The sequence below is a fragment of the Candidatus Eisenbacteria bacterium genome, assembly GCA_013140805.1.
Taxonomy (GTDB): Bacteria; Eisenbacteria; RBG-16-71-46; order RBG-16-71-46; family RBG-16-71-46; genus JABFRW01.
Genome location: JABFRW010000019.1, coordinates 1 through 57,671 on the forward strand (window position 1 = coordinate 1; position 57,671 = coordinate 57,671).

At 67.0% G+C, this 57,671-nt stretch carries 46 protein-coding genes (1 of these 46 running past the window's edge); 18 read left to right on the plus strand and 28 right to left on the minus strand.

Annotation, left to right across the window (positions count from 1 at the left end; all coding sequences use genetic code 11):
- Positions 1-321 precede the first annotated feature (321 nt).
- Together HOP12_01555 and HOP12_01560 are read left to right on the plus strand one after the other, a co-directional pair.
- Positions 322-1,449: a hypothetical protein gene (locus tag HOP12_01555; protein ID NOT32834.1), complete on the plus strand. Its 1,128-nt coding sequence runs from the start codon at positions 322-324 to the stop codon at positions 1,447-1,449.
- A gap of 189 nt (positions 1,450-1,638) precedes the next feature.
- Positions 1,639-2,271, plus strand: a complete 633-nt coding sequence (locus tag HOP12_01560; protein ID NOT32835.1) for a hypothetical protein — start codon at positions 1,639-1,641, stop codon at positions 2,269-2,271.
- An 18-nt stretch (positions 2,272-2,289) separates the two neighbouring features.
- On the opposite strand, the gene HOP12_01565 is transcribed toward HOP12_01560, so the two are convergent.
- Complete coding sequence (locus tag HOP12_01565; GenBank protein ID NOT32836.1) at positions 2,290-3,729, minus strand: MATE family efflux transporter; 1,440 nt, start codon at positions 3,727-3,729, stop codon at positions 2,290-2,292.
- A 103-nt stretch (positions 3,730-3,832) separates the two neighbouring features.
- Entirely contained in the window at positions 3,833-4,381 is a 549-nt protein-coding gene (locus HOP12_01570; protein NOT32837.1) for an SRPBCC family protein, read from the minus strand.
- Positions 4,382-4,404: 23 nt separating this feature from the next.
- Here HOP12_01570 and HOP12_01575 point away from each other — a divergent pair, with 23 nt between their 5' ends.
- Complete coding sequence (locus tag HOP12_01575) at positions 4,405-4,662, plus strand: hypothetical protein (GenBank protein NOT32838.1); 258 nt, start codon at positions 4,405-4,407, stop codon at positions 4,660-4,662.
- A 359-nt stretch (positions 4,663-5,021) separates the two neighbouring features.
- Here HOP12_01575 and HOP12_01580 read toward each other — a convergent pair whose 3' ends face one another.
- The 3 genes from HOP12_01580 to HOP12_01590 all read right to left on the minus strand — a co-directional run bounded on the left by HOP12_01580 (position 5,022) and on the right by HOP12_01590 (position 8,228).
- On the minus strand, positions 5,022-5,978 hold the full coding sequence (locus tag HOP12_01580; protein ID NOT32839.1) for a hypothetical protein: 957 nt from the start codon (positions 5,976-5,978) through the stop codon (positions 5,022-5,024).
- Positions 5,979-6,069: 91 nt separating this feature from the next.
- On the minus strand, positions 6,070-7,593 hold the full coding sequence (locus tag HOP12_01585) for an ankyrin repeat domain-containing protein (GenBank protein NOT32840.1): 1,524 nt from the start codon (positions 7,591-7,593) through the stop codon (positions 6,070-6,072).
- A 194-nt stretch (positions 7,594-7,787) separates the two neighbouring features.
- Positions 7,788-8,228: a hypothetical protein gene (locus HOP12_01590; protein ID NOT32841.1), complete on the minus strand. Its 441-nt coding sequence runs from the start codon at positions 8,226-8,228 to the stop codon at positions 7,788-7,790.
- Between the two features lie 159 nt (positions 8,229-8,387).
- Between HOP12_01590 and HOP12_01595 the strand changes: the two genes are divergently transcribed.
- The 3 genes from HOP12_01595 (at position 8,388) to HOP12_01605 (ending at position 13,754) form a co-directional block, all read left to right on the plus strand.
- Positions 8,388-8,912, plus strand: a complete 525-nt coding sequence (locus HOP12_01595) for a hypothetical protein (protein ID NOT32842.1) — start codon at positions 8,388-8,390, stop codon at positions 8,910-8,912.
- A gap of 241 nt (positions 8,913-9,153) precedes the next feature.
- Positions 9,154-12,726: a T9SS type A sorting domain-containing protein gene (locus HOP12_01600; protein NOT32843.1), complete on the plus strand. Its 3,573-nt coding sequence runs from the start codon at positions 9,154-9,156 to the stop codon at positions 12,724-12,726.
- A gap of 92 nt (positions 12,727-12,818) precedes the next feature.
- The gene (locus HOP12_01605; GenBank protein ID NOT32844.1) at positions 12,819-13,754 is read left to right on the plus strand and encodes a cysteine synthase family protein; all 936 of its coding nucleotides are present in this window, start codon (positions 12,819-12,821) and stop codon (positions 13,752-13,754) included.
- Positions 13,755-13,805: 51 nt separating this feature from the next.
- On the opposite strand, the gene HOP12_01610 is transcribed toward HOP12_01605, so the two are convergent.
- The 3 genes from HOP12_01610 to HOP12_01620 form a co-directional block, all read right to left on the minus strand.
- Complete coding sequence (locus HOP12_01610; GenBank protein NOT32845.1) at positions 13,806-15,329, minus strand: beta-lactamase family protein; 1,524 nt, start codon at positions 15,327-15,329, stop codon at positions 13,806-13,808.
- Positions 15,330-15,427: 98 nt separating this feature from the next.
- A complete protein-coding gene (locus HOP12_01615; GenBank protein ID NOT32846.1) occupies positions 15,428-16,840 on the minus strand; it encodes a HAMP domain-containing protein in 1,413 nt (470 codons plus the stop codon).
- The gene (locus HOP12_01620; GenBank protein ID NOT32847.1) at positions 16,833-17,528 is read right to left on the minus strand and encodes a response regulator transcription factor; all 696 of its coding nucleotides are present in this window, start codon (positions 17,526-17,528) and stop codon (positions 16,833-16,835) included. The genes HOP12_01615 and HOP12_01620 overlap by 8 nt, the downstream gene beginning before the upstream one ends.
- Before the next feature lie 158 nt (positions 17,529-17,686).
- Here HOP12_01620 and HOP12_01625 point away from each other — a divergent pair, with 158 nt between their 5' ends.
- Together HOP12_01625 and HOP12_01630 are read left to right on the plus strand one after the other, a co-directional pair.
- Complete coding sequence (locus HOP12_01625) at positions 17,687-18,436, plus strand: DUF480 domain-containing protein (GenBank protein NOT32848.1); 750 nt, start codon at positions 17,687-17,689, stop codon at positions 18,434-18,436.
- 64 nt (positions 18,437-18,500) lie between these two features.
- Positions 18,501-19,928, plus strand: a complete 1,428-nt coding sequence (locus HOP12_01630) for an FAD-binding oxidoreductase (protein NOT32849.1) — start codon at positions 18,501-18,503, stop codon at positions 19,926-19,928.
- Here the strand turns inward: HOP12_01630 and HOP12_01635 are convergent.
- The 4 genes from HOP12_01635 to HOP12_01650 form a co-directional block, all read right to left on the minus strand.
- Entirely contained in the window at positions 19,819-21,252 is a 1,434-nt protein-coding gene (locus HOP12_01635) for a hypothetical protein (protein NOT32850.1), read from the minus strand. The two genes, HOP12_01630 and HOP12_01635, sit on opposite strands and share 110 nt — an antisense overlap.
- 11 nt (positions 21,253-21,263) lie before the next feature.
- Positions 21,264-21,881, minus strand: coding sequence for an alpha/beta hydrolase (locus HOP12_01640; protein ID NOT32851.1), 618 nt, complete (start codon positions 21,879-21,881; stop codon positions 21,264-21,266).
- A gap of 252 nt (positions 21,882-22,133) precedes the next feature.
- Positions 22,134-22,961 carry a DUF4097 family beta strand repeat protein gene (locus tag HOP12_01645; GenBank protein ID NOT32852.1) on the minus strand — a complete coding sequence of 276 codons (828 nt, stop codon included), beginning with the start codon at positions 22,959-22,961 and terminating at the stop codon, positions 22,134-22,136.
- A gap of 190 nt (positions 22,962-23,151) precedes the next feature.
- Positions 23,152-24,123 (minus strand): hypothetical protein, encoded by a 972-nt coding sequence (locus HOP12_01650; GenBank protein ID NOT32853.1) that lies wholly within the window; start codon positions 24,121-24,123, stop codon positions 23,152-23,154.
- 42 nt (positions 24,124-24,165) lie between these two features.
- Here HOP12_01650 and HOP12_01655 point away from each other — a divergent pair, with 42 nt between their 5' ends.
- The 4 genes from HOP12_01655 (at position 24,166) to HOP12_01670 (ending at position 32,067) form a co-directional block, all read left to right on the plus strand.
- Positions 24,166-25,530, plus strand: a complete 1,365-nt coding sequence (locus tag HOP12_01655) for an aspartate aminotransferase family protein (protein NOT32854.1) — start codon at positions 24,166-24,168, stop codon at positions 25,528-25,530.
- A gap of 521 nt (positions 25,531-26,051) precedes the next feature.
- Positions 26,052-27,227: a hypothetical protein gene (locus HOP12_01660; GenBank protein NOT32855.1), complete on the plus strand. Its 1,176-nt coding sequence runs from the start codon at positions 26,052-26,054 to the stop codon at positions 27,225-27,227.
- Between the two features lie 23 nt (positions 27,228-27,250).
- A complete protein-coding gene (locus tag HOP12_01665) occupies positions 27,251-29,941 on the plus strand; it encodes an ATP-binding cassette domain-containing protein (protein ID NOT32856.1) in 2,691 nt (896 codons plus the stop codon).
- Complete coding sequence (locus tag HOP12_01670; GenBank protein ID NOT32857.1) at positions 29,938-32,067, plus strand: ATP-binding cassette domain-containing protein; 2,130 nt, start codon at positions 29,938-29,940, stop codon at positions 32,065-32,067. The genes HOP12_01665 and HOP12_01670 overlap by 4 nt, the downstream gene beginning before the upstream one ends.
- Here the strand turns inward: HOP12_01670 and HOP12_01675 are convergent.
- The 9 genes from HOP12_01675 to HOP12_01715 form a co-directional block, all read right to left on the minus strand.
- The gene (locus HOP12_01675) at positions 32,064-33,380 is read right to left on the minus strand and encodes an AsmA family protein (protein NOT32858.1); all 1,317 of its coding nucleotides are present in this window, start codon (positions 33,378-33,380) and stop codon (positions 32,064-32,066) included. The two genes, HOP12_01670 and HOP12_01675, sit on opposite strands and share 4 nt — an antisense overlap.
- 48 nt (positions 33,381-33,428) lie before the next feature.
- Positions 33,429-34,118: a lipid-binding SYLF domain-containing protein gene (locus HOP12_01680; protein ID NOT32859.1), complete on the minus strand. Its 690-nt coding sequence runs from the start codon at positions 34,116-34,118 to the stop codon at positions 33,429-33,431.
- A gap of 53 nt (positions 34,119-34,171) precedes the next feature.
- Positions 34,172-34,795 (minus strand): hypothetical protein, encoded by a 624-nt coding sequence (locus HOP12_01685; GenBank protein NOT32860.1) that lies wholly within the window; start codon positions 34,793-34,795, stop codon positions 34,172-34,174.
- 113 nt (positions 34,796-34,908) lie between these two features.
- Complete coding sequence (locus tag HOP12_01690; GenBank protein NOT32861.1) at positions 34,909-35,310, minus strand: PA2779 family protein; 402 nt, start codon at positions 35,308-35,310, stop codon at positions 34,909-34,911.
- A gap of 281 nt (positions 35,311-35,591) precedes the next feature.
- The gene (locus HOP12_01695; GenBank protein NOT32862.1) at positions 35,592-36,071 is read right to left on the minus strand and encodes a tetratricopeptide repeat protein; all 480 of its coding nucleotides are present in this window, start codon (positions 36,069-36,071) and stop codon (positions 35,592-35,594) included.
- Positions 36,068-36,613, minus strand: a complete 546-nt coding sequence (locus HOP12_01700; protein ID NOT32863.1) for a hypothetical protein — start codon at positions 36,611-36,613, stop codon at positions 36,068-36,070. Before HOP12_01700 ends, HOP12_01695 begins: the two co-directional genes overlap by 4 nt.
- Positions 36,614-38,497: a response regulator gene (locus HOP12_01705; GenBank protein ID NOT32864.1), complete on the minus strand. Its 1,884-nt coding sequence runs from the start codon at positions 38,495-38,497 to the stop codon at positions 36,614-36,616. It lies immediately after the preceding gene.
- Between the two features lie 245 nt (positions 38,498-38,742).
- Positions 38,743-40,065 (minus strand): sigma-54-dependent Fis family transcriptional regulator, encoded by a 1,323-nt coding sequence (locus HOP12_01710; protein NOT32865.1) that lies wholly within the window; start codon positions 40,063-40,065, stop codon positions 38,743-38,745.
- Between the two features lie 380 nt (positions 40,066-40,445).
- Positions 40,446-40,823: an ankyrin repeat domain-containing protein gene (locus tag HOP12_01715; GenBank protein ID NOT32866.1), complete on the minus strand. Its 378-nt coding sequence runs from the start codon at positions 40,821-40,823 to the stop codon at positions 40,446-40,448.
- Positions 40,824-41,135: 312 nt separating this feature from the next.
- Between HOP12_01715 and HOP12_01720 the strand changes: the two genes are divergently transcribed.
- Together HOP12_01720 and HOP12_01725 are read left to right on the plus strand one after the other, a co-directional pair.
- Positions 41,136-41,369: a hypothetical protein gene (locus tag HOP12_01720; GenBank protein NOT32867.1), complete on the plus strand. Its 234-nt coding sequence runs from the start codon at positions 41,136-41,138 to the stop codon at positions 41,367-41,369.
- A 117-nt stretch (positions 41,370-41,486) separates the two neighbouring features.
- Positions 41,487-42,245 carry a hypothetical protein gene (locus HOP12_01725; GenBank protein NOT32868.1) on the plus strand — a complete coding sequence of 253 codons (759 nt, stop codon included), beginning with the start codon at positions 41,487-41,489 and terminating at the stop codon, positions 42,243-42,245.
- 42 nt (positions 42,246-42,287) lie between these two features.
- Here the strand turns inward: HOP12_01725 and HOP12_01730 are convergent, their stop codons facing one another.
- Positions 42,288-43,412, minus strand: coding sequence for a two pore domain potassium channel family protein (locus tag HOP12_01730; protein NOT32869.1), 1,125 nt, complete (start codon positions 43,410-43,412; stop codon positions 42,288-42,290).
- A gap of 221 nt (positions 43,413-43,633) precedes the next feature.
- Here HOP12_01730 and HOP12_01735 point away from each other — a divergent pair, with 221 nt between their 5' ends.
- Positions 43,634-44,497, plus strand: coding sequence for an HDOD domain-containing protein (locus HOP12_01735; protein ID NOT32870.1), 864 nt, complete (start codon positions 43,634-43,636; stop codon positions 44,495-44,497).
- A 221-nt stretch (positions 44,498-44,718) separates the two neighbouring features.
- Here the strand turns inward: HOP12_01735 and HOP12_01740 are convergent, their stop codons facing one another.
- Positions 44,719-47,202, minus strand: coding sequence for a SpoIIE family protein phosphatase (locus HOP12_01740; protein NOT32871.1), 2,484 nt, complete (start codon positions 47,200-47,202; stop codon positions 44,719-44,721).
- A gap of 179 nt (positions 47,203-47,381) precedes the next feature.
- On the opposite strand from HOP12_01740, the gene HOP12_01745 reads away from it, so the two are divergent.
- Both HOP12_01745 and HOP12_01750 read left to right on the plus strand, forming a co-directional pair.
- Positions 47,382-48,884: a DUF2723 domain-containing protein gene (locus tag HOP12_01745; GenBank protein ID NOT32872.1), complete on the plus strand. Its 1,503-nt coding sequence runs from the start codon at positions 47,382-47,384 to the stop codon at positions 48,882-48,884.
- A gap of 121 nt (positions 48,885-49,005) precedes the next feature.
- Positions 49,006-50,715, plus strand: a complete 1,710-nt coding sequence (locus HOP12_01750) for a T9SS type A sorting domain-containing protein (GenBank protein ID NOT32873.1) — start codon at positions 49,006-49,008, stop codon at positions 50,713-50,715.
- 84 nt (positions 50,716-50,799) lie between these two features.
- Here HOP12_01750 and HOP12_01755 read toward each other — a convergent pair whose 3' ends face one another.
- The 5 genes from HOP12_01755 to HOP12_01775 form a co-directional block, all read right to left on the minus strand.
- On the minus strand, positions 50,800-51,000 hold the full coding sequence (locus HOP12_01755) for a cold-shock protein (GenBank protein ID NOT32874.1): 201 nt from the start codon (positions 50,998-51,000) through the stop codon (positions 50,800-50,802).
- A gap of 322 nt (positions 51,001-51,322) precedes the next feature.
- The gene (locus tag HOP12_01760; GenBank protein NOT32875.1) at positions 51,323-52,345 is read right to left on the minus strand and encodes a DUF2891 domain-containing protein; all 1,023 of its coding nucleotides are present in this window, start codon (positions 52,343-52,345) and stop codon (positions 51,323-51,325) included.
- A complete protein-coding gene (locus HOP12_01765; protein NOT32876.1) occupies positions 52,342-52,704 on the minus strand; it encodes a hypothetical protein in 363 nt (120 codons plus the stop codon). The genes HOP12_01760 and HOP12_01765 overlap by 4 nt, the downstream gene beginning before the upstream one ends.
- 42 nt (positions 52,705-52,746) lie before the next feature.
- Entirely contained in the window at positions 52,747-53,937 is a 1,191-nt protein-coding gene (locus tag HOP12_01770; GenBank protein ID NOT32877.1) for a glucose dehydrogenase, read from the minus strand.
- Between the two features lie 66 nt (positions 53,938-54,003).
- A complete protein-coding gene (locus HOP12_01775; protein NOT32878.1) occupies positions 54,004-56,334 on the minus strand; it encodes a SpoIIE family protein phosphatase in 2,331 nt (776 codons plus the stop codon).
- A gap of 275 nt (positions 56,335-56,609) precedes the next feature.
- Between HOP12_01775 and HOP12_01780 the strand changes: the two genes are divergently transcribed.
- On the plus strand, positions 56,610-57,671 hold the 5' portion of the coding sequence (locus HOP12_01780) for a response regulator (GenBank protein NOT32879.1). Its footprint extends 9 nt past the window's final position; the window shows 1,062 of its 1,071 coding nt (coding positions 1-1,062); the start codon lies at positions 56,610-56,612; its stop codon lies off the right edge, out of view.

Here is a 57,671-nt window from a genome sequence, read left to right on the forward strand (position 1 = left end):
ATCGCCGCCGCTGCGCCTTCGCCACCACCTCGGTCTGCGCCGCCATCCGCGGGGCCGCCAGGCTCGTCGACATCTCTGTTTCCCGACTCGCCCTCTACACTAATCTTCCAGGGGTTCGGTGTCTCATCCACGTTGGCAGAGAGGGCCAAGCGCGAAGGGCTCGGTGATCATCAAGGCGGAGGCACAGAAGAAGCGCGCGCTCCGCGCGAGCAAGGCAGCGCGACCGGCCTCTGTAGGTCGGACGGCGAAGGCCCGTCGCTGACTCGCTGGGGCAGTGCCGCTGCCGGCCGCCGCCCTCATGGCTGCGCGCCTGGAGGCAGTGTGTCGCGAATCTCTGTGTTCCTTGTGATGGCCGGCGTCGCCTTCGGCGGGTCGCTCGTGGTGCCGGCGCTCGCCGCGTCCATCTTCCCGACCGAATCGATCGTCGCACCCGTGCTCGGCTTCGACCCCTCGACGCGGTCGATCGGTATGGGCGGCGCGTCCACTGCCGTCTTCTGGGCAAGTCCCAATTCATGGGCGAACCCCGCGCTGATCGCCACGACGCGGGGCGTCCGCTTCGAGCACGACGATGCCGACTTCGACCTCGCGCATCTCCACGCGAGCCGCTTTGTGCTCGGCGGCGGGGGCCTCGGCTTCGCCACCAGCGGACGGCCGCTCCGCGGTCTGGGACAGCTGAGCCTCGACGGACCGAGCCTCGATTTGGGCGGTGGCGAATCGATCTCCCTTTCCGAGGGCGTTCGGTCGTGGAGCCTCGCCGGGAGCCTCGCCGGGCTGTGGTCGGCATGGTCGCGTCGCGGCGGCCACGAAAGCCCGCGCCTCACGCGCGTCCTGGACGTCGCCGCGGGATACAGCGAGAACGCCGTGGAGGAGAGATTGTCGGACGACCTGATGGGCAGTGGGGTCGTGCACGACTGGGGAGTGCTGGGGCGCGCCGGCGGCACGGTGTGGAATGGCGGTGAGGCCCGGCTCCACCTCAAGGTCGCGACCGCCTACGCCGTGCGCAATGCCGGTCGTGATGCCATCGATGAGTTCGGTTCTCCCACTTCAACACCCCGTCAGGAGCGCGTCGGTTTGGCCGCGCGCGCCACGCTCGATCGGCCGTGGGACTCGCGACTGCCCGCGTGGCTCTCGGAAGGCTGGCATCCCATCGTGTCGCTCGGCGTCGTGTACGATCCGGTACGCGCATCCTCACCCTCGAGCCGTTTCGATGCGTGGGGCGCCGAGCTCGCGCTGGCAGGGCTGATGGTTGGCCGCCTCGGACACAGCGGGTCGGGAGACGTCGTGAAGCACTCGTGGGGACTCGGCGTGGCGCTACCGCTTGGCCACTTCGGTGGCGCCTCGTACGACTATGCGCGCACGGAGCAGACCGATGGTCTGATCGACCACGTCACGCGCAGCAGCTTCGGCGTGTGGCTCGATCCGCTCGCGATCTGGCGCGCGCGGCGCTGACCGTCGCTGGCCTCGCCTCCACCTCACTCGCCACGGTGCCTGCTGCGTCCTCCCGCGGCCTCCACAACGCCGAGGACTTCGAATCTCAAGTCCACCGTCCCGGGGTCCGATAACGCCCCAGCCGTGACGCCAGGGATCGGCGCGTGCTTTCCACGGACGGATTCGCGGCGCGAGGACGAGAGGAGCCCCATGGACTACGAGACCCAAGTCGTATTCATCATGACCGCGATGGGAGTCGCGTTCGTCGTGGGGATCGCGGTGATGCTCGTCATTCGCATCCCGGAGATACTCGAGGACAAGAGTCGGCTCAACGTGACGGACGATTGGACGCCCGGCCCCGAACACCAGCAGAAGACGCCCACCATGACGTGCCTGACGCCCTACGACCTTCGAATCATCACGTCGCACCTCGAAGCGGGTGAAACGATCGAGGGCTTCGGGCGGGCATTCTTCCTTCCGCATCGCGCGAAGGATTGGAGATTCGGTACCGCGCTCGAGAAGGTGCCCCTGATGGTCGCCGCCACCTCGCGACGGATTCTGCTGTTCGAAGTCACGCTCCTGACCGTGCACCGGTACCGCTTCATCCCCTATGACGAAGTCGAGTATCTGCAGCCGCCGAAGCCGGCCTTCATCGGAATGTCGGGCCGAATGAGGTTCGGCCTCAGGTCCGGGCGCGAGTATCAGTTCGGCTTTTACGGGCCCCTCTTCAATGACGAAGGCATGCGGCAGGAACAGAGCATGGCGGCGCACTTTCGCCGAATCGCACCGCAATTCGCGTCGTCGCCGGTACCCCGCACCTCCGCACCGCGGGCCGCGGCGTAAAGGACTTCGGCGGCGACCTCACACCTGCGCACTCTTCCACTTCCCACGCGTGAACAGCCAGAGCGTGAAGAGTCCGACCGATGTCTCGGAGACGAACACGCCCCAGAACACGCCCGAGTGGCCCCAGCCGAGCTTCAGCGCGAGCAGCCATGACAGCGGAAGCTGGATCAGCCAGAAGAACACGACATTGATCCAGGTCGGCGTGGTCGTGTCACCCGCTCCGTTGAACGCCTGAACCGACACCATCCACCAGCCGTAGACGAACAGCGAGTACGACAGGATCCTGAGCCACTCGGCGCCGATGGCGATCACCGCGGGATCGGTGGCGAAGATGCCCATCAGCTCGCACGGCCAGGTGAAGAACACAACCGCAACCGCGAGCAGGTACACCATGTTGTACGCGCCGATGCGCCACACCGAGGCCGCGGCGCGATCGGGCTGCCGGGCACCGAGGTTCTGGCCCACCAGCGTCGCCGCCGCGTTCGACATGCCCCATGCCGGCATCATCGTGAACATCATGACGCGGATCGCGATCGTGGCGCCGGCCACGGCCTCGCTGCCGATGCCTGCGAGGATCCGCATCAGCAGGATCCACGACGTCATCGCGACGATCATCTGGCCGATGCCTCCGAACGACGTTCGCACGATGTTCCAGAGGATCGCCCCGTGCCACACGATCTGCGATCGGAGCACGCGCAGATGCTGTCCGCCGCGGAACAGGATCCACAGCTGCAGCAGCACGCCGGCGCCTCGGCCGACCGTCGTCGCGATCGCGGCGCCCACGACTCCGAACGCGGGGATCGGACCGAATCCGAAGATCAGGATCGGATCGAGCACGATGTTGAGCGCGTTCGCGAACCACAGCACACGCATGGCCGAGGCCGCATCGCCGGCGCCGCGGAAGACCGCGTTGATCGTGAACAACAGCAGGATCACCGCGTTGCCGCCGAGCGCCACCTGCATGTAAGGGTAGCCGTGCTCGAGCGTCCAGGCGTCGGCCCCCATCAGCTGCAACAGGTCCCGAGCGAACACGATGCCGACGATGGCGAAAGGTATCGACACGAGCAGGGCGATCCAGATCACCTGGACCGCCGTGACCGCCGCCACCTCGCGCTTGCCTTCGCCGATGCGGCGCGCCACCACCGCCGTCACCGCCATCGCCAGGCCCATGCCGATCGAGTAGAGCAGAAACAGCATCGTCTCGGTCAGGCCGACCGTCGCGATGGCGGACGAGCCGAGCTTGGCGACGAAGAAGATGTCGACGACCGCGAAGGTCGACTCGAGCACGAGCTCAAGCACCATCGGCACCGCGAGCAGGAACACCGCCCGAGGAAGCGGGATTTTCGTGTAGTCGGCGCTGCTGCCGCGGATCGCCTCGCGCAGCTCCGCCCAGACGGAACGCCGGACGTCGCCGCTGGATTGGGGCACGCGTGAGGAGGGCGCGTCAGTCTGGTTCATCGGGGTCGCGTCCGAGACGAGGCACCGGTGGTGGATCGCATCGCGGCCGATCATGCCTCACCGCGGAAGGAGTTCCCAAGCAGGCCCCGAGGATCCCCTGCCCCTACGACTTGCCCTCGGCGACGGTTTTCAGCTGGGCGAGCCCCTTCTCGATGTCGGAGCCGAGCATCTTGTCCATGTCCATGAACATGCCGATGGCTTTGCCCAGAAAATTGTGGTTCCCATCCATCGACCACGTCACGAACGAACCGGTCGGCGTACTCGCGAGGGTGAGCGTACAGTTTGCCGTGGACTTCATTGGCTCCACAAACTCGAGCTTCATGCCCACCTTCTGGCCTGGGACGCTCTCTTCGATCGTCAGCTTTCCCTTGCCGACTTCCTTGTTGCCGCTCCACGCAAACGACTGACCGACGCCCGCCGCAGGACCTTCGAAGGTCTTCTGCAGGTTGGGATCGCTCTTCTCCAACGGCGACCCGAACAGGACCAGGGCACCCGCAAACTGATGGAGGTCGTTGAGAACACCGAACGCGACATGGGGTGGAGCAGCGACCTCGAGCTTGCGCTCGACGTGATAGACCGACGGCCGGGTGGCCACCACCACGAAGAAGAGGACCAGGACACCCGCAACTCCGATGAGAATTTTCACGAGCATTGAAGCCCTCCTCAATTGGCTCAGTGAGTGAGGCAGACGGGACGCAGCCAACCTACCACCGAGTTCCAACTCGCGACGCACGGTCCGTCACCGGCGGGACGCAGACCGGAGCGAACCAGATCGCGGCGACTGTTCCGATCGACGACGGGCTCTTCAACGCACTCGTCGACACGTGCGACGAGTTCGGCGCTCAGGCATTCAACGGCGAGGCGCGCTGGCTGCAGATCGAGGTGTGTACGGACGGTACGTGTGCCTCGACGACGGTGCTCGTGCTGCGGTAGGCGGCTGCCCCGGAACTGTCGTCGTCTTGCGTCGAGGCCCGATCGCTCTCGTCGCCGTACACACCAGGTTGGTCCCGAGTTTCGCGAGGAACATGTCGGTGGAGCCGAACGCGGCTTCCAGCGGGCCGCCGCCAAAGTCCGCCGTGCCTTTGAACTCTCCCGCGACCAGGACGTCACCCACCGCGTCCACAGCGACCGCGTGGCCGACATCGAAGCTCCCGCGCCCGAAGCGCCGACTCCACTCGTGCACGCCGCCCGCGGTGTACTTCGCGACGAAGATGCCCGTGTCGCCCGCGCCCGTGAGTGCCCCACCGCCGAGGTTCGTGGAGTCGATGAAGGACCCCGTCAGACCGATGCGCTCACCGCGTCACCGCAAGGCGGCGCACGATGTGCCGGCCCTCGGCCTCGAGCCGCGCGAAATAGACACCGGCCTTCACGGGCCGCCCCGCGTCGTTGCTCAGATCCCACCGCGCCTGGTGCTCCCCCGGTGGGCGCAAGGCGGACTCCAGCGTCCGAACTCGACGGCCCGCGACATCGAAGATCGTCAACTCGAGCCACGCCTCTCGCTGCAGCGCGAACCGAAGCAGGACCTCCGCGGACGCCGGATTCGGAGACGGACTCTCGAGGGCGATCGTCGTTCCGAAGGCGACGTCCTCAACGCCCACCTGAGCCTGGCAAGGACTCGCGGCGCCGTTGTGTTTGAAGTAGGTCCACTCGGTCGTGCTGGAGCCGGACGAACCCCCGTCGCCGAAATAGACATACGGGGTCGCGCCGAAGAGTGGATTCGAGATCGACGCACCGGTCAGAACGAGCTGCCCGTCCTGATACACCCGAATCGTTCCGAGCACCTCGACTTCGACTCGGTAGTCGTGCACCCGATCCGTGGTCGGGATCGCCACCAGGGGTCCTTCGACACCGAACCCGCCCCACAGCATGATCTGGCCCACTCCCAGCAGCAGCACATTGCCGACTCCCGCTGAGCGGGCAAAGCCGATCGTGGCACCCCAACGGGGCCCGGGATCGTGCGACTCGGCCACCACTCTCAAACCCGTTTCCATCACCCACAGGGCGGGCACACTCAGCAACGGCCCGCTCTGCTCGAAGTACAAGACCTCCGCCCGAATGTTCGTCGCCAGGGTCATCTTGCCGGCTGCGAGCACGGGATCACTGAGCGGAGCGGTGTCGAATCGCGTCCAACAGGCCGAGTCGGGCAGGGCTCCGAGCGCGGCGTCCCACACCGAGTTCGCGGCGGCTTCCGCGCTTGCAGCGACAAACACGGCGCTCAGGACCAGCGGGACGGCGATCTTGAACCGCATGGCCACCTCCAGACACGTGCTCGTGAGCGACGCCATCAGATCCGGCGAGGCGTGCCCCTCCCGTCACTGAGATCGTCGGAGGCTCATGGAATCACACGCGATCTCCGAATTCTCGACGACGCAACACCGAGAGCACCGCCTCGCTGGCCTCGAGCTTCGGTTCGAGCTTCGGCGCCCGAGCGCCCGCATCGAGCAGCAGCTCCAGCACGCCGGCGTAGTCGCCGCTCTGGGCGTGCCATCCGTGCAGCGAGCCGTAGATCGTCCAGCCCAGCGCGGTCATGCCGAAGTCCTTCTCCTTGGCCTCCAGTGCCGGGCGAAACTTCAGGATCTCGCGCGCCACTTCCGCGTTGCCGTGGAAGCCGGCCCAGTGAAGTGCCGTGGCTCCGTGTTGCGCGGTCGTATCCGGTGGCCAGCCCGCCGTCAGCATGCGCCGCACCGCTTGCACGTTGCCCTGCTGTGCCGCGATCGGCAGCATGCGCAACTCCTCCGCTCCGAGGGTCCGGGGCAGATCGGGCCGGGCTTCGAGCAGCGCCGCCAACGTCGCCTCGTCTCCGAGCTCGCATGCCACTGCAAGCTTCAGCGTGTCGGGAGTGTGTTGCATGAGCAGCTCGTAGACCGCGTCGTGACCGAACTCACGCGCGACGGCGTGTGCGGTCTTCGCCTGCCCGAGGGTCCAGATGTAAATGCACCCGCCGGAGTGCGGATTGCGCCTGGGGAAATATTGGTCGGACACGAGGGTCCGAATGGACGCCGGATCGGCTTCGAGAAAGCCGCGCACCCGCGCCAGATCGCCCAGCGCCGCCGACATCAGGATGTCGGTCTTCGCTCCGCGCGCGACCAGGAACTTCGCCACATCGGTGTGCGATCGCACCAGGTATTGAGCCGGCGTGGATTCGTGATCGACGTCGCGTGCGTCGATCTCGGCGCCGCGATCGAGCAGAAAGTCAGCCACCGCCACGGTCGGTGCCACGTGCAAGGGCGTCTGGCCGTCACCGCCTCTCTGGTGCACGGCCGAGGGATCGGCGGTCACGATCGTTCGCAGGTCCTCGAGTCGACCCAGTTGCGCCGCCGATTTGGCATCGAGTGTGGCCCCGCGCGCGATGAGGAAATCCGCCAGGCCGTGATCGTCTTCCAGCACGTGAAAGCCGCCCGCCCACCAGTGACTGCGTTGATTGATGTCGGCGCCGCCGGCGAGCAACAAATCCACCAGTTCGCGATCGGCGCGCTGAACGGCGGTGATCAGCGCCGTGGCACCGAACGAACCGCCCGCCATCGGCCCATCGAGGCGCGACTTGAGCGAGGGGAACCGCGCCAGTACCTCGCGGACGGCGGTGAGCTCACCGGACTTCATCGCGGCCGCCAGTGACTCGACCGGGTCGGTCGTCGCAAGTGATTCGACGTGCGCCTTCAGCTTGGGCCAACTCGCGAATCCGTACTCGCGCGCCAATGCGTGCTGGCAATCAGCGAGCTTCGGTGGGTCGGACGCGACCTCGGGTCCACCGGCACGCAGCCGATCGAGTGCGATGGCGTCGCCGGCCTTCGCGTCCCTCAGGAAGTCCTTCGCCTGCTTGGTGAGAAACTCGAGACTGGCCCGTTCGGGCAATGCGCTGGACATCATGCCTCCTTCGTGTCGCCCGCGATCCGCCGTCGATGGGCTGGAAGAGAGGTGATGTCGGCTGTGCTTCGGTGCTACCCAGGTGGGATCGTCCCTGCCCGCGGATCGGGTGCGCCCTGTCGCGCACGCGCGAACCGCAAGCAGCGCTCATCGTGCTGTCAATCGACGCGAGACGCGCACGCCAGTCGTCGACGTTAGCGGAGAACACCCCGCGCGGCCATGAACCCTGAGTACCAGCTGAAGAAAATCAGCAGCGCCGCAATGATGCCGCTCGTGATCGCCATCTGCGGACCCATGACGGCGCCGCCGTTCGTGAACACATAGGTGTAGAGGAGGCTCACGAGAAATGCCACCAGCGAGACAACAAAGGTGGGCATCGCCAGCTTTCTGCGCAGCAACAAGAGGATCGAAGCCAAGAACGCCCCAAAGACGCCGACCGCCCACACGACCGTCATCCAACTCGGCATCTCTTGATAGTGAGCGATCTGATCCGGCGTCATGCCTGCGCCCGCCATGTAGCTCGCGCCCTGCGCCATGCTCATCACGAAGTCGAATACGCCAATGGAGTTGAACAGAACGGCGACGACGCCGACCAGCCAAACATGCCAGGGTGTTTTCGTGAGCGCGTTGGTCATGGATCCTCCCGGAAAGCCCGAACTTCCCTGGGGCAAGCTATCGCATGACTCTGTGCTGCTGCAATGCTTATGGCTTTGTCCAGTGTCGCGCTGCAAGCTGCGGGTGAGGATCGAGCCACGACCCGCCGATGACTCGGGGCGTATGCGGAGCCGCACTTCATGAGTCGCGCGAAGCAGGTTGCCCTGGTGTTCGCGGGCTACCTGCTGGCGTTCGTCGCCAGCGGGCTCTCGGCTTTCTTCTACGACCGGAGCTTCTCCCCCGCCGACAGTCAGGCGATGAGCGGCATGATCGCCGGCGGCACCATGTTTCTCGCCGGCGGCGTGTTCTGTCTGATCTCGATCGTTCCGACCGGGCTGGCGCTGTGGTTCCTGCGCGAGAGCCGCAGGTTCTGGGCGGCGTTCTCGTTCGCCGGGCTCCTGTTCGCGATCGTCGGTCTGGCCCTGTCCATCGCGGCGGTGACGACGCGAGGAGGGATGTCCCGGGAGCCGCTGTTTGCGCTCGTCAGCTTCCTGGGCATCGTGCAGATGTTCGGTTCGCCACTCTGGATCGGGGGCTTCCTGCTGTTCGCGCTGCTCGCGCCCGCGCGCGACCTGCGCCGCCGCATGCTGGTCGCCGCGGCGATCGAGGTCGGCATCGCGGCCTGCGGACTGCTGCACTTCTTCGCCCCGGTCGCGCCGATCTGATCCGGTTCCTCACCGGATACTTCCCTGCGCTATTCCTCTTGTTCCGAGTGTGGGCCCTCGGCATAATCCCGCCCACTTCGTGAGGCCGTGCTTCACCCCCCTTGAGCCGGCTTCGTCTTCTGTACGCGTCTCGACCGCCTGGCCGCGGCGAGATCTGGCAGCCGATCCGATTCGGCTGCCGCATTCGATCCCAAGCCTTCGCGCGCCGACCGCCAGGGCCGTGCGAATGGGAGACGCTGCCATGCCGCGCTCACGACTGCTTCGCCTGTTTCTCATTTCGCTTTGTACGTTCGCGGTCGTCGCCACTCCGAAACGCGGCGCCGCCAACGATGTCGACGGCGCGGGCGACTGCGTGCGAAGTGGTCTCGATTTTGGAGACGCGCCCGAAGGCTTCGACGCCTACCCCGGTACGCTCGGTCGATTCCCGACCTGCCTGTCCTCGGTGATCACACCCGGCGGCCAGGAGCTGCTGGGTTGCGGCCCGTTCTCGACAGTGCCCGGCGCAAGCAGCGGCTACGTTCGCCACGCACTCAGCCCGTCCGGAATCTGGCTCGGGTGCACGTCTGGAATCGATCGCGGCATCGACATCGAGATCGACGCGAAGACGAGCCTCGGCTCTCCGAACTCGTTCTGCGCTCCGCTGTCCGTGGATTGCCAGCAGCTCGCGTTCGGCTCCGCTTTCGGCCAGGACGAGTGCTACGGCGACAACGACGCCGGACTCGTCGGACCGGTGAGCTTCGTGGCGTGCGGCACGTCGCAGGTCACCTACCGCCTCAACAATTGCGGCGGTCCTCGGCCAATGTTTCTGAACGTACTCATCGACTTCAATCACGACGGCGATTGGAACGACGCGGAACTCTGCCAGCCGAGCGGCACCTGCGCGCCCGAATGGGCCCTGAAGAACCGTCCATTCGTCGCAGGGCCCGGCTGCGCTCAGCGCGTCTCGCCGACGTTCATCGTCGGCACCTCAGTGGGTGCCGCGTGGATGCGGATCACGATCAGCGACCAGGCGGTCCCCGACGATTACCCGTGGGCGGGCACTGCCAACATGGCGGGCGGGGAACTCGCCGCGGGTGAGACCGAGGACTATCCGGTCCACATCGTGACGTCGAGCAACTGTCCGCCCTACATCGACTATGGCGATGCGCCCGAGGGCCAGCCCGCGTACTCAAATGGCATCGTCGGCCACTTCCCGACCTGTCTGTTCCCGACCGGAGCCGGAACCCTCGACGTCAGCGCCGGGTGCCCCGCCAACTCGACCGTTCCGGGTACAACCGGGTTCGTACGTCACGTGTCGACGGCGAACAACCCCGATCAGTTCTGGCTCGGATGCCCGGTTCCCGGTGGCAATCCGGCGGACGGCGTGGATGCCGAGAACAACGGCAAGGTGAACAATCTCGGCGGAGGAACTCCGAGCGACTGCGATCCGGCCGTAATCACCGACTGCACGGCGACCCTGCCAACGATCAACTTCGGACAGGACGAGTGTTACGGCGACGATGATGCGGGTGTCGCCCAGGCCTTCACGTTCGATGCGTGCCAGCTGGGTGCGGTCAACTTCGAGGCGTACAGCTGCGCACAGCACGACCAGATCGTTTACGTCAACGTGCTCGTGGATTGGAATCAGGACGGCGATTGGAACGACAACCTGCAATGCTCGACCGGACCGTGCGCCGCCGAGTGGGCGATCAAGAATGCCCAGCAGCTGCTCGCGCCCGGTTGCAATAACGTCGGGATGACGCCGATTCGAGTCGGACCGCTGGCTGGTGAAGGGTGGTTGCGCATCACGCTCACGCGTCAGCCGGTTCCCGACGACTTTCCGTGGAACGGCTCGGTGGGGGTTCCGGGACAAACGTTCGACGGCGGCGAGACCGAGGATTATCCGTTCGTCGTCGACACTCAGATCGGCGATCCAGGTCCCTACAACGATCGCGGGGACGCTCCGGAAGGCTTCCTGCGATATCCGACCGGGATCGGTTCGGAGGGGAACTATCCGACCTGCACGCTTGCCGCACCGCCCAGCACTCAGACCATGGCGGGCGGTTGCCTTCCATTGAGCACCCCGCCGGGTCCGGCGGGTTATGTGAATCACTTCCACCCGGGACCTCCCGCGATCGCGGCGTGGCTCGGATGTGGAAATCCCGGAGTCGACTCGGAACCCGACGGCAAGACGAATGTCTCGAGTCTGTCAGGACAAATCAGCTCCTGCGACCAGACGACTCTCGTCGACTGCATCGACAACACGATCCCCGTCGGCTACGGAGCGGACGAGTGTCCCGGCGACGGCGACGCGGGCATCTCGAGTCCGTTCACATTCCCGCGCTGCAAGCCGACCTCGTTCACGTATCAGGCCAGCAACGCTTCGGCCGGCGCCATCGAAATGTACCTGAACGTTCTCGTCGATTGGACCGACGACGGCGACTGGAATGATGTCGACAATTGCGCATATCAGGGCGGCTGCGCACCGGAGTGGGCGGTGAAGAACCACCCGATCACACTCGCTCCGGGCTGCAATACGCTGGCGACGCCGTCGTTCCGGGCCGGACGCGGACTTCCGACTCCCGGCAGTGGCGGGCGGCCGACTTGGATGCGAGTGACGATCACGTTCCAGCCCGTCACCGACGACTTCCCGTGGGCCGGCTCGGAGCTGCTCCCGGGCAATTCGTTCCAGGGCGGCGAGACGGAGGACTACGTCTTCTACCAGGATGCCGAGGAGACGCCGTGCCTCGACTACTACCAGGACTTTGGAGACGCGCCCGAGAACCTGACCGCGTATCCGAACGGCGTCATCGGGAAGTTCCCGACCTGCGACATCTCGGGACTTGCCTCCACGCAGACGTTCCCCGCCGGTTGCCCGCCCTCAAGCACTTCACCCTTCGCGTCCGGCTACGTGATTCACCTCAATCAACTCAGTTTCCCGCCGTTCTGGCTGGGTTGCTCGGCGCCGCCGGCGTTCGCCGTGGACACCGAGCTGCGTGCGAAGGTGAATCTCACCGGTGCTTCGCTTCCGAGCGCTTGTCCCTCCGCAACCGGTACGAGCACGGACTGCCAGGCTCTGCTTCCTCCGCTTACCTTCGGACAGGATGAGTGTTACGGCGACCTCGATGCCGGACTCTCGATCACTCATGTCTTCCCGGGTTGCGGCACGAGCACGTTCAATTACAAAGCGGAGCTGTGTGCGGATCAACAGTTCAACGCCTATCTCAACGTGCTGGTGGATTGGAACCACGACGGCGACTGGAACGACGTGGAACGCTGCAGCCCGAGCCAGCCCTGTGCGCCCGAGTGGGCCGTGAAGAATCACATCGTCGTGCTCTCGCCGGGTTGCGGGCTGTATACGACGCCATCGATTCAGTCGGGAGGTCCCGATGGCCCGGCGTGGATGCGCGTGACCCTGAGCCCCACACCGGCGAGCGACGACTTCCCGTGGGCAGGAACTCAGTTCTCGGCGCTGGGCTTCTTCGATGGCGGCGAGACCGAGGACTACCTCGTGACCACTCAGGGATCACCGGTGGACGTTCAGACCATCGCGATCCACGAGCTGCAATTCAGTCCGGCACTTCCCAACCCGGCCGCCGGACTCACCACGACTCGCTTCGCACTCCCACGGGCGGGCGCGGTCAGGCTCTCGGTGTTCGATGCGGCGGGACGTCTCGTACGCACGCTCGTGAACGAGACACGATCGGCCGGCGAGCATGTCGTGACGTGGGATTACCGCGACGGCGGTGGCGCCCGGCTGGCCGCCGGCGTTTATCTGATGCACCTGCAATTCGAAGGCAGCGTCATGACGCAACGCGTCGTTCACCTGCCCTGAGCGAATTCGAAGTGCGAGGGCCCCGGGAGAGTTTCCTCGGGGCCCCCCGCACGACTTCGCCGCAACCGTCCTCGATTCATGGAAGCAGGACGATGCCCAAGCCTCGTCGCATCCTGGATGGCATCGGCAACACCCCGATGGTCGAGCTTCGGCGCATCGTGACTCCCGGTTGTGCTCGGGTCGTGGCGAAGCTCGAGTCCACCAACCCGACCGGCAGCATGAAGGATCGGCTGGCGCGCGCGATCGTCGAGCGCGCGGCCGCGGACGGGCGCCTCGCGCCGGGCGGGACGGTCGTCGACTACACCGCGGGCACGACCGGGATCTCGATCTCCTTCGTCTGTTCGGCGCTCGGCTATCGATCACACTTCGTGTTCTCGGATGCCTTCAGCGACGAAAAGCGCCTCACCATGCGCGCCTACGGGGCCAGCATCACGGACGTCCCCAGTGACAACGGCAGGATCGACGGGCCCTTGATCAAGCGGATGATCGCAACGGCGGGCGAAATCAGTCAGCAACCGGGTCACTGGTGGTCGGATCAGCTCAACAATGGCGATGGCGAGTCGGGCTACCACGCGCTCGGCGACGAGATCTGGACGCAGACGGGCGGCCGCGTGGATGCCTTCGTGCAAGCCGTCAGCACATCCCATGCGATTCACGGTACGGCGCGATCGCTCCGCCGCCATCGCCCGGAAGTCCGCGTGGTCGCGGTCGAACCCTCCGAATCCGCCGTATTGTCCGGCCGACCCGCGGGCGCTCACAGGATCGAAGGCATCGGGATCGGGTTCGTTCCACCGCTCTGGAAGCCGGACGAAGTGGACGAGATCCTGACCGTCTCCACGGAAGAAGCTAAAGCAATGGCCCGGAGACTCGCGCACGACGAAGCGATCTTCGCGGGATCCTCGACCGGAGCCAATGTCGTCGCTGCGTTGCGCGTCGCAGCACGCCTCGGCCCCGAGGCGACGGTGGTCACCCTCATCGTCGACTCGGGGCTTCGGTACCTGAGCACGGACGTGTTCCGCGAGGGCTGAGCGGTGCCCTGAAGGCCGGCAAGCCGCGCCGTGAGCCCGCCCCCGATTCGACTAGCGCTTTGGCCCTCCGATGCGGCCCTGGCGTCTGCCGTCGGTGTCGTCGCGCGCGTCGCCGCGCACGGCACGCGCGATCATGTGCCCCACCGTTTCCGCGAATGCCTCGGCGACCGGCGGATCCTGATTGGCGAGAATCACGAGCGTGTACGGGCCTTTCAGCTCGAGCAACGCGTTCTTTCCGGGTGCGCCGCCCGCGACTCCGAGACCGATCCCGGGTCCCATCAGGTCGTCCGATGCTTCGCGTCCCAGCAGGGTGCCGGCGCGCAGCGCGCGCGCGTAGCGAATCAGATCACCGGCCGTCGAGTGGTTGCCACCGGCGGCGCTCGCGCGACCGAAGCCCTCGGTGATGAAGCGAGGCGTGTGATCGTCCCCGGCGCCCGCGCGCCCCGGACCGTGCGCTTCGGAGTCGCGGGTGTAGCCCAGCGCCACATCGGCAGGCAGCTGATCCGCGAGATGGCTGTCGGTGCGAGTCATTCCGGCCGGCGCATAGACGTGGCGACGGAGGTACGCGTAGTAGTCCTCGCCCGAAACGCGTTCGATCACCATGCCGAGCACGACAAAGCCGCCGTTCGAGTAGCGCTGGCGGGTTCCCGGCTTGAATCCGAGCGGCCGGTCACGCACCAAGGCGTACCAGTCTTCCGCGGTCCGCGCTCGTTCGGGGTGCTCCCAGAGCTCCTTCGAATCGAAGACATCGGGGACACCGGCCCGATGCTCGAGAAGCATCGCGATCGTGATGCTGTCGGCGTTCGCAACCCGATAGTCCTTCAGATGCCGGGTCACGGGATCGCTCAGCGACAGCTTTCCGGCGGCGGCGAGCTGACGAATTGCGACTGCGGTGAACTGTTTTCCGATCGATGCGATGTTGAAGCGCGTCTCCATCGTGATCGGGCGCTTCGCCTCGCGCGAGGCGAGTCCGTAGGCCTTCGCAAACAAGGTCTGCCCGTCCTTGTCGAGCATCGCGACGCCGGAGAAACGGTCGAGTCGAAACAACGAGTCGAGCGCCGAGGAGAGTCGGGCGACGATCGCGGCGTCGCTCGGTGGTGGCCCCGTATCGTCTGTCGGAGGCGTTCGTGATCTTCCTCCATCCTCCGTGGCCTCGATCTGCACCCCGACCAGCGTGTGAGGCGGAACGTCACGGCACTCGAAGATCATCAGGATCGTGCCCGACTTCTCGGACTCAACGTTCACGCTCAGACGCGTCGGCTCGGACGCCGACACCGACCGCGGCGTGAGCGCTCCGAATCGGTCACGCATTTCGCTCCAGCGTGCAAGCCGTGCCTCGATCGGCCGCTCGGCGAGATCCTCTTTCGAAACGTGAGCCGTGAAGAACGACCGCATCTCGGCCTCACCCGCGCCGAAGGAGTCGAAGTACGCGCGTGCCACCCGACCGGAAGGCGTGTCGGGGAACCCGGGTGGTTCTGCGGCGTCGGCGCCGCGCGTGAGCGACCCGAGCGCAATCAGCGCCACCAGCAGGTGTCTCGCAATCGAATGAAACCGGCGGTACAGCATCGAGTCCATGAGTGGATCCTCCGTGGCGGCCGGACCGTCCGTCCGCACACGCCAGGGAATCTGACGCACCGACATGAAGAACTGGTGAAGCTTGTGCAGGATCGCGATCAGGCCTGCGTACGCGGTGCAGCCGGCAGTTCGATCGTGAAGCGGGCCCCGCGTTGCGGTTCGCTGGCCACGCTCACGACGCCGCCCTGCGCCTCGATCAGATGCTTCACGATCGCGAGCCCAAGCCCGGTGCCACCGCTCGCCCTCGCCCTCGCCGAGTCGGTGCGATAGAAACGCTCGAATACGTGCGACACGTGTTCGGCTGAGATGCCATCGCCACTGTCGGCGACCTGAATCGCCACCCGATCGGCCTCCCGAAGCGCGGTCAGCCGGATCTGCCCTCCGGGCGGCGTATGCGCGAGTGCATTGGCGATCAGGTTGCGCAGGACCTGGCCGAGTCGAAGGGGATCCGCTCGAACGACACACTCGTCCGCCCCGTCTGCTTCCAATGTGACTCCGGCCGTCGCCGCCGCGGCCGCGAACGAGGCGGCGGCGGACTCGAGCGCTTCGCGTACCGGCACATCCGAAAGCTCGAGTCGCAGCGAGCCGTCCTCCGCGCCGGCCAGTCGATCGAGGTCTTCGATGAGTTGCGACATCCGCGCCACCTCCTCACGCAACGATCGCAGCGTCGCCGGGTTGGGCGGTAGCAATCCGTCCTCGACTGCTTCCAGTTGACCGCGCAGCGCGGTGAGAGGCGTGCGGAGTTCGTGCGCCACGTCTCGTGTCAGCCGGCGACGCGAGGCTTGCGCCGCCGCGAGCGCCTCGGCCATCGCGTTGAAGCTCGCAGCGAGCCCCGACACTTCGTCGCGACCCCGAGGCGTGACGCGCGGCGAGAGATCCCCCGCCGCCATGCGCCGCGCAGCCGCCGTGAGGGCCTCGATCGGTCCGAGCACCTGAGCTGACAATACCCAGACGAGCAGCACGCCCAGCGCGATGGCAACCAGCGCACCTGTCAGCAGCCCGCGCTCGACCACGCGGATCGAAGGGCGCGGGGGCTCGACCGAGGATTCCGGAGTGGGCAGCGCCAGCAGACGCGCGCCCGAATCCACACCCGCGAGCGCCAGTCGCGGCGGCGAGTGCAACTCGAGCATGAGCGCGGATCCGGCGCCCTCGAGGCTCCTTCCGTGTTCGACGCGATACACGTCTCCGGGCTCCTCCAGCACGCGGGCGCCGCGCAGCGGAGCAGCGGACGACGCGAGCACCGTGCCGTCAGGAGCCACCACGACCAGCGCGCGCCCGAGGCGTCGGCCGTGCCCGGCGAGCAACGACTCGACCGCGGCCCACTCGTCACCACTTGAGCGCATCGCGGATACCGCGCGCGCGACCGGCTCCAGCGGCACGGGTTCGGCGAGCCGCTCCAGACGTCGGAACTCGGTGTTGACCACCTGCCGTGTATGGAGCGCAACGACCGTCACCGCGACCACGGCAACCAGGATCGTGACGCCGATCAGGCGCGCGCGCAGGCTACTCATCGCGTGAGCTGAATCGGTAACCCACTCCAGGCACCGTCTCGATCAGCCTTGGAACGGCGGGATCGGGCTCGATCTTGCGACGCAGATTGCGCACGTGGACGTCGATGGTGCGATCGAGTCCTTCGAATTCGTCGCCGAGTGCTCGTTCGATCAGCTCGGCGCGTGTGAAGACGCGACCGGGCGTGCGCATCAGCGCGAGCAGCAGCGCGAACTCTCGAGGAGTGAGGGCGGTCACGTCGCCGCGCACGGTCGCTTCGTGTCGCAGGGGATCGAGACGCACCCCGGCGCGTTCGACCGCGGGTCCGGACGCCGGCGTTCGAGGCGCACGGCGCAGGATGGCGCGTACGCGCGCCACCAGCTCGCGCGGGCTGAAGGGCTTGATCAGATAGTCGTCGGCGCCGCCGTCGAGCCCCGCGAGCCGGTCCTCCTCGGCGCCGCGAGCGGTCACCAGGAGGACCGGAACGTCGGAGGTCGCGCGAAGCCTCCGGCACACCTCGAAACCGTCGACGCGCGGCAACATGAGGTCCAGAACCACCAGCTGAAACACCGGCTCCCGGGTGAGCCGCTCGAGCGCCGTCTGCCCATCCCGCACCTCCTCGACCGAATAGCCGGAGCTTTCCAGATAGAGGCGGATCACCTCGGAGATCTTCGCGTCATCCTCGACGACCAGGATCCGAGTCGTTGCCATAACGTTCTCCGGGCCGGGAGGTTCGGTCAGCGGCAGGCGAGCATGGTGCCACGCGATGAAGAAGCGATGAAGGAGGCGCAGCGGCCAGCGAATGTGATAGTAACGGCCTGACGAGTCCTCTCGGAGCCCCCGAATCGAACTCGCCGCCCGGAGAGCCCATGACCTCGCCACCTCCCAATGCTCCGCGCCCGCTTCCCGCATGGAAGCCGCTCGATGCACCGCAACGCCGAGTGCTCGGGGTGCTGATCGAGAAGGCCAAGACCACGCCGGCCGGCTACCCGATGACCCTCAATGCGATCGTGACGGGCTGCAATCAGAAGAACAATCGGGACCCCATCACGGCGTACGACGACATCGATGTCGGGAATACGCTGGGCGAACTGGCCACGCTCGGAGTCGTGAGCGAGATCGACTGGCTGGGCCGCACCGCCAAGTACAAGCACAACAGTTACGAGTGGCTGGGCGTGAGCAAGCCCGAACTGGCGGTGCTGACCGAGTTGCTGCTCCGCGGCGCACAGGCCATCGGCGACCTGCGGGTTCGGGCCGCACGGATGGAGCCGATCGCCGATCTCGCTGCGCTCAAGCCGATCGTCGATGGGCTGATCGCACGCCGTCTCATGATCGAGCTCAGTCCGGCAGGGCGTGGCCAGATCGTGAGCCACAATCTGTACACCGCGCACGAACTGGCGGAGCTCAAGTCCCGCTTCGCTGGCCAGATTTCGCGCAGCGAGCCGGTCCAACTCCGTGAGACCGGCACGGCAGAGCGCCGCGAGGCCGCACCTGCGGGGCCCCGCGAGACCGAAGTCGCGGAGCCCTCCGCTCAGATCGCCGCGTTGCGAGCGGAAGTCGTTCGTCTTGCCGAACGCGTACGGATCCTCGAGGTCCGGATTCAAAACGTGCGGGAATGACTCCCTCGCGATATCGGGGAGCCCTCGCAGGATCGTGCGAGCGGCGCCCAAGGAGAGCCTGTCCATGTCGAACGCGACGAACACCGAGGTGAGAGGAATGGCCAGCTCGTTGACTCCGGATCTTTACGCCACGCTTCGTGCCGCGGTTCGTGGCGCGGTGTGCCTCCCCGGAGAGCCCGGCTACGACCAGGCGCGCACGATCTGGAACGCGATGATCGATCGACACCCCGCCGTCATCGTGCGGGCGAGCGGCGCCGCCGACGTCATCCAGGCGGTGAACTTCGCCCGCGAGCATTCGCTGCGACTCGCGGTCCGCGGCGGCGGACACAACATCGCCGGGAATGCGGTCTGCGAAGGTGGGCTGATGATCGACCTCACGCCGATGAAGTCGGTGCGCGTCGACCCGGTTGCGCGCACCGCACGCGTCGAGCCCGGCGTCACGCTCGGAGAATTCGATCGCGAAACGCAGGCGTTCGGACTCGCGACTCCGGTCGGCATCAACTCGACGACCGGCATCGCCGGACTCACTCTGGGCGGCGGCTTCGGGTGGCTGAGTCGCAAGTACGGTCTGACGATCGACAATCTGCTGTCGGTCGACCTCGTCACCGCCCGCGGCGAACTGGTGCATGCGAGCGAGAAGGACAACCCCGAGCTGTTCTGGGCGGTGCGCGGGGGCGGCGGCAACTTCGGCGTCGTCACGTCGTTCGAATTCAAGCTGCACCAGGTCGGGCCGCAGGTGCTGTCGGGCCTGATCGTGCACCCGTTCGCGAACGCCAAGGAGCTGCTGCAGGCGTATCGAAAAATCGTCGCGAGCGCGCCCGATGAACTCACCTGCTGGGCGGTCATGCGCAAGGCACCGCCGTTGCCGTTCCTGCCTGCCGAGGTTCACGGCACCGAGGTCCTGGTGTTCGCGCTGTGCTTCTGCGGAGACCCGGAGGCAGGTCGCAAGGCCATCGCGCCGCTGCAAGCACTTGGCAAGCCGATCGCCGACGTGGTGGGTCTCAATCCGCTCGCCGGCTGGCAGACCGCGTTCGACCCGCTGCTGACGCCTGGCGTGCGTAACTATTGGAAGTCCCACGACTTCCGGGAACTCTCGGATGCAGCGCTCGAAGTGGTGCTCGGCGCGATTCGCCGCCTGCCCTCACCCGACTGCGAGGTGTTCATCGGCCACCTGGACGGCGCGGTCAATCGCGTGCCGGTTACGGCAACCGCCTATCCGCACCGCGACGTGGCGTTCGTGCTCAACGTCCACACGCGCTGGAACGAACGCGCTCAGGACGACGCCTGCATCGCATGGGCCCGCGAGTTGTTCGATCAGATGACGCCGCACGCGACCGGCGGCGTGTACGTGAACTTCATGCCCGAAGACGAAGCCGCGCGGGTCAAGACCGGCGCGTACGGACCGAACTTCGAGAAGCTCGCTCGGGTGAAGGCGAAGTTCGACCCCTCCAACCTGTTTCGTGGGAATCAGAACATCGCGCCGGCCTCCTAGCGCGCGACCGCTGGCCTGAGAACATTCGCAGCTCCACCCGCGCACGCGAGGCGTCACATGCGCTTCGCGTGTGCGACGAGCAGCTCGAGCGCCGGCGCGCGAGCCGGTCCTCGGGCACGCTCAGGTGCTGGACGAACGAAGGCAGGGCCGCTTCGAACGGCCCCGCGAGATCAATACCTAGGTTAGTCCCGAGCCGAGCAACCGCTCGCCGCCGCCGTTTCGAAACGCCACCAGCGCTTCGTGCCGTCCGGCGATGGAAGCCGTCAGCAGATCGCGAAACACCCGCTCGTCCTGCAGCGGCGCGAATTGCGGACGGCTCGCGAGCGTCGGCGCGACGAAGTAGCCATTCGCGACCGCTTGCTGCAGCAGTTCGAGCCCGCGTGCATGTCCGCAGGCCGGCGTTCGAGCCACGCCAGCAGGAAGTCCGTCCAGTGCTGGAAGGCGGAGATGCGCGCACCTCGTTGCAGGTCGAGCAGTGCACGTCGCGACTCGTCCCGGCCGCCAGCAGCCGCTCCAGATCGCCCGTCATCAACAGCGTCTGCTCGAGGCTCGTGGGCACGTTCGGATCGAGACGCCGCGCCTCGTGATGCGCAGCGATCGACTGCTCGAAGAGTCCGCAGTATCGACACGCATGCACCAGGCCCGCGAACAGCTCGGCATCGTTGCCGTGGCGCTCGACCGCTCCGAGCAGACGCACCAGCGCGTTCGTCGCATGTCCGGTGTCGGCCTCGAGGTTCGCGAGGTACTTGTGCGCGATCGCAAGCCGTGGACTCAGCTCGAGCGCGCGACGAAACGCGTCCCGCGCGAAGTTCGGATCCAGATCGACGCAGCGCTGGTACAGCTCGCGCGCCTGCGGGAGCTGCTCGTACTCGCGCGCCAGTTCGTTGGCGCGCAGGTAGAGCCCGTAAGCCTGAGCGTTGTGGGGCGCATCGGGCGTGAGCGAGACGCCGCCGCCGGTCAGCATCAACGACAGGGCCTCGACCACACGCCGTGCGATGTCGCCCTGGAGACGAAACAGATCTCCCAGAGACGACAGCACGGTATGGGACGTGAGCAGCGTTCCGCCGGGCGCTTCGATGAGTTGCGCGATGGCCTGCAGCTGACCGCCGGAACTCATCAGCGTACCCATCACCACGCGATCGACGCCGGCTTCGACCGCGAGCGCTTTCAAGTCCGGCAGCTCGCCGCCGAAGCGCGCAGCGGTGGCGCTCGAACGCACCACCACCGAACCGAACCGCGACAAGGACGAAGCGATCGCGTCCGGCAGGCTGAATGCCAGGAAGTCGATCTCGGGATCGGCGCGCAGCACGCGAAACGGCAGCACCACGAGTCGCGTCAGCGCGTGCGCGAGCGCCGGGCGGAAACCTCGAACGGCACGATTCGGTCAGCATCTCCATGAGCGATCAGCGTCGGAATCTTGATCTTCTTCAGGTCGTCGCGGAAGTCCGTGGTGCCGAATGCCACGCTGCACCGCTGAGTGACGAGCGGCGATGCCCCCCAGGCAATCCACTTGCTGAACGCAATCAGGTCGGCGCCGACGTGTTTCGCTCCCGGCTCTGCGTTGTAGAAATTCGAAAAGAACTGATCGAGGAATCCGAGCCGGTCCTGCTTCACCGCCGCCAGCATGCCGTCGAACACGCTCGGGTCGACACCTTCGGGGTTGTCGGCGGTCTTGAGGAGGAACGGCGGCACCGCGCCGAGCAGCATCGCCTTCGAGACGCGGCTCGAGCCGTAGCGCCCCAGGTAGCTCGCCACCTCACCGCCGCCCATCGAGAATCCGGCCAGCACCGAATCGTGAAGGTCTAGCTGGGTCACGAGGTCGTTCAGGTCGGAGGCGAAAGTGTCGTAGTCGTAGCCGCCGGAGGGTCGTCCCGATTGCCCGAAGCCGCGCCGGTCGTAGGCGATGCAGCGATACCCCGACTCGGCAAGTGTATTGATCTGCGATTCCCACATGCGGTGACTGAGTGGCCAGCCATGGATCAGGACGACGGGTTGGCCGGTTCCGAGATCGACGTAGTAGAGCTCGGTCGCCGGCGCGGCGGTTGTCCTCACCTACGGCATGCGTTCCTCCTGCGTTCGAAGAAATCGCGAGTCGAGTCGCGGCGTGGCACCGCCTGTGCCGCGGCCCGACTCGCACGACTCACGCCCGGGAGAATCGCAGGCGCCGAGGAGTCGCGTCCAGAAGCGCGCTGAGGGGTGCTGCGGCTACCTGCCCCGAACCACCGCGATGCGCCCGTTTTCCGTGACGCACTCGATCGTTCCGCGTGGCGCGCCGAAGCTCCAGCGAGCGGTGCGCGCGGGCGAACCCTCGAGCCCGCCGGACAACTCGCTCGTGATCGCTCCGTTCTCGGTGCGGGCGGTGATGGTGGCGTCGAAGTCCTTCGGGACTTCGATCCGGAGCTGGCCGTTGATGCTCTCGACGCTCAGATGCGCACCGGGAAGCATGCGCCCGAGCTGCAGCCGAATGTCACCACTCAGCGTGCGCACGCGGCCCCCACGGCTGGTCTCGACTCGGCAACGCCCCTGATCGGTGGAGGCGTCGACGGTTGCGGAGATCCCGCGGATGTCGATGTCGCCGTAGATCGTGCGCGCGACCAGCGGACTCCCCACCGGCAGCTCGACGCGGAAATCCACATCGGTGTCGCGATCGAGCGTGTGCTCGCGACCCTCTCCCGGCTCGCATGCGTCGTGGCGGCCTGGGTAGACGGTGCAGACGGTGATGCCATCGCGATCGTTGGCGACGCGGATCTGCACTTCGCTCGGATCCTGGAGCCGGCCGGCCTTGCGCGCGGTGACGCGCAAGGTTGAGTTGAGGGTCGGCACGACCACGATGTCACCGTAGAGTCCGCTCACGGTGACTCGATGCCCGGCCGGAACGCGATCGCTCCAGCTCCAGTTCTCGACCTTGAGTGAGGGCGTCACCCGGGCGGCCCAGGAAGTCGCGCTCGCGGCGACGAGCAGGCTCGCGAGGACCATCGCGAGCCGGACGCGGGCGAGTCGTATGCGGGCGAAGGCGAGTCGGGGTGACGGCATCGAAGTCTCCTGGTGGTGCGACGGAAGCCTGACCATGCAGTAGAGGAACTCGCACTCCGTGTGCCAATCGCGATCGGCTTGAGCAGCACTCCTGCATGCACTTGAGGCCGCTCGCCGTCCGGTCGCGAGGATCAAGTGTCCGGATGTGGGAAGCGCCGTCCCGGAAGCGGTCACGCCGCGCGGACGGGTCTCACCTCGCGCGGCGCGTGCGCAACCGTTGTATCCGCACCTGCGCGTCCCGGTAGAGCCCACGGGTGCGCAGGTCGGCGGCTCGCTCCAGACCCGCGATCATGCGGTCGCTCGTCGAATCCGACGGCGTATTCGCCGCGCGCAACAACGGGAGCCGTCCGGCGGTCTGGGCATCGAGAAAGGCCTCGTAGGCGGCCAGAGCGGCGGTCGTGTCCGCCTGCAGCTCGCGAATGCGACCGATGTGGTAGGGCGCCATGCGCCGGTCCGGAGCATGCGATCGAGCGACTCGAGCGAAGTCCGCCAGCGCCGAGTCGAGTTGGCCCGCCGCGCTCCATGCGCAGGCTCGTGCGTAGCGCGCCCGCGTCCACTCGGAACCCCCGAGCGCCGCGTCGTACTCGCGGCGCGCTCGATCCGGCTTCCGTTCGAGCTCCCACGCCAGCCCTGAACTGTAGCGGGAGAGGCGCAACTTCTCCTGGCGTGCTTCGGGGTAGGCTTCGAGCCACGGCCCTGTCACGCGATCGAATGCCTCTCGAGCTCCCGAATATTCGCCCCTCGATGCGAGCGAGGCTCCCAGTCCGACATACGCATCTGCCCGTCCCCGCACCGTTCCATAGCTCGCAGTCGTGAGAGGAGGCAGAGAACGGGCCTGGGTCTCGAAGCCATCCACCGATCGTGCGTAGCAGATTTCCGCCGAGTCGCGGTGCCCCATCGCAAGGTGGAAGCCTCCCATGGAAAGCAGCACGCTCGCGTCGCCGTCGTCACCGGCGAGCATCGCGCGTGCGTGCTCGAGCCCGAGCTCGAGCTGCTTCGGTTTCAGGTGGCGATAGTCCGGCGCGAGCTGAAAGTCGGCAACCGTTCGCTCGACCACATAGCGCGGACGCTCAGCGCAGCCGGCAACCATGAACGCCAGCGCCGCGAGGGCCGAGCGCGTCCAGACTTTCGAGGAGGACATGGCGGGATAGTACCGCGACATACGCGCTTTTCTCCCGACCGCCCCTCCCCTAACATGCGTGACATGACCCAAATCGAATCGAACACCTCGCCCTATCTCGCTGCCGCCCACGCCAACGATCGCGCCCACGTCTTCCACTCCTGGTCGGCCCAGGGAGCGCTCAATCCCACCGTGATCGCCGGAGCCAAGGGCTCCCGCATGTGGGACGACAAGGGCAACACTTGGCTCGACTTCTCGAGCCAGCTCGTCAACGTGAACATCGGGCACCAGCACCCGAGGCTCGTCGCCGCGATCCAGGAACAGGCCGCGCGCATGTGCACGATCGCGCCGTTCCACGCCAACGACATGCGCAGTGAGGCCGCACGGCTGATCGCCGAGCTCGCCCCCGGTGATCTCGACATGGTGTTCTTCACCAATGGAGGCACCGAAGCGATCGAGAACGCGGTGCGACTCGCGCGCGGACACACCGGACGCCACAAGCTCCTGTCGGCCTACCGGAGTTATCACGGCGCGACCGGCAACTCGATCATGCTGACCGGCGATCCGCGCCGCTGGGGCAATGAGCCGGGCGCCGCCGGGACCGTCAAGTTCTGGGGCCCGTATCTCTATCGCTCCGCGTTCCACGCCACGACGCCCGCGGAGGAATGCGATCGCGCACTCGAACACCTCGCGAACGTGCTGATGGTCGAGGGCGCCCACACGGTGGCGGCGATCGTGCTCGAGAGCGTGGTCGGCACCAACGGCATTCTGGTTCCTCCCGATGGATATCTCGCCGGGGTGCGCGCGCTTTGCGATCAGCACGGCATCGTGATGATCTGCGATGAGGTCATGGCGGGCTTCGGACGCTGCGGCGAGTGGTTCGCAGTCGATCGCTGGAAGGTGACACCGGACCTCATCACGTTCGCCAAGGGCTCGAACTCAGGCTACCTGCCGGTGGGTGGAGTGATCATCAGCCGAAAGATCGCCGAGACCTACCGGGACCGCGTCTTCCCCGGCGGCCTCACCTACTCGGGGCATCCGCTCGCGTGCGCATCGATCGTCGCGAGCATCGGCATCTTCAAGGACGAGAAGATCGTCGACAATGCGCGCAGGCTCGGCACCGACGTGATCGGCCCGGAACTCGCGAAGATCGCGGTCAAGCATCCGAGTGTCGGTGAGGTCCGCGGGCTCGGAGTCTTCTGGGCCATCGAATTGGTGCGCGACCGCAAGACCCGGGCACCGCTGGTGCCGTTCAATGCCAGTGGCGCAGAGGCCAAACCGATGGTCGAGCTGATGGCCGCCTGCAAGGCTGGTGGCGTGTGGCCGTTCGCACACTTCAACCGCCTTCAGGTCACGCCACCCTGCACCACGACCGCGGACGAGGTACGCGAAGGACTCGCGGCGATCGACGTGGCGCTTGCGGTGGCGGATCGATACGCCGGCGAGTGACGACTAGAAAGCGTCACTGAATCGCGACCGACTCGCCGCGCGTCGTCGCGGCTTCGCCACCGAAATCCGCCGCCTGATCCCAATCGCATTGCCGCTCGCCGCCGTCCCCCTCACATTGGTCGAGCGTCGGAATTCGACGCGAGGACCGGAGGCGAAGGACAGCGCGGCGCGACGCAGGCTGGCACGAATCGCCGTGCACTCGGACCATGCCAGCGCGGAGATCCCCATGTTGGTTCGTACCGGACTTCAGGCAGGTGCCGGAATTCAGATCGACGGCAACGGCCAGCCCACCGGCTAGAGGAGGAATCCATGAAGGTTCGTTCAGGTGTCCGTGCCGGCTACGGCATTGCCATCGATCCCGATGGCGCGCCCGCCCGCTGACCCGCTGAAACCTCACCCGGCTCCCTGCAAGTGAGGGTCGACGAGGCACCAGGAGCGCGCGCGGTTCGAGTGTCTGAGCTGCGCGCGCTCTTCGTCGTCATGCGCCTTCCACCGTCGAGCCGCCTCCGAACTCGAGCCTCATGCGCAGTGCGTTTCTTCAAACCCTGACCGCGCTCGACTCGGACCGCGGACGCTTCGCGGCGGCTCTCTTCGTGGCCGGCGCTGCAATTCTGGTCGGTTGGGTCTCGTGGGGCGTCTGGGGCGAGTTGCCGATTCAGGTCTTCTCACAGCGCGCACGCTTCGAGTCGAGCGACGGCGTCCAGGTGGTTCGCGCCGCGGCAGCGGGTCTGGTGGTGGAATCGCGCCTCACACCGTCCTCGCACTGGAATCCCGGCGACACCCTCGTGCTGCTCGACGACTCCCCCGATCGAGAAGCGTGGGCGGCCGCTCGCACTCGGCTCGCGGCGCTGCAGCGCCGTCACGCCGCGATCCGCCGTCAGTGTCAGGCCCTCCTCGCCAGCGCGACGTTCGCTCGATCGGTCGCGGTGAGCGACTCGACCGCGTCGCGCGCGCGTGGCAACGAGGCCGAAGTCATGGCGCGAAGCGCGGAGCGGGACGCCGGGCGCTCGGCGAGCCTGCTTCGCGAGGGCCTGGTCGCGACCGCCGCGCATGAGCACGCGATGCTCGAGGCCGAGCGTCTGCGCGCCGCCGCGCAGGCGGCACTGGCGGGTCATGCGCGGGGCATCGCCGAACAGCTTCGGGCCCGCGCGCTGGCCGAGGACGCCCTCGCGGGCGCGCAGGCGGATCTCGCCGAGCTGGAGGGCGAGCTGGCACAGGCGCAGGCGCTCGGCGCGGGAGCGCGCGCGCACCTGTCCCACCGTGCGATCCTGGCCTCGTGCCGTTGCCAGCCGGTGCGTGTCGCGGCACTTCACACCGGGAGCTACGTCTCGCAGGGCGATACGCTCGCGTGGCTCTCGACGGACGGACCGCCGAGCGCGCACGCCGACTTCGCGCCGACCGACGCCATCGGTCGGATCGCCATCGGTCAATCGGCGACGATTCGCGCGGCACACCTCGCGCGGTCCGGCGATCGCAGCTGGCCCGCGCGAGTGCGCCACCTGGCTCCCGAGCCGCAGAACGGTTCGGTGCGTGTCGAGCTGTCGCTCGAAGCTTCACACCGTGCATCCCGTGAGTTTCCGTACGGACTACCCTTGATCGTCGAGGTCACGGTCGGAACCGGCTCACCGCTCGAGTTGCTTCTGCTCGGCGCGCGACAGCGGTCGCGGAGAGGCGGCGCGGGTCCGAGCACCCGGTGACCCGCTCCGGAACGATCTCAACCGTGCCTCGACGTCGAATACGATCCGCACTGGCCGTCGAGGTGGTGCAGACCTCGGCGATGGACTGCGGTCCCGCGGCGCTTCAGTGCCTGCTCGCAGGTCACGGGCTCCGGTCGAGCTATCACCGCCTGCGAGAGCAATGCCACACCGGCGTGGACGGCACCTCGATCGATGCGCTCGAAGTCATCGCCGTTCAAATGGGACTGGACGCAGAGCAGGTCATGGTGCCAACCGACCACCTGCTGCTGCGCTCGAGCCGCTGCCTCCCGGCGCTCGCCGTCACGCGACTGCACGGAGGCGCGACTCACTTCGTCGTCGTGTGGTCCGCGTTTGGCGACTGGGTTCAGGTCATGGACCCGGCGATTGGTCGGCTGTGGATCCGCACCCGACGACTCCTCGCATCGCTCTACCAGCACGGGCACGAGGTCGACGCGAGCGCGTACCGCACCTGGTGCGGCGGCGAAGAGATGCAGTCCGCGCTCCGTGAACGCATGGAACACCTCGACGTCTCCCGTGCGGAGGCGAACCGACATCTGGAGACCGCGAGCGAAGACTCCGGCTGGCGATCGTTCGCGCGTCTCGACGCCGGCCTGCGAGCGACCGCGTCGCTGGTGCGAGGCGGCGGCGCACGGCGAGGCTCCGAGGCCACCGCCGTCGCGCGCACACTGCTCGAATCACCCTCGCCGGGCGCGGCGTGGGACGCCCTCATACCACGCGAGTACTGGTCGGTTCGCCCGGCCGCGACGACGGACTCCGACTCGCTCGTGCTGCGCGGCTGCGTGCTGCTCCGGACGCCGAACGGCCGGCGTTCCGTACAGGCCGAAACGGCACAGATCGCGGACGACGCGAACTCGACCACTTCGGCCGCGGGATTGCGAGGCGACACGCGTGACCCGTTCGCCCGCACACTCTTGAGCCTCATCCTCCCCACGCCCTTGCGCGTGACGGCACTGCTCGGCGCTTCGATCCTCCTCGCGACCCTCGGCACGCTCATGCTCGCGGTGGTTCTGCGAGCGCTCGCGGGCGTCGGCCCGGCATCTCCCGATGAGGGAGTTCGATTCGCCATGGTCCTCTCGCTGCTGGTTCTCGCCCTGGCACTCACGCTCCTCGAGGTGCCGCTCGGCCTCGAGGCTCATCGACTCGGCCGTCGCCTCGAGGCTCGCCTCCGGTGTTCGATCCTCGACCACCTGCCGTGGTCGCGCAGTCGCTATCTCTCGAGCCTGCCGAGCTCGGACATCGCCGAACGTGCGCACGCACTCCACGCCCTGCATGCGATGCCTCCGATGTTCGTCGCGATGGTGCGAGCCGCCTGCGAGTGGATGGCGATGGCGATCGGCGCGGTCACGCTGGTTCCCGCGCTGCTGCCGGCGGTCGGCGTGTCGCTGGCCCTCTCGCTCCCCATCGCGCTGCTGTCGAGATCGATTCTCGCCGAGCAGGACATGCGGTCCCGGGTGTTCTCGGGAGCCCTGACGCGCCTGCACCTCGACGCGCTGCTCGGCGCGGTTCCGATTCGTGCCAACGGCGCCGCATCGACGCTTCGAAGGCAGCACTCCCGGCTGCTCGCCGAATGGGGTCGGGCAATGCTGGCGGCAGCGAGCAATGGCCTCGTGACCTCGCTGCTGCTGATGCTGATCGCGGTCGGGACGCTTGGGATTCTCGGACTCCCCCGACTGACTGCCGACGCACCATCGGGTGCTGTGCTGCTCGCCGTGTTCTGGACTCTGCGGCTGCCCTGGCTGGCTCAACGCATCGATTCGATCGGCCGCGACCTGCTCGCAAGACGCAACATCGCACAGCGAGCGATGGAGCTCGCAATCGTCGCCGACGATCCGCACGCGGGTGATCCGGCGGACGCATCGGAGTCGATCGCCGAACCGGACGTCGGCGTCTCGTTTCGGGCGGAGGCAGCCGAGATCTCACGCGGTGGACGCATCGTCCTGCGCGATCTGAGCTTCGAGATCCCGGGCGGTTGTCGCGCGGCGATCGTCGGTCCGTCGGGCGGCGGAAAGTCCACGCTGGTTGCATGGATGCTGGGCTGGCACGCCACGACCGCCGGGCGATTGTGGGTCGACGGACGAGCGGCCCACCCCGAGTCTTTCCGCGGACTGCGGGCCCAAACGGCATGGGCAGAGTCGGAGACTCGCGTCTGGAGTGACTCGCTCGAGCAGAATCTGAACTATGGCCTCGAGCCCGGCGCGACCCCTCGCGCCCGTGAGTCTCTCGTTCCGAGCGAATTGGCTGAGCTCGCGCGTTCGCTTCCTTCCGGAATGCAGGCGGGACTCGGTGACGGCGGCGGCCGACTGTCGCACGGTGAGGCGCAACGAGTGCGGTTCGGCCGCGCGTATGGACGTCGCACGGCACGCGTGGTCATCCTCGACGAAGCGTTCTCCGGCCTCGATCGGGAGCAACGCCGCCGTCTGAGCGCAGTCGCTCGCGAGCGCTGGCCGAGCGCCACCGTGGTCTGCGTGACGCACGACCTCCTCGACGCACTCCACTTCGATCGGGTGATGGTGGTGGTCGACGGCACGATCGTCGAGAACGGTGAGCCGCCCGCACTCGCTGCATCTGAAGCGTCTCAGTTCGCGCGCCTGCTGGCGGAGGAGCGCTCCGCGCTCGAACTGCTGGACTCGAAGCGATGGCGCCGACTGGATCTCGACGCCGGACGACTGCATTCGCGTCACGACGCTCCATGACGCAGCCCCGCCTCGCTCCAACCGCATGGACGCCCGACAGGCTGTGCGGCGCATTGGAGCGGCTCGCCGGCTCGAGCGGCAACCGCGATCGAGTCGCAGCGCCGCAGCGAGAACTCCTGACCGCGGCGCTCTCGGGTTCGCTCGAGCTCGCGGACCGTGCGATCGCAAGTGAGTGCGCTCGACTCGGCCTCGAGTGCGAAACCGTCTCGATGACGCGGGAGGATCTCGAAACCCATCTGCACCATCACGCTCCGCTGATCGTGCGTGTTCACGACGAAGCACCGCCGGGCTATGCAGTGATCGAAGGCGCTCGCTGGGGCCAGATTCGAGTGGCGTGCCCCGATGGCTCGACTCGAAGCGTGTCGATTCGCGATTGGATCGCGCGACTCCCGGTTCCGGACCGAGTGCGGCGCGAAGTCGACCAGCTGATCGAACGCTCGCGGATCGCCCCGCGTCGACGCGCGATCGCTGCGGCTCAGCTCGAGAAGGAACGTCTGGCAGGACACCGATGTGCGACGGGCTGGAGCCTGCATCGACGCAGCGGCGCTCCGCTCACGACCGCCCTGTCGGAGGATGGCGTCTTCGCGCATGCCCTCTGGAGTCTGGGATTCAGTCTGCTCGCGCGGGCCTTGTCGATCGGCGGATGGGTCGTGCTGTTCGATGCACTCACGGATCGCAACCTCACCGGCAGTGTGATGTTCGCGTGGGTGCTCCTGGTCGCGACCGGCGAGTTCGCGCAAATGACGGCGGGCTGGTTCCAGTCCCACGGATCCGTGCGCCTCGGAGCGTTGCTCCGGGATCGGATGCTGCTCGGCGCCACGCGTCTCGGACTGGATGCCGTTCGGATCCGTGGCGCGGGACACTGGCTCGGCATCGTGCTCGAGTCGCACGGCTTCGAGAGCCACACGATCGGCGGCGTATTCGGTGGCGCGCTGACATCGGTCGAGCTCGCGGCTGCAATCGCCGTGCTGCTGGCGGCCCCGCATACGACCGGGCTCGCGTGGCTGTTGATGGCGTGGTGCGTCGCCTCGATCGCACTGCATGTGTGGCGGCTCCCGCGCTGGCGAGCCTGGTTCCGAACGCGACAGCGACTCAGCCGGCGGATGGTGGAAGGCATGCTCGGCCACCGCACACGCGCGATGCAGGAGGCACCCGGGGCGCCCGATCACGAACTGGACGCTGCAGCGGAGCGACACCTTCGAGTGTCCGGCGAGTTGGACCGCTGGCAGGTGTGGATCGCGGTGCTCGCCCCACGCGGCTGGCTGGTGGCGGGATTCGCGCTTCTGCTCACCGACGCTTCGTGGCGCGAAACCGTGGCCGGAACTTCATGGATGACCGTCGCGGGTCTGTTGCTCGGCTACGGCGCGCTGGAACGGCTGACGACTGCGTGTTCGAGCCTGTCGAATGCGGCCGCCGCCCTCGACTCGATCCGACCGCTGCTCCGCGCCGCGCGCCGCGCGAATCGAGCGACGCGACCCGAAGCGCCGATCGAACCGGAGTGGCTGCCGACCGGCGAGCCGGTCATCGAGTGTGTCGCGATCGGCTATCGCCACCGCGGCCGGCTGAACGAGGTGTTGCGCGGATGCAGTCTCGAGATCGGGCCCGGCGCGCGCGTGTCGATTGACGGTGCTTCGGCATGCGGTAAGTCAACCCTCGCCGGAATACTCGCCGGAATTCGTATCGCTCGTTCCGGCCAGGTGCGAATCGGGGGGCGTGACGCGCGTTCGATTCCGGAGCGGGATCGAGTGCGGCACCTGTCACTGGCCCCTCAGCCGAGCGAAAACCACGTGTTCTCGGACACCCTCGCTTTCAACCTGTTGCTCGGACGCCCGTGGCCGCATCGAGCGGAGGACTACGAGGACGCGCGGCTCGTCTGCGAAGAGCTCGGCCTGGGCTCGCTGATTCGACGAATGCCCGCAGGGCTGCACCAGCAGGTCGGCGAGGTCGGATGGCAGCTCTCGCAGGGCGAGTCCCATCGGGTGTTCATCGCTCGCGCGATGCTGCAGCGCTCGCGGGTCGTGATCCTGGACGAGGGGCTCGGAGGCCTGGATCCCGCCAGCAGGTCCCGGTGCCTCGGCATGCTCGATCGCAGGCCCGAAGCGGTGGTGCTCACTTCGGTCCGCTAACGCGGCGGAGCGACGGATCCCGAGTAGAACGCGTCGCACGCGCCGGCCGGCAGGAGCGCGCGTGTCTGCCGGTAGAGCTTGAGCAGCGGCCCCGAGATGGACGCGAGCAGGTGCGGCTTCTCGACGATCGGCGCTGCGAAGGTGCCGTGCACCGCCTGCCGAACCCGGGCGCAGCCGTTTGCGTCGACGACCGCGATCGTCACGTCCGCGAATCGCTCGTTCGCCAGATCGAGCCCGCCCGTCAAGGCAATGCGATTTCGGGACGTCGCCATCGCGACGTCCGTCGCGCGTGCAACGCCTCGCTCCACCTTCCAATCCGAGACCAGCGTGCGAATGCTGCTGCGCCCGCCCGAGCCCCGAAACAGACTGGCGAGGTCGTAGCCCTTGGTGACCGCAAGACCGATCGGACCCGCCAGGAATACCGCACCCACATCGACGAGGCTGAAACTCTGGCTCGATTCGAATCGCCCGATCTCACGGTCGAGATCGTTGCCGACCAGTTCGAGATTCTCGCCCCGCAGCGAGATCTCGCCGGTCAGGCTTTCGAGCAATGAACGATCGGGCTCGCCGTGCATGGACACGCTCGCAGTCAGATTCATCACGCCTTCGGCGGGCGGCTTCGAAGTCAGCGTCCCCAGGAACTGTTCGATGCGAAATCCCGCCAGCGCACCACGAACCTCGTAGGCAGGCCGAGCGCCCGAGAGATCGACTCGAATGCTTCCCTTCGCCTCGCCTCCGAACAATTTCATCGAAGCGGGGTCGACTTCGAATCGACCTCCACGCGGCGTGAGTGTGAATGCGATGTCGGTCGCCTCGAAGGAGCTTCCGGTTCGCCGATCCAGAAAGTGAACCGTTCCCCCGGAGATCGATGCCGTTCCCCTGTCGAGCGCCCCGAGCAGTGCGGCCGCCTGACGAAGTTGTGCGACGTTGAAGCGTCCGTCGGAGCTTCGCTCGATCTGAATCCGCGGCTGCACGAGGTCGAGCCGGCGGACCCTCACTGCCCCCCCCAGCAATGGGAGAAGCGAGATCCCGACGCGGAGTCGCCTCACCGACGCGACCACCGCTCCAGCATCATCGAGAACCTGCGCATCCCGGGCGGTGAGCGCAATGGAAGGCAGCAGCGTGAGGCCCGCCCGACCGGCCATGCGCACAGGCATCCCGAGCGCGCGAGAGCCGGCCGACTCGAGGTACGGCCGGAAGCGATTCCAATCGATCCACTGAGGCACCAGCCACGTGGCGAGCACCAGCAGCGCCAACGCGCTCCCGGCCACGAGGATCAGGCGCGGCGGCGAACGGCGGAGAGACGCGCTCACCGGGCTCGCGAGCGACCATCGCGGATGCGAGTTCACCGGTCGCTCGACTTAGTCCAGCGCCGAGCAGAAGCGCATCGCTTCGTCCGACAGGCTCGGGGCCGGGTACTGGAACAGCAGGTCCTGGAACGTCAGAGCCTCGCCGTAGTAGGCGGAATTCGCTTTCGTGTCGACGGCCAGCTGCGCCCGGCGGAACGAGCGCTCGGCAAATCGTCCGTTCGACTTCGCGAAACAGTGAGTCTCGACGGCGACCGTGTCGCGGCACTCCAACTCGGCGTTGCGTCCAAAGGACCACGTGGATCCTCGCGTCACGCCACTCAGCGTGACTCGTCCGTTCGAACTCAGGGAACGCGCCCATGCGTCGCTGGTGGAGAACACCACGAGGTCGCTCGCTTCGGGCATCATCGACGGGGCCCAGCCACCGCTCGTGATGCCCACGAAGCTCGGCGGGCTCCAGGCCCCCCACGGGTTGCGGCAACTCAGCACGCCAGAACCGTGATGGCCCCCGAAGCCCTTCGCGGCCATGCTCGCGCGCGGAATGACGACGACGCTCCGGCACTTCTCGAGCAGGCCCCTGGACATCGGCCCGGGGCGTGTCCCGAGCAGCTCGCGACACGCGGCTGCGGCGGCCCTCAATTGCTGATCCGGGGACTCGCTGCCCGTCGCGACGACCCTCGGGCTTCCCAGATCCACTGCAGCGAATCCGGTCATCAGCGCGACCACGCTCTGAAGTGTGAGCATCTCGATTCTCCTCTGAGGATGAACGATGCGCGTGCCGGACGACGCCAGGTCGTTCAGGCCGCGACTTGTGTGCGAGCGGGAACGAGGTGCCGACCCGCGCTTGCCGCGGGGCTGAACCACTCCATCTGATCGGCGACGCCCGCGAGTCCGGGAATGCGCTCGATCAAGATCGCCGGAAGCTTGAAGACGTGACCCGCCAGAACGAGTGTTTCGACGGGGCTGCAGATCGCGAACGGGTACTCGAGCGGCGCGCCCACCGCGTCTTCGAGCGCGCGTAGCGCTGGAAACAAGCCCCACTGCGCACGCGCGACCTGGTCGAGGGGGACCATCGGTTCGATCGGCGTCACGTGCCCCAGCGGCATCGTCCAACTCGGCTGCGCGCGAACCTCGTCACGACGGCCACCGGACTCGGAGGGGTCGATCGTCCAATCGAGCATTCGCCGCTCGAGTCGTCCTCGGGGTTGAGACCACGCGACGATCCCCTGACGCACTTCGTCGTAGTGGAAAACGACGTCACCCCGCCTGACGCGCCGGATCAGCTCGTGCGATCGGGTTCGCACGTGCCGACCGTCGAGTTGAGGCGTGGCCAGGTGCATGACGTCCCCCTCCACACTCGGGAGCCCGAGCCAGAATCGTTCGGCAGGAAACGGGTCCCACCATGCGGGGGCGTGACTCACGGGGACTCTCCAAATCGAGGGGCAAGTCGGAGTGCTCCGAGGACGTAGAACAGCAGACCAAGCCCGATGACGACATTACAAACGAGCAGCGCGATTGAGATGACGAGCCTTCCTTAGCGAATGACGACGTCGTGATGCATGAGCCGGATGACGACAATGACGAGGATGACGACGATCAACACACCGATGATGGCGCCGGTACCGTCGCCGCCGCTCGGAAGCCCCTTGGAGGCGCTGGCGAGGTGGTGCAGATCCTGGTCGGACATGCTGGCGAGCTTGAGCTGCGCCGCGTCCGCAGAGACGCCGTAGTCGCGAAGCTTCTGAGCGACGACCTTGTGCTCGAGGGCGCGCTGCGCCATCAGCATGTCCGCATCCCGCTCCGATGAGACCGAGGTCTCTCCCGATCGCGTCGATGGCGCGAGCCCTGCCGTCGCGGTGCCGAGATTGAGCGCGGTCATGCTGAGGATCAATACCATCGCAGTCCAGATTCGAAGGGTGCCGTTGAACCGATTCATGGAGTCACCTCTGCGGTCAGTGATTCGAGCGGAGGCGCGAAGCGCCTCGGATCCAGGTCGGATCACCGAGTTGAACCGCAGGAACGGTGCCAGTCGGGTCTCGAGCGGCGGGATCGGCCCGAATTGCTTGAGGACGTGGACGATGAAGGCTTTCGTGCCCGACCTGCCGGGCTCGGCGCGAGGCTCCGCTCGAGCGTCCGCGCAGGCGTGATTTACAACGCCGGAGAGATCTACAAGGCGGCGATCAGGGGTGAACTTCAGCGGCGAGCGACGCGGCTCTCTTAAGGCCGCTTGCGCGCCGCAGCCGTCACGATCTCGTCGAGCGTCGCGCGATAGAGCGAGTCGCGTGTGCCCGCGCCGTTCAGCGCACGCTCGGCGAGGGACCGCGCCTCATCCAGATTGCGCCGCTGCCTGAGCAACGCAATGGCGAGATTGTTCATGGCGTCGGCATTGGTCGTCGAGTCTCGCAGCGCGCGACGATAGGCATTCTCGGCCCGTCGCCATCTCCCGCGTGCGGCCTCGACATTGCCAAGGTTCACCCGCGTTCTCGCATCGCCGGAATCCAATCGGAGCGCCCGATGGTACTCGCGCGCGGCCAGCTCCAGCTCGCCCTGCGTCTCATAGACCACTCCGAGATCGCTGTGCTCGCTCGCCGAGAGCGGATCGTGAAGGATCACGAAGTGCGCGCAACCCGAGAGCGACGGAACCACGAGGAGCGTCGCGGCGAGGATTCCGAACCACGGCCCGCCGCCGCGCTTCAAGGGAGCCTCCGGCGGACCAGCAGCGCTCGTGAACCCGCGGTCCGCCAGCGCTTCGTCAGCTCGTCGCGGCTCATGACGCGCGGAGTGGCGCGTCCGTCGTTGAGGGTGAATTCGTCGCGCGCAGCGTCCCAGCGCGTCACCACGCCGAAGTGCGGCACCGTCAGCGGCGCCCGGCCGTTCTGATAGAGCAGAATCGGCGGCACTCCGGCGACGAGTGCCGCGACCAGTGAATCCGCCGACAGTGCCACGACCTCCGCATCGAATCCGGCGCGCCGTGCGGCCGCGGCGAGGTCGGTGATGAGGGATCCGCGCAGAGTCGGATCGTAGGCGAGCTCGCCTTCGCGGAGCGCCGCCGAGGCGGCAGCGTAGTACCGCAGCACCATTTCGAGAGCAGCTTGCCCGCAACGCTCGCGCGTCTGTCGAACGAGCGGGACCGGGAGTTCGAGCGGCGGTGTCGTGATCGGCGGCACCGGTGACGCGATGCCGATCGGCACGGGGCCCAGCGAGAGCGCCATCGCGAGCACGACGGCCATCCGAGTCATCTAGCTCACCAGCCGAGGCTCAGACAATCCACGCCGCTTCGTGAGACTGCTGACGACCGCGACCAGTTCGTTGGGATCGGCCGGCTTCGACAGATACATCTGGAATCCCGCCGCCAGAATGGTCACGCGATCCTCGATCTTCGCGTAAGCCGTGAGTGCCAGTGCCGGCACACTTCCGCCCCGGGCTTTGGAGCGTTGTCGAATCTTGCGAATCAGCGAATAGCCATCTTCTCCTGGCATGGCGATGTCGGAGACCAGCACGTCCGGCTGCCATTCCTCGAACAGCTCGAGCGCCTGGGCTGCCGAGCCCGCGACCCGGGCATCTGCTCCGCACGACTTGAAGAGCACGTGCAGCGCTTCACTGGCGCTCGGCTCGTCGTCGACGAGCAGCACGCGAACCCCGTCCAGGCGCCCGAGATCGACATCGGCAAGCGTGTCGCGGGCGATCGGGTGCCGCTGTGACAACTCGCCACCCTGTCCGGCGGTCGCCAGCAGCGGAAACTTGATCGTGAACTTCGAGCCACGGTCGGAGCCGCCGCTGAACGCGGTGATCTCGCCTCCGTGGAGCTCGACGATATGGCGCACGATCGAAAGCCCAAGACCCAGCCCGCCGTGACGGCGCATCGATCCGACGGTCGCCTGACGGAAGGGCTCGAAGACGTGCGGCAGGAACTCGGAGTCGATGCCGAGACCATTGTCGCTGACGGTGACCTCGACGTGCGATTCCGCACGCTGCAGCACCACCTGCACGCGGCCGCCCTTGGGCGTGAACTTGATGGCATTCGAGACCAGATTCGACATGACCTGCTGGAGTCGTTCGGAGTCTCCCGAGACGAATCCCGAGCGCTCATCCAGAACCACCTGCAGCCGGATCTGTTTGGCGTCGCTGGCCGGAATCTGCGCATCCACCGCCGCCTTGATGACCGGCATCAAGTCGATGGGTCGCACATCGAGTCGGAATTTGCCGGACACGACGCGCGAGACATCGACGAGGTCGTCGATCAGCTTGGCCTGCGAAGTGACGTTGCGCTCGATGACCTCCAGCGCCCGCTGCGTCTTTTCTGGGTCGAGCGTTCCGCTTCGCAGAAGCTGAGTCCAGGTGAGGATCGGAGCCAGCGGATTGCGAAGCTCGTGAGAAACCGTGGCCAGGAACTCGTCCTTCAACTGACTCGCCGCCTCGACCTCCGAAAGCGTCTCCCTGGCTTTCGACTGGTCGTGCTCAGCTGCCGTACGGGCGGTCGACTGCTGCCGGTAGCTCGTGTTGAGCGCACCGACCAGCAGAAGGCACAGCAGTCCGAGCAACAGAATCGTGAGGATGGTGATCACGATCAACACCGCTTCCGCGCGATCGACCGCAATTCGCGCGGGTGCGAGGCTTCGAAGGTTCGCGGATTCGGTGAAGGCGACGAGTGCGGCAAGTGTCCGATCGAGCTCGGCGCCGAGCGACAGGACCAGCTCCGCATGGACGCCGGTCACCGGCGGCGGCGAGCCGTCGTTCGCCTTGAGTGCCCGAGCGAACGCATCCTGGTGGGCTCGCTCCGCCACCGCAACACGTTCGAGGAGCGCACGGAGCTCAGGATCCGTCGATCGCGATCGCAGGCGATCGATCAGACCTTGCGCCTCGGTGCTTCCGGTCCGAGCCGACCGCGCGCAATCTCTGCCTCCGGTCAGCAGGCAGGCGTGGACATCCCCAATGCTCTTGACGGCGACGAGTCGCAGCGCTTGAGCCTCGGCGAGATCACGGCCCTCCCCGGTGGCAACGCGTTCGGAGTTCGCAATCAGCACGCGAGAGGCGAACAGAGACGCGGCGCTGGTCAGAATCGCGAACAGACAGATCACGCCGACGCCGGTGATCAACTTGCGATTGAAAGACCATGCCGTCACGGTCGATCTCCTGGGGTCCTTCGAGACGCTTTCATCCCTCGGCTACCGAGCAGATCGGAACGCGAGCGCCGTGCCATCAGTCTCAGCCGAGGCCTCATTCGCCAACCCCTTGAGGCGAAACAACCTCGAGCGCAACCTTGCCACCGCCGACGCCCCGGAAACGCCGGCCTCCGTGGGCAATCCGGACGAATCTTCAAGGCCCGGACGAATCTACAATCGCCGCGGGCGGTTCGGATCGCGAAGCGTCAGCGCTCGGCGTAGAGGTGAAGACGGTTGTAGAGCGTCTTCAGGCTGATCCCCAGAGTCTGCGCCGCCTTCTTCTTGTCGCCGCCGAATTGCTCGAGCGTTCGCAGAATCAGGTGACGCTCGGCTTCATCGAGCGATCCGCTCACCTCGCCGGCCGGAGCCGCGGGGTCGGAATGGGCCGCCAGCTCCGAAAGTTCGAGCACGCGCTCGTACATGATGAACGCGCGCTGCATCTCGTTTCTCAGCTCACGGACGTTTCCGGGCCACGGGTAGGCCTGAATGCGATCGCGCGCCTCGGCACTCAACCGCTTGGACGTCCCCTGCGCCGCGTTGAGGGTCTCGAGCATCTGGTCGGCCAGCAGCAGCGAGTCACCTTCGCGCTCGCGAAGCGGCGGCAGCACGATCGGGAAGACGTTGATTCGATAGTACAGATCCTCGCGCAACTTGCCGTCGCGCAGGGCATCTTTCGGAATCCGATTGGAGGCGGCGATCAAGCGCACGTCGACCGGAACCGACTCGTCGCCCCCGACGCGAATCAGCGAGCCGGACTCGAGCACGCGCAGCAGCTTCACCTGCAGCTCGATCGGCATCTCGGTGATCTCGTCCAGAAACAGCGTGCCCGCCGCCGCCCGCTCGAAGCAGCCACGACGCAATTGAGTCGCGCCGGTGAAGCTCCCGCGTTCGTGGCCGAACAACTCGCTCTCGATCAGATTCTGGGGGATCGAGCCGAAATCGAGCGGAAGGTAAGGCTTTCGTCGACGCCCGCTCAGCTCGAAGATCGTCTGCGCGACCAGCTCCTTGCCGGTGCCGCTCTCGCCGGTGATGAAGACCGTGGCATCGGTCGGAGCAACTTTCGACATCTGGTCGTAGACCTTCTGCATCGCCGGAGAGACGCCGATCAGCCGACCGAAGCGGCCGAACTTGCGCAGCTCTCCGCGCAGCGTGCCAACTTCTTCCTTGAGCGACCGCACGCGCAGGACGTGCGCGAGCACCGCCTTGAGCCGTCGATTGTCGAGCGGCTTCGTGAGGTAGTCGAGCGCGCCGAGTCGGAGCGCCTCGATCGCGGAGTCCACGGTGGCCATGCCCGAGACCAGGATGACGTCGGAACTGGACGCCTCCTTCAGTTCCCGCAGCAGCTCGATGCCATCCCCATCCGGCAGCACCAGATCCACGAGGACGAGATCGGGCGCGCCATTGGCGAGCTGTTCGCGAGCTTCCGCCAGTGAACGTGCGGTGCTGACGGAGAATCCCTCCTGCGTAGCGACCTCGGCCAGGCCGAGCAGGAAGTCGGCATCATCGTCGATGAAGAGCGCGCGGAGCATTCGTGGAGCCCTCGGTTGAGGCTGAACGGCCGCCACGAGTATCGCAGGGGGCAGTGCGGATTGAAAGAAGGTGAACTCCGCTCCGCCCGCAGACCGCCCTCCTCCTGAAGCCCGGTCTCGAAGCGGACTTCATTGTGGTTCGGAATCAAGCCATTCCTGGAGGTGACCGATGTCTGACAAGAAGACGGAACTGCAGCACCCGATCATGGTTGGTACGTTCAGCGACCGCGAGTCTGCCGAACGCGCCTACGACGCGATCGCCGCTCGCGGATACAAGAGCGACGAAACCCACGTGCTCATGTCGGACGAGACTCGCAAGCGGCTGTTCGTCAAGGACGGCCACGAGACCGCCATGGGCAACAAGGCTCTCTCCGTCTCGCTCAGCCTCGCGGTAGGGATTCCAGATACTCGAGCACCGGTGCCGCCTGCGCGCCGCCGGCCTGAGCATGACGAATCAGCGAGATCCCGTGAGGTCCCTTGGACTGCGCGAGCGCGGGATACGCCGTGAGCGTCGCCTTCACCAGATCGAGTTGACCGAGCATCGCGGCAACGAACAGGTCGAGGCGTGCGCCACGACCGATCAGCAGTTCCGCGATGTCGCGCCGGCCCATGTGCCCCGCTCCACCGATGGCAGTCTCGAAGTCGCCGGATTTCCAATCCCAGGTGGCATTGAGCAGACCCGGTTCGGCGTCGAGCATCTCGCGCGTCCTGTCGAGGTTCCCGTGTGCCGCTCCCACGAACTCTCGTACCAGTGGCAAGGCGAGCGCGGGGGCTGCAGGAGCGACGCGCGCCGAGCTGTCGGCAGCCGGACTCGTGGGCCTGCCGGCCTCGGAGGCGGCGTGCACCGCGGAAGGAATCGCGAAGACCGACAGGGCCGCAAGCGACGTGGAGAGAAAGGACCGGCGTGGCATGAGTGAAGTGATCCGCGCTGAGTGCATGATGAACTCCAGGGTGTGAACCGTTCGACGGCGACCCGCGTGGCGAAGCGTCATCGGTACTCGACGCACGCACAAGTTCGATCCGACCGGCGCGGAGTTGACTCCCCTCACCGACGGGCCCAAGGTTCCGGCGTGAGCCTGCTCCTGCCCCAGACCCGCACCGGCACGGTGCGATCCGCGACGCCGCTGAGCATCCACGGCGACCGTTACGTGGACCTCGTCGTCGAACTCGAGGGCGAGGCCGGACCGCCGATCGCCGGCAGACTGAGCGCACACGAGTGTCCGGACGCGCTGAAACCCGGAGAACGAGTCAGCGCGCGTTTCACCATGGGCGTCATGATGAGTGTGGCGCGCGCGAGCCGATGACGCGAAGGGCTCAGCGACCGGTACGCGCCAGCGCGGTTTCGAATCACCGCCGCTGCGGCACATGCTAGTATTTCGCCCTTCGAGCCACCCCTTCCTGCACCGACACCGGAGGATTTCATGCGGCCGCGTTCCCCCATCGCCTCGCCCATGCTGCTTGCGCTCGTGCTGTTCGCTTCGTTCACGCTCTCGATCGCTCCCTCCGCCCATGCGCAATTGTGCGGACCCGGCGTGTGTTCGGCGGTGTTTCGACTGATCGACTTCGAGAGCCTGACCACCGGCGCCTCGGTCGAGGGTCCGCTCGCGATCGACCCCGATCTCATCATCAACAGTGTGGCGTGGCCTTTCAGCCCGTCGTGCACGGTCGGCAGTGCCGCCGTCGTGGAGGAAGGAAATCCGGTCCCCTACGACGCATGGGGCGCCGGCGCGGGCATCACGAACGGATGTCTGAACGGAATTCGTGGATTCGCGGACGATGCGCAGTGCGTACTCGACTACGACTTCACGTTTGCAACCGGTGTCACCGTGTCGTGCTTCTCGATCCGCATTCTCGACTATGGTGACTATTTCCCGTTCGGCGGCACCACGCACGAAGTCCTGCTCACCGCCTACGACGCGAGCAACACTCAGGTCGACCAGGCGCTGCTGTCGACTGCGGGCGGCCCCGATCTGGCGGCTGGCGACGCCTGCATCACCCAGGCCGGTGCTGGAAACGTTCGACTTTCGGTGTCGGGAACCGCGATCGTGAAGGTCACCCTGAGGTACGACGCGTTTCCGGATCCCAATGTCGGCTACGACGACATCACGTTCTGTGAAACCGTCGAGCCGACCTCGGCGCGATCGCGCTCGTGGGGAACGCTCAAGTCGATCTATCGCTGAGCGACGCGCCAGGTTCGCGGCCAACGCTTTGCGCTCCGACGATCAGAAGTGATCGTCGCGCCGGTGAGTCGACTTCTCCTGCGCGGCGATCGCTCGATCCCACGGCCCGCCGTGCCAATTGTCGCGGCCGGGCTGCGCGTGAATCCACGGCGGCAGCTCGAACAGCAGATGGAAGCCGAGCGCCTGAGCATAGGGTTCGTACAGTCGCCGCAGATCGGACAATCGATGCTCGAACTCCACGCCGGCAGGCACCTCGTGCGGCGTGCCCGCGAGCCGGTCCCGAAGCTGCTGGAGCGCCTCACCTGGCAATCGGTCCGGTGCGCCGGGCGTGAAGCGCGGCACGAACAGGTGCGAGATGTCCACGAGCGCGTGCCGCGCCATCGCAAAGGTGAGCGACGTCTGACGGTTGGGTGGCGACTCGACGCGGGCGAGCATCAGCGCCGTCGAATCGAGAATCGTGACGAGGGTTCCCAGCCACGACTGGTTGCTGTGCTGTGATCGGTAGTAGGCGAGCTGCGGATAAGAGATGTGGGCTTCCAGCAACTGCGCCGACCAGCGCTCCCATCCGCTGAGCAGCGCGTCGCTGAACGAATCCGCTCCCGACGCCGGCATGCGACTCAGGAATTCCGCCGCGGTCGGCGGTGAACCTGCACGCGCATCCATGAGCGAGATTTCGACCTCGCGCTGCGCGAACGCCGAGTAGATGGTCGGCAGGTAGCCGACCACGGTGCCCAGAAAGGCGAATCCGAGTCCGGACTCGAGCACCGAGAGCGCACGGCCGAATCCGGTCGACGGGGTGAAATCACCGTAGCCGAGCGTGAAGAAGGTCTCGCCGCTCATGTAGAGGAGTAGCCCGAGCCGGCCGGGACTGACGCCGTCGCCGGCGGTGGCCGACAGATGCAGCAGCGTGAAAGCCACGATGAGCCCCGTTGCCCAGCAGATCAGAAGCAGGATCAAGGAGATCGGCCCGAAGAACCCGAGTAAAGCCTCGCGCCTCGAGGGTTTGCGGATCGACTGCGCCGCCGCTCGCCACACGCGCCACGACGCCATGTAGAAGTAGCGCGTGAGCCGAATGCGACGTCCGATGCGGCGCGGAACCAGCACGGTCTCGAAGGCATCCCACAGGATCGTCGCGATCAACGCCGCACCGGTGAGACCGATCAGCACCGGCCCGACCGCGGTCGGCGTCACTTCGGGCGGCTACGACGCATGGGTCATCCTCACGGCGGTTTCGGGTTGCCGGGGTCGTTGCGACGATGGCCAGGATATCAGGTGATGCGCGCTCACACCGGCCGCGCCCTGGGCCCGAGTGCTCCCCACCCCCTCAAGCCCGCCTTCATCCGACCGACACTTGCACTGTCTCCATCCAGATCAGGGGCAAATCCGCCATGGCTCAAATCGAGTCGAAGCCCGCCGCCGGGACCGGCGGAGACGCGCGCGCCCTGCTGCTCGAACGCCTCAATTCGGGGCATCTGGTGCTGCCCGTCATTCCGACCGCCGCGACCCAGGTCCTGCAGGCTTCTCGCAACGAGAACACCGCGACCAGCAAGATCGCGGAGTCGCTGAGCTCCGACCCCGCGCTCGCCGCGCACGTACTGCGCGCCGCGAACTCGGCGGCCTACGCGGCCTCCGAGCCGATCGTCTCCCTGTCGCAGGCCGTGATTCGAATCGGACTCACCACCGTTTCGCAGATCGCACTTGCGGCGTGCATGAAAGCCAAGCTCTTTCAGGCCGGCGGCTACGTGGACCTGGTCTCACCGGTGTGGCCGCGCTCGGCGATGGCCGCAATCTGGGCACGCGAGATCGCACGCGTGAAGGACCGCGATGTTGAAGGCGCCTTTCTGCTCGGGCTTCTGCACGACATCGGACGCCCGGTCGTCATCCAGGCGTTGCTGGATCTCGAGAAGCGCAACAACGTCCGCTACGGCGAGGCCCAGGCGCGAGTCGCGATGGACTACCTGCATCCGATGGTCGGCGCGGCGCTGATGCGGCAGTGGAAGATGCAGGACTGGATGGCCGACGCGATCGCCTGGCACGAGGATCCCATGTCGGCGCCACAGCATCGGGAAGAGGCGCTCACCGCATCGCTCGCCCAGCGGCTCGCGTATTGGACGCTCGAGGGCGACGCGAACGACGCATCGCAGCTGCGTGAAGACGAAGTGCCACCGGCGCTCGGATTCGATTCCGAGGACCTCGAGAAGCTGCTGGAGCAGCGCGATCGAGTGTGTTCGAAAGCCGAGGCGCTGGTCTGAGGCGAGCGGCGATGGGAGGCTGAGCAACACCTCCCCACGCCTTCGACCGCTTCAGCTCAGCGGCGAATCCACCACAACAGATCGATGAAGAAGATCAAGCCGCCGATCTTCGACACGTTGCACCTCCGATTCCGAGGAACGCGTTCGTCGCGCGGTCAACCATCCGGATCGGCCGCCCGTGTGGTTGGCAGCGCGGGCGGGGAAAGCGACTTCCTGTCGCTTCACCTCAGGGCATCGGCCGGCTGCTCGCTCCACTTGAGCCCATCCTGCCGGGCGGACCGCCGGGCGCCGACCGCGCTCGCGACCTGCTTCAGCACCACCACCGTCATGTCGTCGGGCGGCTCGTCTGTGAACTCGTGCACCGCCGAGAGCAGCGCCGCCACGATGTCGGCGGCCGGTCGCGCCGCATGGCTCGTGAGCACGCCGCGCAATCGATCGGTGCCGAACATCTCGTCGCCTCGGCGCGCCTCGGTGAGGCCATCCGTGTAGAGAAGCACGATGTCGCCGGCCGCCAGCTGGATCGCCACTTCCGGATACTCGGAGCGCGCCGCGACTCCCAGCAACACACCGCCCTCGGTGAATTCTTCAATCGAGCCGTCTCCACGTCGCAGCAGCGGAGGCGTGAGTCCGGCGTTCGCGAGTCGCATCCGCCCCGCCGGTACATCGACGTGAGCGCACAGCAGCGCCACGAACGCGTCCGGCTGCTCGAGCGCGACCAGCTCGTGATTGAGCACCCCGAGGACTCTCGCCGGCCGGGAGCCGCGTCGCGCCTGATTGCGAAAACACGCCTGCACCCACGCGCCCATCAAAGCAGCCGGCACACCCTTGCCGGCCGCGTCCCCGACCGCCAGCGTGAACTGCCCCGCATGACCCTCGACGAAGTCGTAGTAGTCGCCACCCACCGCCTTCGACGACAGGGTACCCGCCGCGCAGTCGAGCGAGGCGTGGCGCGGCAGTCGCCGCGGCAGCAAGTGCGCCTGGATGGCGCCCGCGCGCGTCATTTCGCGATCCATCGCGCCGTGTGCACTGGCGGCCTGTCGCAGAGTCGCGTTCTCGATCAGTACCTCGAGCTGCTCGGCGAACAGCTGCAACTCGCGCTGCTCGGAAACCCCGAGCCATGCCCCGGCAAGGCGCCGGCCGAGCAACAGCACCGAACTCGCTCCGCGCCCGCCGAACGGCACCACCCAGCTCACGCCGGCCGCGTCCAGAACCCGTCGAAACTCCGCCAGCAAAGGCTCGTCGGCGACCGCGAGCACGCCCGCCCGCCCCTCGAGTCGGCTTGCGAACCCGGGGAGCAGCGCCGGGGTCGTCATCTCTCCCACACGTGCGCGCGGAACCGGCCCCGCAGTCGAGAATTCGACCACCGCGCAGCCATCGAGCTTGAGCCGCGTCGTCAGTCCCTCGCATGCCGCTTCGAGAATCGCGTCGAGCGAGCCGCGGCGCGCGGCCGGGCTGTGGACCAGCCACTCCGCCAGCGAGTCGGCCTCACGTTCCGGGACCATGCGACGCCCCACCTCGCGAATCACTCCGCGCGCCGGGCCCGCGACCGAGGCCACCAGTGCCAGCAGCGCCAGCGCGCCGCCGCCGATGCCGGCGCCGAGATCGGCTCGCCACGCCGCAGACAGCCACTCGCCAAGGAAGAACACCGACGCGACCGACGCCGCGAGCAACGTCATTCCGATCGCCGCCCGCAATGCCACTCGGAACTCGAAGATGCGATGGACGACGGTCGCCCATGCGAAACCGCCCGGCACCAGCAGCGTGAGGACCACGGCCCAGCGCTCGGCGGGCAGCGAGGTTCCAGGCTGTAGATTGTGAATCGCGACCAGTGCCGCAAGCGGACCTGCCCCCAGTACCGTGCCGATTAGCGCGACGCGCAATCGGCGCCGCGCATCCGCGGTTCGAACCCGGCGATAGGAACGTACGAACAACACCAGAGCGATCAGCCAGCCCGCCGCGAACCACAGCCCCGCCACTCCCTGCAGCAGATCGGCGAACGGTGTCGCTCCGTTTCGCAGCGAGCCCACCAGGTGGAGCACCAGCGCAATCGTGAAGAGAGCCGTGGCGATTCCGTATCCGATCGAGCCCACACGGCCGCGGATCCCAGTCGGACGAAGCCCTTCGGGAAACATCGCGAAGAAGTGAATGAACAAGGCCGGCAGGAAGAGCGTGACGCCCGAGTACAGATCCTCGTAGAGAGCGCGCGCGACGTCGGTTTCGAAGCGCGGAAGTGGTGCGAGCAACCATGCGAAAGCCAGGCACGAAAGATAGAACGTGCGCGTGAGCAGGTCTCGGCGTTCGCTCCATACCCAGCCGCCGAGCACCACGAATCCGGACGCAACCGCCAGCAGCATCGCCATCATGCGACGCTCGCGATCGGGAAGTGGTGCCGCTAGGACCGCGACTTCGACCAGCGCGCCGGCGCGTTCGCGCAGCAGTCGGAGCTCGTGTCCTGGCCGGGCAGAAGCCAGTGGATGATCGAGGTCTCCGCCACGGGGGCGATCGGCAAGCGGAATCAGCCGATCACCGCGCGCCAGCCCGGCTCGCTCTCCGGGGCTCCCTGGATCGACCGCCGCCACCCAATCGCCGCGCAGCATCAGCCCGGTATACGGCTGACGCGCCAGCGTCAGTGCCGAAATCACGAGCACCGCGGAAACCGGCAGCAACATCCATGTGAGGAGGTGAGACGACGCGCCGCGATCCATGCGGGCCCTCCGTGAGTGACGAGTCGGGAGCCTAGCAGTGGCGTGCCGACTGTCAAGGCACGACGCCCGCGGAGTAGATCTCCGGCCGCTTCGGGCCGATGATGCCCGCAAGACCCGCCAGGTGAAGCACCTCACCCCGACGACTGCGAGTTCCACATGTGCCTCGGAGACTTCGCACCTTGAGCCCGAGCGACGCGCGGCTGAGTCCCTACCCGGTCGCGGCCGCGGCGCTGAGCGCCCTCGCAATTGCGGTGCTGCTGCTGCCCGGCGCGCCCGGCATGGGAGACTCGGCCGAGCTGACGATGGCACTGGCCCTCGCCGGCATCGCACATCCGACGGGCTATCCGCTCTACGTGATGGTCGGCCACCTGTTCGTCAACGCCGCCCACACGCTGGGCGCGTCGTGGGTGCTCGCCGCCAATCTGTGGAGCGCCGTCGGCGCAGCGGTCGCAGCCGGTGCATTCGCGCGCCTGGTGCAGCACGTCGCGGCGGCGTGCCAGGAAGAAACATCACGAAGCGGACGACCACCGCACTCGGCGGCGGCGTGCGCGGTGGCGATCGCGTTTCCCGTCGCGGCATTGATGCTCCATCCGGTGTGGATTCTGTCCGCGACTATCGCCGAGGTCTACAGCTGGAGCAACGCGTGCCTCCTTCTGGCCGCCGCGTTCCTGATCGGCCAGCTGCGTCAGCTCAGCGGCGCCCAGGCGTCGCACGACTGGATGAGTGCGCTGATCTGGGGTCTGCTGTGTGGGCTGTGCGGCACCCGGCACGCGACTTCGGTGCTGTTCATCGTTCCGATGTCGGTCGCGCTGGTGATCGCCAGGGCGAGGGCGAGGCGCTCGCTCGCCGCATGGGCGATGGTGGTCGTGGCGGCCGCTCTCCTGCCGCTTGCGAGCTACGGGTGGATCGCATGGCGGGCGGCCCATCCGGCGGCCTACCAGTGGCCGGTTTCACCGACGTTCGAGTCATTCCTGCTCCACGTGCGCGGCGCGAACTACGCGGGGCTTCTCGGACACTTCGCCCCGGGTCGGGAGGAATGGAGCCTGATCCGTTCGACGCTGATGCCCTGGATCGTTCCCGGCCTGCTGCTCGGATCGATTCTGACGACTCGGGTCACGGCAGGGCCCACTCGATGGGGCCTGCTCGCGTTGTTCGCCGGAGCGGTGCTGCAGCTGACTTTCATCTTCTCGTATGGCGTGCACGATTCGGGTCTCTATTTCCTTCCGGTGCTCATGGTCAGTCTGCTGGCGTCGACACCGCTGCTCCTGTGGCTCGCCCGCCGCGCCTCGATCGTGGCAGCAATCGCCGCGGCCTCGGCGGTGCTGGTCGTTCTGGCGACCACCTCGATACCCCGCGCGCTTCGCGAGCGCGAGGAGCTCACCCGACTCGATTTGGAATTCCGCGGTGCGATGCAGAGCTTTCCTTTCGATGAGGGCATCGTGCTGTGGGCGGACGATCACTTCCATCGCTTCCTGGTGCTCCAACTTCTCGAAGGACAGCGCCGCGGCATCACCTTCGAGAATCCCGACATGCTGGTATGGCCGCCTCGCCGGGAGGAGTTTCGAAGGCGGTTCGGATTCGACCCTCTGGAGGGCCTTCGCTTCCGAAGCCCGGCCGACCTGGAGCGCATTTCCGATGTCATTCGTGCCCGGGCGCAGGTGCCGGTCAGCGTGATTCACTGACAATCGGGGGCCGAAAAGGGGCTGCTCGTGGCCCGACAGCGGATGTATTATTCCAGCGACAAGTCGTGAGCCCCGTGATCCCCCCGTGGCTCTGGATGCGTGATCCCTCGGAGGCCGAATCATGGACCGCTCTTCGATTTCTTCGCGCCCGAGCCGGTGGCCGCGACTCGCAACGCGCTTGGTCTTCGCGACGTTGCTCTCCGGAACCTCTTCGACCCCGGCGGCTTCCGATGCAGTGAATGGCGCATGGTCGGTGCTCGGTGTTGCAACGGGCGATCCCGTGCCGCGACGCGAGTACGCCTCGATCTACGACAAAGAAAACAATCGCTACCTGATATTCGGAGGGCAGGGCTGGACCTACCCGGGTCCAAGCCAACTCTTCAACGAGGTCTGGCAGCTCACGCTCGGGGATTCCCCCACGTGGAGCCAGCTCGTCATCAGCGGACCGTCGCCCGGTGAACGTCACAGTCCACAGTGGGGCTATGACGAAGCGCGCGAACGCCTGCTCATCTTCGGCGGATACGGCCATCACACTCCGAGCGGTCCGGATCCTCAGGGGCAATACCTCAACGACGTCTGGCAGCTCGACCTTTCGGGCACGACGCCGACCTGGACCGAACTGATTCCGACCGGAACGCCGCCGGTCGGAAGGCTCGCCGGCGCCGCAGTGTACGACCCGCTCGGTCAACGATTCGTGGGCTTCGGCGGCACCAGCGGCTTGCCGTGTGACACCTGGGAGCTGGATCTGTCCGGAGCTCCTGCGTGGGTTCCGATCAACACTATCGAAACGCGACCCAGCGCGGGCTACGGAATGGCGTCGATCTACGACCCGGTGCGCAACCGCATGGTGATTTTCGGAGGATCGACGAGCGACGGCTACTTCGGCACCCACAATGAACTGTGGGCACTGAACCTGACCGGCGATCCCCAGTGGGAGCGGCTCTACCCCGCCGCGCCGCCACCGTCGGGCCGTCGGACGCTGTCGGCGATCTACGATCCGCTCCGCGATCGCATGGTGCTGTACGGAGGCTGGGACGGAGGACCGAACATCGAGGCGTTTCTCGGCGAGACCTGGGCCTTGTCGCTCGCGGGCTTCGGCGAGTGGGCTCAACTGGCTCCCACCGGATCGACTCCGGTTCAGCGCGACGCGATGGCCGCGATCTACGATCCAGGCTCGGACCGCATGGTCGTGTTCGGCGGCTGGAGCGGTGAGCTGATGCTCGGAGACACGCAGTTCCTCGAGTGGGGCGGCAGCGCAGTCGGCGCCAGCCTGACCGCGAGAGCGGGGGCCACTTCGAGTGCCGCGCAGCTCGAGTGGGACGTCGTGTCCGCGACCGGGCCGCACGCTGCGGTCTATCGCCGCCAGATCGGAACCCCGTGGTCGAGCATCGCCCCCGTGATCGCCGACGCGGGCGGCAATGTGCAGTACGTGGACCCGACCGTCACGCCCGGCGCCCGCTATGCCTACCGGCTCGTGGTGTCTTCTCAGCAGGGGCCGGTGTTCGGTGGCGAGGTCTGGGTCGATATTCCGAACCAGGTCACGGGCCTCGGTCCGGCTGCTCCGATCTCGCTTGCGCTGCGGCACCTCGGGGCGAACCCGGTGCGGGATCGACTCGTGGTGTCGTTCGCACTCCCGACCTCGGAGCCCGCGCGCATCGAAGTGCTCGATCTGGCCGGCAGGCGCGTCGTCTCACGCGAAGTGGGTGCACTGGGTGCTGGCGTTCATCAGCTCGAGCTGGGGTCGGCTGTAAACTTCGGCCGCGGCATCTACTTCATTCGACTCGCCCAGTCCGGGCGGACGCGATCGACGCGCGTGGTGATCGGCGACTAGACCCCGCGGACCCGCCCCGCGCTGAGACGCGAAGGGCGGCGCCTTTCGGCGCCGCCCCGCGACGTGAGGTGGTACCTCGGGCGATTAAACCTTGCGAACGTTCGCCGCCTGCAGCCCCTTCGGACCACGGGTCACGTCGAACTCGATCTGCTCTCCCTCAGCGAGCGTCTTGAAACCCTCGCCCTGAATGGCGGAGAAATGCACGAACACGTCTTCGCCGCCTTCCTGAGAGATGAAACCGAAACCCTTCGCCTCGTTGAACCACTTCACCGTGCCACGAGCCACTTTGAAACTCCTTCACGACGGGACCCGTAGGCCCCTTGCTAATTGCCTCCATCGCGCGCGGAAGCGGCGCCCGGCCATGATGACCGCGACTTCGGTCTTGTGATGCGTTCGCAACAAAAAATCCGCCGAGGTTGCCCTGGCGGAATCAGAAGTTACTGCGCACCCCGATCAACCGAAGACGCTGGAAATATCGGCCATTCCGGATCGCCACGCAAGCCCATTTTGGAGGCCGGTTTCAGGGCCTCAACCGAGGCTCGGCCCACGTCATTGAGTCGCCCGTTTCGGCCGCGGACACTGCTGCGATCGATGAGCCAGCGGCGACTCACGTGAGCCCTCGACGCGTCTCGAGATAGACCGCGAAGCTGCCGAGCCAGTGAGTACCCGCGTACTCCCCGCCCGCGAGCGCCTCGAGTCCGGTGGTTCGATGCGCGAGCGCAGCCTCTTCGAGCCGTGGCCGCGCGTGATGGCGCGCCGGAAGCGCCGACAGCACGCCCTCCAGCATCCATGCGCGACTCAGATTGAGGCCGTCGAGGTGGGCGAGCTTTCCGTCCGAGGGATCGGCGACCACCGCAGGGGTCAGCCAACGCCTCGCGTCCTCGGAGTCGAGCATCGGCAACAGTCGATCGAGCCACGTCACGAACTCCGACGGCGGGAGCACCCGACGCATCAGGTCGGCCTCACCGAGAATCGGCGACAGGAAGTCGTAGGCCGAAGGTTCGTAGCGGATCGGCGCGTCTCGATCACCACTGTGGAACGCGAGCGCTCGCTCCTCGAGCAGCGAGCGGATCGGTGCGTGCCCCGCGATTCGCGCCCAGTCGTGCATGAGCCCCATCGAGAACGCACTCTGCGGGTGTTCACCGGAACGAAGCGGCGCGCGCAGCTTCGGAAGCCACGCGAGCAGTCGTTCGATCGCGAGCGACTCGAGCGGAGCGAGGCAGCCGGCCCACGCGCGCGCCTCGGCGTCGTCGGACCACTCGCGCAGCTCGCCGCACAATTGGAGCAGCCACGCGAGCCCATACGGCCGCTCCCACCCGGCGCGCTCGGGGCGTGCCGCGAACTCGCGCTCGGCTTCGATGCGGTCCGCGGTCAGATGGGCGCGCAATACCTCGCGGGCGGCGTCGCTCGACTCGAATGACTCCGGAGCCAGGCGCAGGAGCCGCACCAGGGACCAGTGCGCGTGCACCGCCGAATGCCAGTCGAAGCTGCCGTAGAACGCCGGCGTCAGCTGGCGCGGTGGGCGCAGGTCGGCGTCCGAGGTCGCGAGCAGCAGGAGGTGGTTCGGATACTCGCGCGTGACGTTGGCAAGCGCGAGCGCCGCGCAGCGCCTCAGCGCAGACAGACTCACGCGCGATCGAGGCGGCGCGTCAGGACCGCCAGGGCCATCGTCGACGCCACGATCAGCAGGCCGTAGAACTCACGTCCGGCCTCGATCCGAGCGTTCTTCATCTCCCAGCTCGCCCACATCTCCCGCCAGCTCACCTGACCGACCACCTGCGGTGCGAGCGTTGCCGCCCAGCTGAGTGCCGCGAGCCCGACCAGGATCGGGAGCCAGCGCGGAGATCGTGGCGGATTCCAGGCCACCCAACCGGCCGCGATCGTCGACGCCAGGTAGAGACTCACCCACTGGAGCGGATCCGGATCGTTCAGGTTGAGATACGCGGCGAACGCGAACAGTGCGGCGAGCACACCCATGACCACGCGCATGACGATGGCCTCGGAGTTGGAAAGCGGACTCTCGTGATTCGATCAAGGATCGAAACGGTACACGATTCCGGCCGAGGTCAGCAGGTAGAGATCGCCATCGGCGTCCTCGCCGAAGCTGTACGGAGAGCCGCTGAACGACACGGTCCACTGAGCCGACTGCGTCGCAGACGTTCCGTTCCAGCGGAAGCTGCGCAGGAACCGTCCCCCGGTGTCCGAGTAGAAGTAGAGGCCCTGCAACGCGGGCACGCGCGCCCCTCGATAGACGTAACCGCCGATGACGCAGTTGCCGTCGGTGTGCGAGTACTCGATCGCCGGCATGCGCAGCGAAGTCGTCACGCAGCCGCTCGCGGGCTCGAAGCAGTGGGTGCCTTCGACCACGTCCCAGCCGTAGTTCACGCCGCGGCCACCGCCACCGGCCGCCGTCGACACGTCGATTTCCTCCCAATCCCCCTGGCCGACGTCTCCGATATACAGGTCACCGTTCGAGCGATCGAACGAGAAGCGCCAGGGATTGCGGAGACCGTAGTCCCACAGTTCCCCGCGCATTCCGGCCGAGCCGACGAACGGATTGTCGGCGGGTATCGCGTAGGGTCCGGCGCCGCTCACATCGAGTCGCAGCGTCGAGCCGAGCAGATCGCCGCGATTCTGCGCTCGCTCGTCAGGGTCGCCACCCGAGCCGCCGTCGCCGAGTCCGATGTACAGCATGCCGTCGTTGGGTCCGAACACGATCATGCCGCCGTTGTGGTTGGCGAACGGCTGATCGGCTGCGATCACCAGCGACTCGGTCGACTCGTCGGCGCTGTCCGGATTCGCGACGCTTGCCTCGTAACGCACCACGCGTGTATCGCCGGCGACATCGGTGTAGTAGACGAAGAAGCGCCGATTGGTCGCGTAGTTCGGATCGAAGGCGAGGCCTAGCAATCCCTGCTCGCTCGCGTTCGAGACCAGGTCGCTGACGTCCAGAAACGAAGCCGGCAGCTTGACGCCGCTCTTGACGATCCGCACCCGGCCGGGCTTCTCGACCACGAACAGACGCGCGGTGTCACCGGGTGGCGCGGTCAGGAATACCGGTGCCGAGTAGCCACGGGCGACCTCTTGAAGCGTGATCGCTCCCCCGCCCGCGGGAGGCGGAGGCGCCATCGCCGAGCCGCCGCGGTCGGAGGCACATGCGAGACCCAGCACGGCGCCGGCGGCGAGCACTGCGATGAAACCGATCGGAACACCTCGTCGCATGATGTCGACTCCTCGATGCAAGGACGGCTGGCGAGCCGCTTCTGTTATCGGCGGGGCGGTGCTTCTTCAGGAGCTCGCGGTCAGGGAGTCCTCGAGCGCGTCGTCGCTCGGACCCTCGAGGTCCCCGACCGGCGCGAGCACCCGCAACGCCATGAGGGTCATGTCGTCGAGCGCCTCATGCCCGTTGAGATGGCGCCGGACGTCGCCGAGAACTCGCTCGGTGATTTCGCGCGCGCTCAATTCGGCCGGCAGGGAGCGCAACAAGTCGTAGAGCCGCTCCTCGCCGTACATGTCGTGGTCGGGACCGGCGGCCTCGGTGATGCCATCGGTGTAGAGCAGGAGCCGATCGCCGCTCTCGAGCACCATCGTGCCCTCGTCGAAGCGCACGCCCTCGAGGATTCCCAACACCGTGCCGCCGCGCTCCAGCGTTTCGTGCTGGCCGCCCTGGCGCAGCAGCACCGGGTAGTTGTGCCCGGCATTCGAGAACGTGATGCGTGGCCCGTCGCACCGAATGCGGGCAACGAACAGCGTCGCGAACTGGTGGACCGAGCCGCCTCGATAGACGAGCGAGTTCAGGTTGCGCAGAATCTCGGCGCACGAGTGAATCGAGGGCGCCTGGGTCCGCAGCGAGGCCTGGAGCATCGAGGACATGAGCGCCGCGGGAACGCCCTTCCCGGCGACGTCCGCGATCGTGACCACGAACTCGTGCTCCCCGACCTGCACCAGATCGTAGAGATCGCCGCCGACTTCCTTCGACGGAATCGAGGTCGCATGCACCTCGAAGCGCGGCAGGATCGGAAACTCGGACATCAAGAACGAATGCTGGATCTGCCGGGCGACGCGCATCTCTTCACCGAGCCGGGCGGCCTGCTCGCGATCGCGCACCAGCAGCGCGTTCTGCAGCGACACCGCCATCTGTCCGGCCAGGGTGCCGAGCAGGTGCACGTCTTCCGAAGTGAATCCGGTGCCGGTCTCCTTGGGCCCCAGCAGCAGAGCACCCAACAGCTCGCCGTGCGCGCGCAGCGGCACGATCAGGGCGATGCCCTGGGCGTTCACCAGCCAGTCGCGTTCCGAGTCCTCGAGCCCTTGAGCGCCGTCCGCCACGCGCAGGGTTTCCTCTTCCTCGGGAAGTGCTGCGAGCAGTACTCGCAGTCGCGTCAGATCCGCGGCCTCCGGCGCGCGGCCGGTGGTCGAGCGGAACAGCACCTGATCGCGCGCGAACGCCGCCAGCGCGGCGCGCCGCAACACCAGCGCATCGCCGATAGTGCTGACCGAACGGGTCAGCAGCGTCTCGATCTCGAGCGTGCCCAGCAGCTCACGTCCGAGCTGGCGCAGCACGTTGCGGTGATCGGCCGGGTCGCCGAGGAACAGTCGGTCGAGCAGTTCCTCGAGCCGCCCGAGGATCGGCTGGAACACGATCAGCGCGACGATCAGGAACACCGGCTCGAGCACCGCGGTCGGCACGTGCACGAACGCCGTGAGCAAGCGCCGCGCCTGCGTCACGATGCCGAGATAGGCGCCGATCACCAGCGCGGTCGCGAGGCCGTAGAGAATTCCGCGTCGCGCCAGCAGCCGCACGTCGAGGAACTTGTAGCGCACGATCGCATAGGCGATCGAGCCGGCCCCGACCAGCAGCGCACCGGCGGTGAGCGAGGCGCTCATCAGAGGTGACAGCGAGAGTCGCGAGAGTCCCGGGATTACGGCGCTCATGACGTAGAGCGCCAGGCACAGCGACAGGCCGATCGTGATGACGCCGAGCTGTTCGCGCACCCGCGGCGTGCGCGACTTCTGCCAGCTGTTCACCAGCAGTCCGATCGCGGCCAGTCCGAAGCCCAGGTTGACGACCGAGAACAGTGACTGATGAACGACCAGGAACAGGTCCGCGAACAGCGCGAACAGTCCCGCGAACGCATTGAGCGCGCGCAGCGCGTTGGTGGTCGGCATCGCGAGATTCGGAGCGATGAGTCCGAGCGCCAACAGCACCACGAAGTGAACGATGTGCGGCAACAGCACCAGAAGTTCGAACGGCGGCCACAGCAGCCAGCGCCGCGCGAAGTTGGGGCGGCGCGTGAAGCGACGCTCATGCGGGTACAGGCACGCGAACAGGAACAGCGTGGGGAAGAAGAACTCCCACAAGTAGGCGAGGCTCTGGACCGGGTTCATGGCGGCGAGCGGCATCGCTCCCGCTCCGGTGTCGGCCGCCACCGCCAGGGTGCGCGTGCCGAGGAAGCCGACGCCCGCCAGGAACGAACCGAACCCGGCGAAGAACAGCATCGACGACACCACGCGGTTGAGTCGCTGGCGAGGGTTCTCGCGCAGGATCAGCAGCCCGAGCAGGAACGCCAGCCCGCCGAGGCTCAGATTCAGGGTCGCGAGCACGATCAGCGAGCGGTCCATCAGGCTCCCGGGTGAGAGTCGGGGCGCCGACCGGTTCCCGGTTCGGCGTGCCCGCGTCGTCGACGGCGCATGTTATGACGTGCGCGGTTCGCCCACCAGCGACGCACCGGCCGATGTGGCGGACCAGCCCCGGTTTCGGCGTGACCAGCGCGGCACCGGCTCGAACTGGCGCCCCGAGGTTCAGCACCGCTTCGAACGCGCCGATACTCCCATGCGCGGGGGCCCGGCACGATGCCCCGACTCTTCCCGGGACTCCAGGACGGAGCCTTCACCTCATGGCCGATCGCATTCTGGTGGTCGAGGACGACGAGCGGCAGTTGCGCGTGCTGCAACGCTTCCTCGAGCACGAAGGCTACGAGTTCCTCGCCGCGACCGATGGCACCCAGGCGCTGGAGCGTGTGGCCGAGGCGCGTCCGGACCTGGTGCTGCTCGACGTTCGGCTGCCGGGTGCGCTGGATGGCTTCGCCGTGTGCCGCCGGCTCAAGGAGAACGAAGCGACGGCGCTGATTCCCGTCACCTTCCTGACCAGTGTCGAAGAGGTCGAGACGCGACGCCAGGGCCTCGAAGCCGGCGCCGACGACTTCATGCAGAAACCGTTCGACGCGGGACTCCTGCGGGCGCGGCTCAAAGCGCAGCTTCGAATCAAGCGCCTCACCGACCAGCTCGAGCGCACCGAGACCGTGATCTTTTCGATGGCGCGCTGGGTCGAAGTGAAGGATCCCTACACCGAGGGCCATCTGCGACGCATCGCCGGCTACGGCGAGTCGATCGCCTCGGCGCTCGGACTTTCGGCCGCGGAACGGCGCATCGTCCGCTTCGCCGGAATCCTTCATGACATCGGCAAGATCGGGGTGCGCGAGTCGATCCTCGGCAAGCCGGGGCCACTGACCCCCGACGAGATGACCGAGCTGCAGCGACACGCCGAGTACGGCGCATCGATCATCCGCCCGATGCGATTCGCGCCCGAGGTCGGGCCGATCATTCTGGCTCACCACGAGCACTGGGATGGTCGCGGCTATCCGCAGGGCCTGAGCGGAGAGGCGATTCCGATCGGCGCGCGCATCATTGCGGTCGTCGATGCCTGGGACGCGATGACGACCGACCGACCCTACCGTCGACAGCTCGATCGCGCCGAGGCGATCCGCCGGCTGCGCGCAGGCGCCGGGACACAGTGGGACCCGCGCGTGGTGGAGATGCTGCTGGTCGAACTGGCGGCCGGCCGGCTCAACCCCGCCGACCTGCCGGAGTCGGACCTCACCGGTGTCGAAGAACTCGGAGCCGAGCGTGTGGGCTTCGTCGAATCGGGCGAGCGCGAGGACGAACCGGGCGGGCGTCAC

Coding starts and splice junctions, on each gene's coding strand:
- HOP12_01660 (NOT32855.1), top strand. CDS start 26,052: ATGCGCAGTGCGTTTCTTCAAACCCTGACCGCGCTCGACTCGGACCGC.
- HOP12_01645 (NOT32852.1), bottom strand. CDS start 22,961: ATGCCGTCACCCCGACTCGCCTTCGCCCGCATACGACTCGCCCGCGTC.
- HOP12_01590 (NOT32841.1), bottom strand. CDS start 8,228: ATGACCAACGCGCTCACGAAAACACCCTGGCATGTTTGGCTGGTCGGC.
- HOP12_01690 (NOT32861.1), bottom strand. CDS start 35,310: ATGAATCGGTTCAACGGCACCCTTCGAATCTGGACTGCGATGGTATTG.
- HOP12_01725 (NOT32868.1), top strand. CDS start 41,487: ATGCGGCCGCGTTCCCCCATCGCCTCGCCCATGCTGCTTGCGCTCGTG.
- HOP12_01775 (NOT32878.1), bottom strand. CDS start 56,334: ATGGACCGCTCGCTGATCGTGCTCGCGACCCTGAATCTGAGCCTCGGC.
- HOP12_01650 (NOT32853.1), bottom strand. CDS start 24,123: ATGTCGCGGTACTATCCCGCCATGTCCTCCTCGAAAGTCTGGACGCGC.
- HOP12_01735 (NOT32870.1), top strand. CDS start 43,634: ATGGCTCAAATCGAGTCGAAGCCCGCCGCCGGGACCGGCGGAGACGCG.
- HOP12_01625 (NOT32848.1), top strand. CDS start 17,687: ATGACCTCGCCACCTCCCAATGCTCCGCGCCCGCTTCCCGCATGGAAG.
- HOP12_01640 (NOT32851.1), bottom strand. CDS start 21,881: ATGTGGGAATCGCAGATCAATACACTTGCCGAGTCGGGGTATCGCTGC.
- HOP12_01600 (NOT32843.1), top strand. CDS start 9,154: ATGCCGCGCTCACGACTGCTTCGCCTGTTTCTCATTTCGCTTTGTACG.
- HOP12_01740 (NOT32871.1), bottom strand. CDS start 47,202: ATGGATCGCGGCGCGTCGTCTCACCTCCTCACATGGATGTTGCTGCCG.
- HOP12_01610 (NOT32845.1), bottom strand. CDS start 15,329: ATGGACTCGATGCTGTACCGCCGGTTTCATTCGATTGCGAGACACCTG.
- HOP12_01615 (NOT32846.1), bottom strand. CDS start 16,840: ATGAGTAGCCTGCGCGCGCGCCTGATCGGCGTCACGATCCTGGTTGCC.
- HOP12_01560 (NOT32835.1), top strand. CDS start 1,639: ATGGACTACGAGACCCAAGTCGTATTCATCATGACCGCGATGGGAGTC.
- HOP12_01750 (NOT32873.1), top strand. CDS start 49,006: ATGGACCGCTCTTCGATTTCTTCGCGCCCGAGCCGGTGGCCGCGACTC.
- HOP12_01630 (NOT32849.1), top strand. CDS start 18,501: ATGTCGAACGCGACGAACACCGAGGTGAGAGGAATGGCCAGCTCGTTG.
- HOP12_01580 (NOT32839.1), bottom strand. CDS start 5,978: ATGCGGTTCAAGATCGCCGTCCCGCTGGTCCTGAGCGCCGTGTTTGTC.
- HOP12_01670 (NOT32857.1), top strand. CDS start 29,938: ATGACGCAGCCCCGCCTCGCTCCAACCGCATGGACGCCCGACAGGCTG.
- HOP12_01765 (NOT32876.1), bottom strand. CDS start 52,704: ATGCGCGTGGTCATGGGTGTGCTCGCCGCACTGTTCGCGTTCGCCGCG.
- HOP12_01680 (NOT32859.1), bottom strand. CDS start 34,118: ATGCTCACACTTCAGAGCGTGGTCGCGCTGATGACCGGATTCGCTGCA.
- HOP12_01605 (NOT32844.1), top strand. CDS start 12,819: ATGCCCAAGCCTCGTCGCATCCTGGATGGCATCGGCAACACCCCGATG.
- HOP12_01655 (NOT32854.1), top strand. CDS start 24,166: ATGACCCAAATCGAATCGAACACCTCGCCCTATCTCGCTGCCGCCCAC.
- HOP12_01710 (NOT32865.1), bottom strand. CDS start 40,065: ATGCTCCGCGCGCTCTTCATCGACGATGATGCCGACTTCCTGCTCGGC.
- HOP12_01570 (NOT32837.1), bottom strand. CDS start 4,381: ATGCTCGTGAAAATTCTCATCGGAGTTGCGGGTGTCCTGGTCCTCTTC.
- HOP12_01770 (NOT32877.1), bottom strand. CDS start 53,937: ATGCGACGAGGTGTTCCGATCGGTTTCATCGCAGTGCTCGCCGCCGGC.
- HOP12_01700 (NOT32863.1), bottom strand. CDS start 36,613: ATGACTCGGATGGCCGTCGTGCTCGCGATGGCGCTCTCGCTGGGCCCC.
- HOP12_01565 (NOT32836.1), bottom strand. CDS start 3,729: ATGAACCAGACTGACGCGCCCTCCTCACGCGTGCCCCAATCCAGCGGC.
- HOP12_01585 (NOT32840.1), bottom strand. CDS start 7,593: ATGTCCAGCGCATTGCCCGAACGGGCCAGTCTCGAGTTTCTCACCAAG.
- HOP12_01620 (NOT32847.1), bottom strand. CDS start 17,528: ATGGCAACGACTCGGATCCTGGTCGTCGAGGATGACGCGAAGATCTCC.
- HOP12_01595 (NOT32842.1), top strand. CDS start 8,388: ATGAGTCGCGCGAAGCAGGTTGCCCTGGTGTTCGCGGGCTACCTGCTG.